The organism is Flagellimonas meridianipacifica, assembly GCF_003001695.1.
Lineage (GTDB): Bacteria > Bacteroidota > Bacteroidia > Flavobacteriales > Flavobacteriaceae > Flagellimonas > Flagellimonas meridianipacifica.
In genome coordinates this window covers 980,418-1,038,088 of sequence record NZ_PVYX01000002.1, presented here as the reverse complement: position 1 = coordinate 1,038,088, position 57,671 = coordinate 980,418, and the positions used below count along the sequence as shown (strand labels likewise).

58 protein-coding genes (2 of these 58 cut by a window edge) are annotated in these 57,671 nt (G+C 38.1%); 38 read left to right on the top strand and 20 right to left on the bottom strand.

The genetic code is table 11. The annotated features are described in order from the left end of the window. The 16 genes from CLV81_RS14840 to CLV81_RS14750 form a co-directional block, all read left to right on the top strand. Nucleotides 1-980, top strand: the 3' portion of a protein-coding gene (locus CLV81_RS14840) for an acetate/propionate family kinase (protein WP_106145908.1). The gene continues 211 nt to the left of window position 1, outside the view; 980 of the gene's 1,191 nt are visible here — the last part of the coding sequence; the start codon falls outside the window, past its left edge; its stop codon occupies nt 978-980. Nucleotides 981-1,123: 143 nt separating this feature from the next. Beyond that, nucleotides 1,124-1,579, top strand: a complete 456-nt coding sequence (locus tag CLV81_RS14835; RefSeq protein ID WP_106145906.1) for a hypothetical protein — start codon at nt 1,124-1,126, stop codon at nt 1,577-1,579. A gap of 370 nt (nt 1,580-1,949) precedes the next feature. Then, nucleotides 1,950-2,228 (top strand): barstar family protein, encoded by a 279-nt coding sequence (locus CLV81_RS14825; protein ID WP_106145903.1) that lies wholly within the window; start codon nt 1,950-1,952, stop codon nt 2,226-2,228. Then, nucleotides 2,229-2,600 carry a hypothetical protein gene (locus CLV81_RS14820; RefSeq protein WP_106145901.1) on the top strand — a complete coding sequence of 124 codons (372 nt, stop codon included), beginning with the start codon at nt 2,229-2,231 and terminating at the stop codon, nt 2,598-2,600. 255 nt (nt 2,601-2,855) lie between these two features. Beyond that, nucleotides 2,856-3,383: a hypothetical protein gene (locus CLV81_RS14815; RefSeq protein ID WP_106145899.1), complete on the top strand. Its 528-nt coding sequence runs from the start codon at nt 2,856-2,858 to the stop codon at nt 3,381-3,383. A 210-nt stretch (nt 3,384-3,593) separates the two neighbouring features. After that, the gene (locus tag CLV81_RS14805; RefSeq protein ID WP_146129906.1) at nt 3,594-4,058 is read left to right on the top strand and encodes a hypothetical protein; all 465 of its coding nucleotides are present in this window, start codon (nt 3,594-3,596) and stop codon (nt 4,056-4,058) included. A 157-nt stretch (nt 4,059-4,215) separates the two neighbouring features. Further along, a complete protein-coding gene (locus CLV81_RS20725; protein WP_211298014.1) occupies nt 4,216-4,815 on the top strand; it encodes a hypothetical protein in 600 nt (199 codons plus the stop codon). 184 nt (nt 4,816-4,999) lie between these two features. Continuing rightward, complete coding sequence (locus CLV81_RS14795) at nt 5,000-6,187, top strand: immunity 26/phosphotriesterase HocA family protein (protein WP_106145893.1); 1,188 nt, start codon at nt 5,000-5,002, stop codon at nt 6,185-6,187. A 154-nt stretch (nt 6,188-6,341) separates the two neighbouring features. Beyond that, on the top strand, nt 6,342-7,043 hold the full coding sequence (locus CLV81_RS14790; RefSeq protein WP_106145891.1) for a hypothetical protein: 702 nt from the start codon (nt 6,342-6,344) through the stop codon (nt 7,041-7,043). 135 nt (nt 7,044-7,178) lie between these two features. Beyond that, nucleotides 7,179-8,171 carry a DUF4365 domain-containing protein gene (locus CLV81_RS14785; RefSeq protein ID WP_106145890.1) on the top strand — a complete coding sequence of 331 codons (993 nt, stop codon included), beginning with the start codon at nt 7,179-7,181 and terminating at the stop codon, nt 8,169-8,171. Between the two features lie 223 nt (nt 8,172-8,394). After that, nucleotides 8,395-8,865, top strand: coding sequence for a hypothetical protein (locus tag CLV81_RS14780; RefSeq protein ID WP_106145888.1), 471 nt, complete (start codon nt 8,395-8,397; stop codon nt 8,863-8,865). Between the two features lie 78 nt (nt 8,866-8,943). Next, nucleotides 8,944-9,579, top strand: coding sequence for an SMI1/KNR4 family protein (locus tag CLV81_RS14775; RefSeq protein WP_106147601.1), 636 nt, complete (start codon nt 8,944-8,946; stop codon nt 9,577-9,579). Between the two features lie 168 nt (nt 9,580-9,747). After that, nucleotides 9,748-10,635, top strand: coding sequence for a helix-turn-helix domain-containing protein (locus tag CLV81_RS14770; protein WP_106145886.1), 888 nt, complete (start codon nt 9,748-9,750; stop codon nt 10,633-10,635). An 81-nt stretch (nt 10,636-10,716) separates the two neighbouring features. Beyond that, the gene (locus CLV81_RS14765; RefSeq protein WP_146129905.1) at nt 10,717-11,334 is read left to right on the top strand and encodes a hypothetical protein; all 618 of its coding nucleotides are present in this window, start codon (nt 10,717-10,719) and stop codon (nt 11,332-11,334) included. Nucleotides 11,335-11,342: 8 nt separating this feature from the next. Beyond that, nucleotides 11,343-11,666, top strand: coding sequence for a DMT family transporter (locus CLV81_RS14760; RefSeq protein WP_106145882.1), 324 nt, complete (start codon nt 11,343-11,345; stop codon nt 11,664-11,666). 179 nt (nt 11,667-11,845) lie between these two features. Further along, on the top strand, nt 11,846-12,361 hold the full coding sequence (locus CLV81_RS14750) for a GNAT family N-acetyltransferase (protein ID WP_106145878.1): 516 nt from the start codon (nt 11,846-11,848) through the stop codon (nt 12,359-12,361). A gap of 887 nt (nt 12,362-13,248) precedes the next feature. Here CLV81_RS14750 and CLV81_RS14745 read toward each other — a convergent pair. Together CLV81_RS14745 and CLV81_RS14740 are read right to left on the bottom strand one after the other, a co-directional pair. Further along, a complete protein-coding gene (locus CLV81_RS14745) occupies nt 13,249-13,719 on the bottom strand; it encodes an OsmC family protein (RefSeq protein WP_106145877.1) in 471 nt (156 codons plus the stop codon). Beyond that, nucleotides 13,716-14,129: an amino acid-binding ACT domain-containing protein gene (locus tag CLV81_RS14740; RefSeq protein ID WP_106145875.1), complete on the bottom strand. Its 414-nt coding sequence runs from the start codon at nt 14,127-14,129 to the stop codon at nt 13,716-13,718. Before CLV81_RS14740 ends, CLV81_RS14745 begins: the two co-directional genes overlap by 4 nt. 69 nt (nt 14,130-14,198) lie before the next feature. Between CLV81_RS14740 and CLV81_RS14735 the strand changes: the two genes are divergently transcribed. The 9 genes from CLV81_RS14735 to CLV81_RS14695 all read left to right on the top strand — a co-directional run bounded on the left by CLV81_RS14735 (nt 14,199) and on the right by CLV81_RS14695 (nt 22,156). Next, nucleotides 14,199-14,885: an ArsR/SmtB family transcription factor gene (locus tag CLV81_RS14735; protein ID WP_106145873.1), complete on the top strand. Its 687-nt coding sequence runs from the start codon at nt 14,199-14,201 to the stop codon at nt 14,883-14,885. Nucleotides 14,886-15,056: 171 nt separating this feature from the next. Next, nucleotides 15,057-15,869, top strand: a complete 813-nt coding sequence (locus CLV81_RS14730) for a PhzF family phenazine biosynthesis protein (RefSeq protein WP_245912041.1) — start codon at nt 15,057-15,059, stop codon at nt 15,867-15,869. A 51-nt stretch (nt 15,870-15,920) separates the two neighbouring features. Then, a complete protein-coding gene (locus CLV81_RS14725; RefSeq protein WP_106145871.1) occupies nt 15,921-16,343 on the top strand; it encodes an SRPBCC family protein in 423 nt (140 codons plus the stop codon). Between the two features lie 250 nt (nt 16,344-16,593). Continuing rightward, complete coding sequence (locus tag CLV81_RS14720; RefSeq protein WP_245912040.1) at nt 16,594-17,142, top strand: VOC family protein; 549 nt, start codon at nt 16,594-16,596, stop codon at nt 17,140-17,142. Between the two features lie 89 nt (nt 17,143-17,231). After that, nucleotides 17,232-17,960 carry a class I SAM-dependent methyltransferase gene (locus CLV81_RS14715; protein ID WP_106145869.1) on the top strand — a complete coding sequence of 243 codons (729 nt, stop codon included), beginning with the start codon at nt 17,232-17,234 and terminating at the stop codon, nt 17,958-17,960. A 115-nt stretch (nt 17,961-18,075) separates the two neighbouring features. Beyond that, nucleotides 18,076-18,525 carry a GNAT family N-acetyltransferase gene (locus CLV81_RS14710; RefSeq protein WP_106145867.1) on the top strand — a complete coding sequence of 150 codons (450 nt, stop codon included), beginning with the start codon at nt 18,076-18,078 and terminating at the stop codon, nt 18,523-18,525. Between the two features lie 119 nt (nt 18,526-18,644). Next, a complete protein-coding gene (locus CLV81_RS14705) occupies nt 18,645-19,028 on the top strand; it encodes a DUF1428 domain-containing protein (RefSeq protein WP_106145865.1) in 384 nt (127 codons plus the stop codon). 98 nt (nt 19,029-19,126) lie between these two features. After that, nucleotides 19,127-19,852, top strand: coding sequence for a DUF1349 domain-containing protein (locus CLV81_RS14700; protein ID WP_106145863.1), 726 nt, complete (start codon nt 19,127-19,129; stop codon nt 19,850-19,852). Nucleotides 19,853-20,143: 291 nt separating this feature from the next. Beyond that, nucleotides 20,144-22,156, top strand: coding sequence for a serine hydrolase (locus CLV81_RS14695; protein ID WP_106145862.1), 2,013 nt, complete (start codon nt 20,144-20,146; stop codon nt 22,154-22,156). An 84-nt stretch (nt 22,157-22,240) separates the two neighbouring features. On the opposite strand, the gene CLV81_RS14690 is transcribed toward CLV81_RS14695, so the two are convergent. The 12 genes from CLV81_RS14690 to CLV81_RS14635 all read right to left on the bottom strand — a co-directional run bounded on the left by CLV81_RS14690 (nt 22,241) and on the right by CLV81_RS14635 (nt 33,164). Next, a complete protein-coding gene (locus tag CLV81_RS14690) occupies nt 22,241-23,089 on the bottom strand; it encodes a phospholipase A (protein ID WP_106145860.1) in 849 nt (282 codons plus the stop codon). After that, complete coding sequence (locus CLV81_RS14685; protein WP_106145858.1) at nt 23,065-24,189, bottom strand: ABC transporter permease; 1,125 nt, start codon at nt 24,187-24,189, stop codon at nt 23,065-23,067. The genes CLV81_RS14690 and CLV81_RS14685 overlap by 25 nt, the downstream gene beginning before the upstream one ends. A 16-nt stretch (nt 24,190-24,205) precedes the next feature. Continuing rightward, on the bottom strand, nt 24,206-25,315 hold the full coding sequence (locus tag CLV81_RS14680; RefSeq protein WP_106145856.1) for an ABC transporter permease: 1,110 nt from the start codon (nt 25,313-25,315) through the stop codon (nt 24,206-24,208). Between the two features lies 1 nt (nt 25,316). Further along, nucleotides 25,317-25,751, bottom strand: coding sequence for a DUF2141 domain-containing protein (locus CLV81_RS14675; protein WP_106145854.1), 435 nt, complete (start codon nt 25,749-25,751; stop codon nt 25,317-25,319). A gap of 14 nt (nt 25,752-25,765) precedes the next feature. Continuing rightward, nucleotides 25,766-26,740: a 4Fe-4S dicluster domain-containing protein gene (locus CLV81_RS14670; RefSeq protein WP_106145852.1), complete on the bottom strand. Its 975-nt coding sequence runs from the start codon at nt 26,738-26,740 to the stop codon at nt 25,766-25,768. Further along, nucleotides 26,737-27,462 (bottom strand): ABC transporter ATP-binding protein, encoded by a 726-nt coding sequence (locus CLV81_RS14665; protein WP_106145850.1) that lies wholly within the window; start codon nt 27,460-27,462, stop codon nt 26,737-26,739. Before CLV81_RS14665 ends, CLV81_RS14670 begins: the two co-directional genes overlap by 4 nt. Continuing rightward, on the bottom strand, nt 27,455-28,375 hold the full coding sequence (locus CLV81_RS14660; RefSeq protein ID WP_106145848.1) for an ABC transporter ATP-binding protein: 921 nt from the start codon (nt 28,373-28,375) through the stop codon (nt 27,455-27,457). Before CLV81_RS14660 ends, CLV81_RS14665 begins: the two co-directional genes overlap by 8 nt. Next, nucleotides 28,372-29,277 carry an HlyD family secretion protein gene (locus CLV81_RS14655; RefSeq protein WP_106147595.1) on the bottom strand — a complete coding sequence of 302 codons (906 nt, stop codon included), beginning with the start codon at nt 29,275-29,277 and terminating at the stop codon, nt 28,372-28,374. Before CLV81_RS14655 ends, CLV81_RS14660 begins: the two co-directional genes overlap by 4 nt. A 10-nt stretch (nt 29,278-29,287) precedes the next feature. Then, nucleotides 29,288-30,559 carry a TolC family protein gene (locus tag CLV81_RS14650; RefSeq protein WP_106145846.1) on the bottom strand — a complete coding sequence of 424 codons (1,272 nt, stop codon included), beginning with the start codon at nt 30,557-30,559 and terminating at the stop codon, nt 29,288-29,290. Between the two features lie 87 nt (nt 30,560-30,646). Further along, a complete protein-coding gene (locus tag CLV81_RS14645) occupies nt 30,647-31,258 on the bottom strand; it encodes a TetR/AcrR family transcriptional regulator (RefSeq protein WP_106145845.1) in 612 nt (203 codons plus the stop codon). Nucleotides 31,259-31,389: 131 nt separating this feature from the next. Continuing rightward, a complete protein-coding gene (locus tag CLV81_RS14640; protein WP_106145843.1) occupies nt 31,390-32,118 on the bottom strand; it encodes a LytR/AlgR family response regulator transcription factor in 729 nt (242 codons plus the stop codon). Then, nucleotides 32,115-33,164, bottom strand: a complete 1,050-nt coding sequence (locus tag CLV81_RS14635) for a sensor histidine kinase (RefSeq protein ID WP_146129904.1) — start codon at nt 33,162-33,164, stop codon at nt 32,115-32,117. Before CLV81_RS14635 ends, CLV81_RS14640 begins: the two co-directional genes overlap by 4 nt. 228 nt (nt 33,165-33,392) lie before the next feature. Between CLV81_RS14635 and CLV81_RS14630 the strand changes: the two genes are divergently transcribed. Further along, a complete protein-coding gene (locus CLV81_RS14630; RefSeq protein ID WP_106145839.1) occupies nt 33,393-35,750 on the top strand; it encodes a TonB-dependent receptor in 2,358 nt (785 codons plus the stop codon). Between the two features lie 29 nt (nt 35,751-35,779). Beyond that, entirely contained in the window at nt 35,780-36,487 is a 708-nt protein-coding gene (locus CLV81_RS14625) for a hypothetical protein (protein WP_106145837.1), read from the top strand. Nucleotides 36,488-36,557: 70 nt separating this feature from the next. Here the strand turns inward: CLV81_RS14625 and katG are convergent, their stop codons facing one another. Beyond that, on the bottom strand, nt 36,558-38,753 hold the full coding sequence (gene katG / locus CLV81_RS14620) for a catalase/peroxidase HPI (protein WP_106145835.1): 2,196 nt from the start codon (nt 38,751-38,753) through the stop codon (nt 36,558-36,560). Nucleotides 38,754-39,099: 346 nt separating this feature from the next. On the opposite strand from katG, the gene CLV81_RS14615 reads away from it, so the two are divergent. After that, nucleotides 39,100-40,269, top strand: a complete 1,170-nt coding sequence (locus CLV81_RS14615) for a TolB-like translocation protein (protein WP_106145834.1) — start codon at nt 39,100-39,102, stop codon at nt 40,267-40,269. Nucleotides 40,270-40,931: 662 nt separating this feature from the next. Further along, complete coding sequence (locus CLV81_RS14610) at nt 40,932-41,576, top strand: response regulator transcription factor (RefSeq protein WP_106145832.1); 645 nt, start codon at nt 40,932-40,934, stop codon at nt 41,574-41,576. A 74-nt stretch (nt 41,577-41,650) separates the two neighbouring features. Here the strand turns inward: CLV81_RS14610 and dnaK are convergent, their stop codons facing one another. Next, nucleotides 41,651-43,570, bottom strand: coding sequence for a molecular chaperone DnaK (gene dnaK / locus CLV81_RS14605; RefSeq protein WP_106147594.1), 1,920 nt, complete (start codon nt 43,568-43,570; stop codon nt 41,651-41,653). Nucleotides 43,571-43,733: 163 nt separating this feature from the next. Here dnaK and CLV81_RS14600 point away from each other — a divergent pair, with 163 nt between their 5' ends. Continuing rightward, nucleotides 43,734-45,155, top strand: a complete 1,422-nt coding sequence (locus CLV81_RS14600; RefSeq protein ID WP_106145830.1) for an L-serine ammonia-lyase — start codon at nt 43,734-43,736, stop codon at nt 45,153-45,155. A gap of 90 nt (nt 45,156-45,245) precedes the next feature. Beyond that, nucleotides 45,246-45,860 carry a DUF4468 domain-containing protein gene (locus tag CLV81_RS14595; protein WP_106145828.1) on the top strand — a complete coding sequence of 205 codons (615 nt, stop codon included), beginning with the start codon at nt 45,246-45,248 and terminating at the stop codon, nt 45,858-45,860. Between the two features lie 5 nt (nt 45,861-45,865). Here the strand turns inward: CLV81_RS14595 and CLV81_RS14590 are convergent, their stop codons facing one another. Continuing rightward, a complete protein-coding gene (locus CLV81_RS14590; protein ID WP_245912038.1) occupies nt 45,866-46,333 on the bottom strand; it encodes a nuclear transport factor 2 family protein in 468 nt (155 codons plus the stop codon). A gap of 66 nt (nt 46,334-46,399) precedes the next feature. Here CLV81_RS14590 and panB point away from each other — a divergent pair, with 66 nt between their 5' ends. From panB to CLV81_RS14575, 3 genes are all read left to right on the top strand, one after another. Next, nucleotides 46,400-47,218, top strand: coding sequence for a 3-methyl-2-oxobutanoate hydroxymethyltransferase (gene panB / locus CLV81_RS14585; protein ID WP_106145826.1), 819 nt, complete (start codon nt 46,400-46,402; stop codon nt 47,216-47,218). 113 nt (nt 47,219-47,331) lie between these two features. Next, entirely contained in the window at nt 47,332-47,682 is a 351-nt protein-coding gene (locus CLV81_RS14580) for a four helix bundle protein (RefSeq protein WP_106145824.1), read from the top strand. After that, complete coding sequence (locus CLV81_RS14575; RefSeq protein WP_245912036.1) at nt 47,679-48,398, top strand: RluA family pseudouridine synthase; 720 nt, start codon at nt 47,679-47,681, stop codon at nt 48,396-48,398. The genes CLV81_RS14580 and CLV81_RS14575 overlap by 4 nt, the downstream gene beginning before the upstream one ends. Here the strand turns inward: CLV81_RS14575 and CLV81_RS14570 are convergent. Continuing rightward, nucleotides 48,395-49,939 (bottom strand): hypothetical protein, encoded by a 1,545-nt coding sequence (locus tag CLV81_RS14570; protein ID WP_106145822.1) that lies wholly within the window; start codon nt 49,937-49,939, stop codon nt 48,395-48,397. The genes CLV81_RS14575 and CLV81_RS14570 overlap by 4 nt on opposite strands. A 146-nt stretch (nt 49,940-50,085) precedes the next feature. Here CLV81_RS14570 and CLV81_RS14565 point away from each other — a divergent pair, with 146 nt between their 5' ends. Together CLV81_RS14565 and leuB are read left to right on the top strand one after the other, a co-directional pair. Continuing rightward, entirely contained in the window at nt 50,086-51,258 is a 1,173-nt protein-coding gene (locus tag CLV81_RS14565) for a 2-isopropylmalate synthase (RefSeq protein ID WP_106145820.1), read from the top strand. Nucleotides 51,259-51,311: 53 nt separating this feature from the next. Continuing rightward, nucleotides 51,312-52,430, top strand: a complete 1,119-nt coding sequence (leuB, locus tag CLV81_RS14560) for a 3-isopropylmalate dehydrogenase (protein ID WP_106145819.1) — start codon at nt 51,312-51,314, stop codon at nt 52,428-52,430. Here leuB and CLV81_RS14555 read toward each other — a convergent pair. Continuing rightward, nucleotides 52,423-53,667 (bottom strand): peroxiredoxin family protein, encoded by a 1,245-nt coding sequence (locus CLV81_RS14555; RefSeq protein WP_106145818.1) that lies wholly within the window; start codon nt 53,665-53,667, stop codon nt 52,423-52,425. The genes leuB and CLV81_RS14555 overlap by 8 nt on opposite strands. Nucleotides 53,668-53,795: 128 nt before the next feature. Here CLV81_RS14555 and pheT point away from each other — a divergent pair, with 128 nt between their 5' ends. Then, on the top strand, nt 53,796-56,219 hold the full coding sequence (gene pheT, locus CLV81_RS14550; protein WP_106145817.1) for a phenylalanine--tRNA ligase subunit beta: 2,424 nt from the start codon (nt 53,796-53,798) through the stop codon (nt 56,217-56,219). Between the two features lie 8 nt (nt 56,220-56,227). Here the strand turns inward: pheT and CLV81_RS14545 are convergent, their stop codons facing one another. Continuing rightward, complete coding sequence (locus CLV81_RS14545; RefSeq protein WP_106145816.1) at nt 56,228-56,749, bottom strand: fasciclin domain-containing protein; 522 nt, start codon at nt 56,747-56,749, stop codon at nt 56,228-56,230. 216 nt (nt 56,750-56,965) lie between these two features. Here CLV81_RS14545 and CLV81_RS14540 point away from each other — a divergent pair, with 216 nt between their 5' ends. Continuing rightward, nucleotides 56,966-57,671 carry the 5' portion of a hypothetical protein gene (locus CLV81_RS14540; RefSeq protein WP_106145815.1) on the top strand. Its footprint extends 14 nt past the window's final position, so 706 of the gene's 720 nt are visible here — the first part of the coding sequence; its start codon is at nt 56,966-56,968; its stop codon lies off the right edge, out of view.

The window sequence follows — 57,671 nt, the reverse complement described above, 5'->3', positions numbered from 1 at the left end:
TGGATTCTGAGTTGGGGGTCATCAAAGAAACCAAAGAAATTGAAATTGTTGGGCATCGAGTGGTGCATGGGGGCAATTCTTTTTCGGACACCACTTTGATTACGAAAGAAGTAAAGGAAAAAATCAAAGAGCTTTCGGTCTTGGCACCTTTACACAACCCGCATAACTTGGAAGGGGTTCTACTCGCGGAGAAAATTTTTTCGGATGCGAAACAAATCGCAGTTTTCGATACGGCATTCCATCAATCTCTTCCGCTCAAGGCCAAAAAATATGCCTTACCCAATGAATTTTATACAAAACATGGCATTCAGGTCTACGGGTTCCATGGTACCAGCCATAAATATGTCTCCGAAAGAGCTGTGGATTACTTGCAAAACAAAGAAGCCAAAATCATTACCCTTCATTTGGGAAATGGTTGCAGCATGACGGCTGTGCAGAATGGTCAAAGTGTGGACCACAGTTTGGGCTTCACCCCTTCCAACGGACTCATTATGGGGTCACGTAGCGGGGATATCGACCACTCCATTATTTTTTATTTGCACGAAAAACTGGGCTACCCACTATCTGACATAGAATCGATGTTGATAAAAAAAAGCGGTATGCTTGGGTTAACAGGTCATAGCGATTTGAGAGACATCCAAAGAGAGGCTGAAAAGGGAAACACGGATTGCCTGTTGGCTTTGGAAATGAACGCTTACCGCATCAAAAAATACATCGGAGCGTATACAGCAGCACTGAATGGTTTTGATGCCTTGGTGTTTACTGCGGGCATTGGGGAGAATTCTTCCGTATTGCGAAACATGGTTTGTAGGGATATGGACTATTTGGGCCTTGTTTTGAATCAGGAAAAGAATGAAGAACCATCAAGTTCCATTCGAGAAATCAGTGATGTTACTTCCAAGGTTAGGGTTTTGATTGTCCCTACCAATGAAGAACTGGAAATTGCCAAACAGGCCTTTGCGATAGTTGGGAGCAGTTAAATGCAACGAGTCTTGATAAGATAAAGAACCCTTTTGATGATTTTGAGATTTAATATAGAAAACAACCCTAATCATCGGTTTTATTCCTATTTTGGAGGTATAGCGATGTATTTTACATCGCTATAAACAAGTTCTACGCAATTTTGAAAAAGACAAAGAACATAAAATTGATTTTTGGACGACCTAAAAATGGTTGGTTACCTACAAAGTTCGAATCGGATGGATTTGAACTGGAATTTAATGCTTCAAGAATTCCTGAAAACCCAACTGCTGAACTTGCCGAAAGTTTGATTTTGACCTTGAAAGGAGTTGAATCTAAATGCGAATGGAATTTGGAACCAGAAAAGTATGTTTTCGAATTCAAATCAATCGAAAGTGAATTTCTACTATCGATTTATAAAATAGACGGACAAAAGAACAAAAAACTCATTTTAGCAAATTCAGGTGGATTTGACTCAATTGTTATTCCAATGTATCGAGGACTAAAAAAATTAAATTCAACCGATTTTGAAAAAGCCGACTGGAGTAAAATTAACGAAGTGACATTGGATAAACTAAATGCACTAGTAAGTCAAAGAAAAAGCCAAAATGCGTATTAATGTATATTCTTGAATTCATCATTTTGGAACTTTTAATGGTGTACTGGATTTACAGAATTGTTAAGTATGGCCAACCGAAAAAGGAACGTCCAAATAGTTATAACGTTTTCATTGGCAGTCTTGGAACTGCAACGATGATGATATTTGTATTAATTTGGTTTGTGGTCAATAAGAAATCCTTTTTTACAGAGTTGTGGAACTCTTTATTTAAATAAAAAACTGCGTAGAACAAGGGCTATAATTTATAGCTGCAATTCGTTAACTTGAAACTTAGAAACTATCAACGGCTGGATTTGCTATGGCTGGAAATCCTAAGATTTCCGTTACCACCACAAATCATAGCCGAGACCGTTGTGCTTAATTTTCCAAAATGCGAATAATCGAAATTAACGGAAACAAGTTTTCGAATATGAAAGGCTTTTATAAAGAGGTAGAATCTAAAATGACTTTCGGACTGAATTGGAAAATCGGAAGGAACTTAAACGCATTTAATGATGTCCTTTATGGTGGATTTGGAGTTCACGATGTTGACGAAAAATATATCCTAAAATGGCACCGAAGTGAAAAAAGTAAATCGGAATTAAAACATTACTACCGAATAATTGAAATCATTGAAGAACACGAAAATATCGAACTACATCTGACTTAAATGCTATTTTGGAAAACTGAAAATAAAATTGAGCCCAAAAGGGAGTTTTACTCAAAAATTGAAGAGTATTATGTTGGAATTGCTGACGAACATATCCCCACTGACTTACTCTATGAAATTATTTCAAAAGTAACGGACCACATTTACAGCAATTATAAGGGAGCTTGGAAGAAATATCCAAAATCAAGAAAAAGATACTCAACCTTAAAAATGGAGGATATTGAACATCCTTTTATTCAATATCTGATAACTGATTTCCTTGAAGAGAAAAATATACCGAAATATAAATACTTTTTAAAAGTATTATTCAAGATGAATGATAGCGAATTTGAGGAATATAGAAAAAGAAAGAATTGGTACGAAACACAATAAAAACTAAGCACAACAATGGCTATAATTCATTGCTGTATTCTAATAACTTTAAAACAAATAATCGTTAATACAGGCCCGATTTCTAACCGACAATTTCCTTCCGGAAATCGTCGCAACGAAATCATAGCCGGGACCGTTGTGTGCAATTTGTACGCATCTTTCATTTGAGTTAACTAATCGAAAATCCTGTTTCCCTCAATATCGTTTTTCAAACGCTAAAACCAAAAGTAGATTTGAAGAACTAAAAGATTAAATATGAAGACGGTTTTATTTCTTCTAACGGTTATTGTGTTAGTCGGAACAGACTTAACTGCTCAATCGAAAAGTCGAGAAATTCCATCGAAAAAAATTAGTTCTGAAAAAATCAAACCTTTTGTTGACAGTTTGAGGCAAAAAATTCTTTCGGACACACTAAGATTTAACCGTAGGGACTTGAGCCATGTAAATGGAAGGACAAAAAATCAGAATCCATATTCAATGCTTATAACCGTTAATATGAAGTACAGTTATAGATTAGACATTGTGGAAAATCATTTGGTAAAGGAATTTGTAAATAGCATTTTAGATAGTGAAAACATAGAATCTATTGTCTTCATTGAAAAAGAAAATACCCCAATTTTAGGTGGGCATATGGCAAGTGAGGGTTGGATTTTCATTACTCTAATACCAAAGATAAAGCTGGATTTTGAAGTCGGTGGATTAAAGTACAGAAAAGGGAAAAAGAGAAAGGGTGGAGATAATTTCCTTCAACGAAAAAAGGGAGAAATAATGATTAGGACTTAAAAACTGCACACAACATTGGCTATAGTTCATTGCTATGCAAGTGCATAAAAAAAGGAACATTTCCTACATTTATAACTAAACAAAAAAGTAATGATTTCGTCCCGCGGCATGGCTCGCTGGAAAATCGCACCGGCCAACGCCGTCGCTGACCAGCCGCCAACCGCAACGAAATCATAGCCGAGACCGTTGTAGCCAATTTGAACAAAAAGAATGAGAGTATTAAAAATTTTGATTTTATCAATCATAATGACTTCTTGTGTAAGTGCACAGACAAAAGTTACGCCTAAATCGTTCCCAACGAATTTTTCAACCTCCGACTTTGAAAATCTAAAAAAGTTAAATGGAGATATTATAGCATTTGACGGAACGATAAAGCAGGAGAAGTTAAGTCGAAATAACACACCATTTTATTATCTAGAACTTGGAGAAGAAAAAGGAATTTGGACAACTCTTATGTTTAAAAATGATAAAAATGAAATTGGAGACCAAATTAGAGTTGTGGGTTATTTGACTAAGGTTAAAGATTTACGTCCTGAAGAGAACTATCTAAATGGAGAAAAATTTATGGTTATTGCATTTGGACTTGTTGATTATGAAACTGAAAACTTTCTTTTTCTCGGCGGAGCAGAAAAACAGAAAAAAGAATGGATTAACGGAAAAATACCAACACAATAAAAACTGGCTACAACAATGGCTATAAGTAATTGCTCGAGTTGGTCAAGACAAGGAACAATTCTTACTCCAGACAACAACAGAGAACACAAGAAAAATCGAACAATAAAACGCAACTACTCATAGCCGAGACCGTTGTAGTGCATTTGATAGCAACCTAATGAAAATCAAGAAACTGATATTGATAATGGGAATTTTAAGTAGCGTTTTCGGATTTAGTCAAAACAAAAATCTAATTGAACTGACTTCAAATCAAGACGCTGAAGAAGGTTGGCAAGATTTAATTTTCACAATCACTAAAAAGGAAAAAATAGACAATGGATTTTGGAGTTTGACTTGTAAAGCAAAATATAAAAATCAGATTGTTGGACTAAAAATTAATATTGTGGACGGAATTCCAGCCGGAATTGTGAATAATGACCTTGATAATACAAGATTTGTAGAAAACGGAATTGAAATACAATCAATCGGAACTGAAAGCGATAAACTAATTAGTGTAATTTCTAAACTTTACGGACAAACTAAACAAACGAAATTCTCGACTGAAAAACTGACTTTCACAATATTTCCTTTAAACCGAGAAAACGCAACTTTAGAAAATGGTCGATTTAAATTTAAGCTGTTTTATGACGACAACAATGAGCAAAATCTATACGCTGAATTTTATCTAAATCCTGACTTAAAAAACGGAACTATCGAATTGAATGAAAAGGATGAGGAATATCGCCAGAATATTGTAAAACTGTTATCTGAAAAATGAAAAAACGCACTACAACAATGTATAACCGCAATTTGTTGCACTGTTCGCTTCGCTCGGAACGGCGGATTCGACTACATCCGAATCCACTCGGAATTGCTAAATACAGTGCTTTACCGAAAACCCTAACTTAAAACCCGTAACGGACGGTTATACGAGACCGTTACCACACATTTGAGAAAACCATATGACTTTTGAATTAAACAATGAACAACGTAAACATTTAGGTTTAGAATTAGTTGCGAATAATTGGGAAAAAGTCACGCTTAAAGGAGATTCATATCGACCGAGTTCAATTTTATACTTTGACAAAAACACAATCAAAAAGCAAGTTATCTCGACTGAATTAATATACTCGGAAATCCAATACAACAAGAAAACTAAAAACAGAGAATTTCTACTTCCAAAAACTCAAAAAGGCAAACCAAAAAAACTTACTTCCGCAACATTAGAGTCAAAGACACCAATAGGCACTTATTTTAATTTTGGAGTTAATGGAATAACCATAGGAAATCACACCACTCAAAATACATTTTATTCAACCCATTTTGAGAACATAAAGTTCAAAAATATTGAGGACTTAAAAAGTTGGCTTGCCGACTACATTAAAAACTCTACCTCAGAAGACTTGAAATCAATTGAACAATTCTCTTCAAAAAAAAGAAAAAGGATAAAGCTAAAAGCAGGCGACTTCTTTACCTTCAAAGTTGACAGACGAAATTATGGATTTGGACGACTGATTTGCGATTTGAGACCTTTAAGAAAGGATTCAAAATTTAAGGCAAATAAAAATTATGGAATAATGAACCTTATGACTCAACCTCTTGTGATTAAAGTTTACCATTTCATAAGCCCAACTAAAGAAACTGATTTAGAAGAACTGAAAACAAAAAAATCTATTCCTGCTCAATATATTATGGACAATGTTTTGTTTTACGGAGACTATGAGGTAATTGGAAACCAACCTTTATTGGAATCAGAATATGATTTTCCCATTTCTTATTCAAAAAGTATTCATTATGGAGATTTTGATACTGTTTATTTACAATATGGACTTATCTATAAAGAAACCACCACAAAGAAATACAACAAGCATTTAGCGATTGAAAATCCAGACAAAAATGCAAAAAGTTGGGAAAAGATATTAAAGTCAAATCCTTATAGGATAGAATCAATTGGAGCAACTTTAAATTTCCACAAAGAGACATTAGAGAATTGTATCAAAACTAATTCTAATCAACCATATTGGGAATCCGAATTTTATGAATTGGCATCTGACCTGAGGAATCCGAAAAACAAAAATGCTAAAGAGGACATATTTGAGTTCTTCAATTTAAATCCGAAAGGAACATATTATGAGAACCTAAAAAAATAAAAACGTGTGGTAACATTGGCTATAATTTATAGCTGCAATTCTTTAACTTGAAACCTAGAAACCATCAACGGCTGGATTTGCCACGGCTGGAAATCTAAGGATTTCCAACACCGCCACAAATCATAGCCGGACCGTTGTACACCATTAAAATCCTATGGAAATAGTCCTTTATCTTTTTGTTGTTATTTTTTTCCTGCTGCTGGTCGCTCTCGCCTATACTATAGTAAAAGATTTTAAGGAAATAGTGCTCGGTTTAATTAATATGTGTGAACCACAGCTCTTTCGACCAATTACCTGGGTTATAAGTCCGATTTGGTTTATTGGATACGGACTAGAAAAAGCTTTTGGTTGGAATATTATTGAAAAGTATGATGATAGCGATGGACTTGAAAAATATCCTTCGACTGGGAATTTAAAACTGTATTTTTCGGATGGAGATAAAAGTATTATTTCCAAGACTTCCAAAAAGAAAGCGGAATCTTTAATTAGGGATTTTTTGGAATTCTGTGATGGTGATTTAAAATTTGAAAGTTTCAAAATAAAGAGCGGTCAAAATGTAAAAATTGATTGTCCGAATCACATTACATTTTACGATTTCAGCATACTTACCCAACACTTTTGTAACGAAATCACAGAGAGTTGGGGAATCTACAAATCAAGTTGGCTGACTTACTACTCGTACTCAAATAAAAAGACTTTCCACAATATTGTCGGACAGACAAAGGATGGACAGAAATTCTCAATTTATACTTTGGATGACCTATACAAAGACCAAAATTTAAAACTAAATCAAGGGCTGGAGGTAAAAGCATTTGACTGGAAACTAATAAATAACGGTGTACAACACGGTGTATAATTAATTGCGGGCGGATTTCCCAAAATGGAAATCCTTGCAATTAACTATCTTCGGTACAGGCGGACATTTTCCGTTGGAAAAGTCCACAACTAATCATACACTAGACCATTGTGCGTCACTTTAGAACAAACCCTAATGATTAGAAAGAAACAAAGAGTTCTTCAACACATAATGGAGGACGTATCATATGAAATTATCAAAAGTCAAATTCCAAAACATTGGGTTATAAGAGAATTTAATAGACCTGATTACGGAATTGATTTAGTTATTGAACTTTTTGAAAGAGTTGACAACGGTATTGCTGAAACACTAGGTGAGTTCATTTATGTTCAAGTAAAATCAGTCAGAGAATTACAACTCAAACAAGAGACAATTTATGAAGTTGGCAATGTTGCAAAAGGAGTCTGGATAGAGAACAAAAAATCACATACTAAACTTGATGTAGTAAAATATCCTTTTGACACAACTTCAATTTTTACCATTCAATCTCTTGGAGGTAGTGTTCCAGTGCTTTTATTTGTTGTGGATATCAAAAACAGAGAGACCTATTTTGTTTGTGTAAACGACTATATTGACAAAATAATTTTACCACAGAATCCAAAATATACAGAACAAGGTTCGTTAACATTTAATATACCTGCTTTTAACAAGCTATCGAATATTGAAATAACCAACAATGCACTTAAGTTCTACGGAAAAAGGGCAAAGCTTCTTGCCGCTTTTTCAAAATTTTCTTTTCAAAAAAATGAAATCAAGCACATTTTTGGTTACAAAGATTATCCTGTTTGGACATATCGAGACGAAATAGAAAAAGGGAAACAATATGAACAGGATGAAATAAAAACGCAACTTCTATATTTCATTTCTCAAATAGAGGACTTAGATATTTGGCAACATAATGAGTGGCAGGTATTACCGCAAGCAAAAATAGACTTAGAGACAGTTAAAAACCTTTTAAAAGAAAATGAAGTAGATTGGGGAATAGTAAAAGATAAAGTAATTGTTTTATGGCATCAATTAACAAACTTAGGAACTATGTATGAAGATATTTGTCGAGAATGGTTCCTACCAAAAATTATCAGCCTAATGACATCTTATCCAACAATGCCTGAGATAATAAATGAATAATAAAAGCGAACGCACAACAATGGCTACACGTAATGGCTTGTCCTCGCCTACCCTTCAGCTACGCCCAGGACAGGCTTCTGAAAATCCTCTTGGATTTTCAGTTTGGTATGTATTTGCAAAAATAAGTGCTAACCCACACAACTCCTATAACCAAGACCGTTACCTGCAATTTTGAAATTTGGATTTACTAAAAAAGATATTTAAGCCTGACTCAATCCCTTTTATGAGAAAAAAAGGGAATGAAAAGTATGCGGAATTACTGATGTTTACGGGAGTACCTAACTGTGACGGATACTCTACGAAACGAATTATTCAAGAAGTTCATTTGGAAAACCAAACCGTTGTCTCAAAATTGGACTGCGATTTAGGATACATACATATCAACAAACAAGGAAGAAGCAAAGAGTTCGACCTAGTAAAGTCTAGATTTGAAAAAAGTTCAAAAAAACTGTTTGCAAGATGCGACGAAAATCTAAGTGAAATTGTGAGATTCGGAACTCCTACTAGTAGTTTTTTAAAGAAAAATGGAATTAGACTTACCTTTCTAACTGAAAAAGGGAATTACTCAATTTCAGGGGACTTAAAGGAATTAGATAAACGAAAAATTATTGGCCAAACCATAACTCATTTTCTTAACCTAATGGAATTGACAAATCCTGGCGGAATTAAAAAAATAATAAAAAACAGCAAGTAACTATGGCTATAACTAATGGCTGGCGCCGGCCACGAAGTTATAGCCGAGACCGTTATGCATAATTATAAAAAAATAGAAATGCAGAATAGACTATACAGTCAATTAGAAAATGCTTTACCAAATGGAATGGTTATTCCGTTGGAATTAAAACTTCTTTATGAATGGATAGAAGCTAATGGATTTTATGTAGACAATGACAACGGAACAAGAATAGGTTTTCTTTGTCGATTTAAAGAATTTTTTGGTACTAGTATTGACTTTGAAGCTCAAGAAAAAGATGTTTGGTATTGGTTTGATGAAAATAAGGACGCTGAATTTAGGTCTAGATTTTGTTCTTTTGCACGTAGTGGTGATGGGTCAATCTGTGGTTTATGGAAATCAGACAATGATGAAATTAAAGTGGTTCATATCGGATCTGGTTCTGGTTCGACATTGGTTTGTGTTTTAGCAGATAATATGATTGATTTCATAAAATTTTTAGCAATCGGCTATGAAGAGATTTGTTGGGAAGAAGATTTTGCAAACCCGCCAAATGAAAAAAACCCAGATTTTAAGCCAAATGTAATTTTTCAAGAATGGGTAAAAGATACATTTAACGTAGAGATTCCTAAAACAGCTTTAGAAATTGTAAAGTATCCTGCAACAATGGAAGATGAAAGTTCTGAAGATGATTTTTTCAATTGGTGTAAATCTAAATTTTCGTTTCTGGAATAATTAACTATGCACAACAATGGCTACACGTAATGGCTTGTTCTCGCCTACCCTTCAACTACGCCCAGGACAGGCTTCTGAAAATCCTCTTGGATTTTCAGTTTGGTATGTACTTGCAAAGTTTAGTTGCTTTGCCTACCTCTTACCACTAGTTGACGGTAATTTGACCAAATGAAAACATTTCAATCCATAAACGACTTTCTAAAAGAGATTGGAATTAAATCGACCGGACAGAATAACGACTTCTATATTTTTCGGATTGAAGACCATTTTGGAGAAAGTGGTTTTGAAATGCCACCGTACAATCACAGTTTTTTTGAGCTGACATTTGGAATAGGTCATGATGTGGATATAAATATAGGCACCTCAAAATTCAACACCACAAACAATGTCTTGTCTTTCACCTCGCCTTATCAAATCACTTCGTGGAAAGTAAATTCATTTGCGGAGAATTCCATTGGTTTTATGATATTGTTCAATCCTGCATTTGTACAATCTGAGATTAGTAAAATAGCTCTGTACGACACCTTCTCGTTCCTGAATTTATATGCCTCGCCAATATATGCGCTATCAGAGCATCAAAAACAGACTATTTTAGAACTTATGCAAACAATGTATTCGGAGTTCAGTCAAAATTCTGCCGAAAGAAAATCCATCATCCTAAATGCTTACCTAACCATACTATTGGAAAAAATAAACGCCATTTCCGATTTGAAATCAACAAAAAAGATATTTACAAATCGTGCTAATGAAATCACATATCAATTTGAAAGGTTGTTGAAAAAAGAAGCCAATTACAAAAACAAATTGGACTACTATGCCAACCAACTCTTTATCAGCAAAGCCTATTTATCCGAATGCGTTAAAAAATCCACTCAAAAATCAGCCAAAACCCTAATACAAGAGTTCATTGTTTTCAAAGCTAAATCCCTACTCCACCAATCTAACGGCACCATTCAGCATATAGCCTTGGAATTAGGTTTTGACGAAACCTCGAATTTCATAAACTATTTTAAAAGGCAAGTTGGCGTTACACCAAACCAGTATAAAAAACATTGATTTTTATAATTTAACCCCAAATAATTATAAATAAAACCACTATTTGACCTATTAGTTTTGAGACATCAAATCATTGGTGTTTTGAAATTAAAAAACGTTTTAGGTCTTTTTGTCTTTATTGCTTTTACACAAAAAAGCTTCTCACAGACAACTATCGAGTCCTTTTTTGCAACGGAGGAAATGGTTGTGGAGACATGGTTTTTCAGGCCCCTCACAGAAGATTACAAGTTGAGTATTTTTAGTTTGAATGATGCGGTCATTGACTATGAGACGGAAGATGCTTCTTTGGTGTCCTACACCGTGTTAGGTTATGACCTTTGGAAAGGTTTCGGACCAGTCGTTGGCGGTCGATTTTTTGATGGCAGGGCAAGTACATTGGCTGGTGTACAATGGGCAAAAGCAGGAGAACAATTTTTAATAACTACCAACTTTACCACGGAGTTAAGAAATGACCCATTATATGAGTTTTTTCTTCTTGCCCAATACCGCTTTCCTTTAAATGAGAAATTGGGCTTTTTCAGTCAATTCCAGAATTCAACAAATTTTAATAGCCAAGTGCACGAATTCAGCTTTCAAAGGTTGAGAATTGGATTAAGTTGGAAGAAGTACCAATTCGGACTGGGAACAAACACCTACCAATATGGCGAAAACTGGGATTTTGAAATTGAACCAGGACTATTTATAAGACTTGAATTCTAAAAAAAGCTATGAAATGGATTTATTTGGTAATTGCGATTATTGGAGAGTTGATAGCCACTTCTGCGCTCAAAGAAAGTAAAGGATTTTCAATTTTAAAACCTTCAATAGTTTCTGTAATCGGCTATGGAATTACGTTTTACTTTCTTTCACTCGCCATTAAACAAATACCGCTTGGAATAGCTTATGCAATTTGGGCTGGACTGGGAATTATATTGATTACTGCGATAGGTTACTTCAGATTTAAACAGACCTTGGATTTACCTGCGATAATTGGCCTTTCGCTTATTTTGATTGGAGTAGTAATCGTAAATGGATTTTCTAAAACCATCTAAAAACGGAATAAAAACTACCGCAACAAAGTGTTTAAGCAATAGCGGTTTAGGTGCAAACTCTAGCCGTTTTTGCGTAATTTCAAAGTATCTTGTAATCCAAAAAGCGGTGGTTAGAATTCCGCTACTCCTAATACACAAGACCGTTATGTGTAATTTGAACAGACAGTGTGCTATCAAAAATGAATGTAAAGATTAGGAAATGGCAATTATCGGATATCGATAATCTGGTTCGATATGCAAACAACAAAAAGATTTCAGACAATTTAGCCGACGCTTTTCCATTTCCGTACTCAAAAGAATTCGGATTAGAATTTATAGAAAGAGTCTCTAACGAGAAACCGACAAAAATTTTCGCGATAACGCATGAAAACATGGCAATCGGTTCGATTGGTATATTTCCCGACCAAGATATTTACAGAAAAAATGGAGCTATCGCATATTGGATAGCTGAACCTTATTGGGGAAAAGGAATTGCGACTTCTGCAATTGAACAAATTTTAAGATATGGATTTGAAGAACTTGAACTGACACGGATTTACGCCAAACCGTTTGGAACGAATATAGGTTCGCAACGTGTTCTTGAAAAAATGGGGTTTGCATTAGAAGCGACAATTTCAAAAGCAGTATTTAAAAATAACATGTATTTGGACGAAAAAATATATGGGAAAAGAAAAACTACGCACAACAATGTATAACCACAATTACAGCAGATTCGACTATGCTTCGACAAGCTCAGCACAGGCTAGAATCCAATCGGAATTGCTAACTTCGAGACTTAACCGAAACGTCTCACACGAAACCCGCAACTGACGGTTATACCAGGCCGTTAGGTACCATTGTTAAGAAAGTGAATAACATCAGAAATAAACTCAAAAATCTCTCGAATAACCGATTAATAGATGTAGTTAAGAATTATCGACAATACGGGTACCCCGAGGAGTATCGCATACTAGCAATAGACATTCTGAATAATCGCGGGGTTGACGAAATGACCTTAAAGCTTAGAGGACAATTTGATAACCAAATTTATCGTGAAGCTCAGGATAGTTATAATTCCTTTCGTAGAAATTCGAGAATCGCATTTATACTTTACTTAGTTTCCATATTTTTTCTGTTGATATTACCTTTTTTTCTTGACGACTTATTCAGTACTCTATTAATACTTCTGTGCTGCTTAGGTTACCTAACCTTCATAATCTTGTCGTTTATTAACCAATCAAACTTTTATAAATCTATTGGCAAAAACCAAATGGCCGAAAACCCCATTCTTTTTCTTTTACTTGGAATGCCATTGTATTTTCTTGTATACTTCTATGTCAAAAGAAAAATGACCGACCAATTGAAGATTATTGAATAACGGTATCTAACAAAGGCTATAATGCATAGCTATCTTTCTTAACTAAAACCAACTTTTCTTACTTTTAAGTAAAACAAAACCGGTACGGCAAAACTATAGGTAGGCATTTTTGCTCACCATCCAAACGCGCCAAATCCTTTGCGGTTATCCTTGGCGCGGGCCATTGGCGTAAAACTGCCAAACCGCTACAGTATCATAGCCGAGGCCGTAAGCCATTGCACAAAACTATTGAGAATTAAAAGTGGGATTATGGTCAACTTTGAAATTTACAGAGTTGGCAATGAAACAAAACTCGTTGGCTTTTAGATGCAACTTCTTCGCCCTTTCAATTATTGAACTGTCAGAAATTGTAACCCTCGGATTCAGGACAACTTTTGAGAAACGCCCGCCACCGTCGGGAGTTTCGACCATAGTTGCATGGGCGTTGTCAGTGTAGTCGATGACATTTATCCCTGCTTCGGAACATAAATGCAGATACCAAAGCATGTGACATGAGGAGAGGGATGCCAGCAACAATTCCTCTGGATTATATTTTGTTCTGTCACCTCTAAAGGCTGGGTCCGACGAACCATGAATGTCGGGCTTATTATCCACCGAAACAATATAACTTCGCTCAAATGCCTTATAGTTGGAAGTGCCTTTGCCTTGGTTTCCCGTCCATCTTATCGTAGTAAAATAGTTATGTTCCCTTTTCATATTATGTAATCTTCATTTGACCACCAAGTTTTCATCCATTTCTCGGAAACTTTTTTAGCATTTTCGTAGTTGTCCGGAACAATAATCAATTGATTTGAATGGTCACTGTATTGTGTAAGAATATTGATTTTGGCATTTGCAAGTTCACGACAAAAGCTCCCCAATTGACCAGGAATATCTTGTCTTAATTTTTGAATAATCACATCGTTAATTTTTACAACCTTTATACCAACTTTTTCCAATTCCATTTTCGCTCTATCGGCTTCATCAACCAAAAAATGAGCTATTGAAAATTCACCATTGTCAAAAACACCGCCTCCTTCAAGGCTCACTTTGTATTTTCCCAGTGTTTCGCCCATTAAGGCCAAAGAACCCACTTTGTTCTCCAATAAAATTTCTAAGTCTTTCATTTTTTAAGGTTTTAATATGCAGCAAAGAAAATGGAACCATTACATTTACACTTCATTCAATACTGAACTATGGATGAGGAAAAATTTATTTCTACTGCATCGTTGCTATGTGAGCCTTCTAGAGCAAAAATAGTATGGAGTTTACTGGACGGTAGGGCCTATACGGCTAGCGAATTGGCCTTAGTGGCAGACTTGTCTGCAACGTCCGTAAGCAACCACTTGTCAAAACTGCTTAATGGAGATATTGTAAAAGTCGATGTGCAGGGCAGGCATCGATATTATTCTTTTGCCAATCCCGAAGTTGCCTATGCAGTAGAATCTTTGGCGAACTTTGCAAATCAAAAACCGACATCCAAACCTGACAAACCATCAACCAAAAACGATATCAAATATTGCAGAACCTGTTACGACCATCTTGCCGGAAAATTGGGTGTACAAATTACTGACAAGCTGATTTCGAAAAAAATAATCCAATTACAAGACAAAACATTTGTGGTCACGGAAAACGGCAAGAAATTTTTCGAAGATTTCGGCTTAGACTTGGCCGAACTTATAAAACAAAGACGCTACTTTGCCAAAGCCTGTCTTGATTGGAGCGAAAGGAAATATCATATTTCGGGTTCCCTTGGGGCTGCCATACTCGATAAAGTGTTGGAACTGGACTGGCTGCGGAAGACGAAAAACTCTAGGGCAATCGTGATAACTTCGCTTGGACAAATCGGACTAAAAGAAACATTTGAACTGGAGTTGTCTTAATGGAACTTAAACCAGGGCTTACAACAATGACTATAATTGACCCCTAGCTTAAATTCTCTTTACAATTATTTCTAAATTAGAGTTACTAAAAGCAAACAGTACGATTTCTTCCCTGCCGGGCCTAAATCATAGCCGAGACCGTTGGCACCACATAGAACCAAGCAATAAAGAATGAAAGAAATAGAAACATATATAGTTGATTCATTTACAGACGAACCGTTTAAAGGAAACCCAGCAGGTGTCTGCATAGTAAAGAATGAACTATCTGATTCGGAAATGCTTTCAATCGCAAAAGAATTAGGACTATCGGAAACGGCATTCATCGGAGAGATTAATGAAACTAATGAATATCCGATAAGATTTTTTTCGCCTGTAATGGAAATACCTTTATGTGGACACGCTACTCTAGCTTCTTCAAAAGTTCTTTTTGAAAGAAATGGACAAAATTCACTCGATTTTGTGAATATTCAGAACTTGAAATTACCAATCCAACGTAATGGGGATTTTATTAAAATCGGATTCCCAATTTATGATACAATTTCGAAAGAAGTACCTTTTGAATTGCTCAAAGCTCTTGGAATTAATGAAGTGAATAATAGCGTATATAATGCTGAAACCAAAATATTGTTACTTGAAATTCAGAGTGCGGAATTTCTGAAGAATCTAACACCTGATTTTGACAAATTAAAAAAGTCACATAAAGAGATTAACGGAGTACTTGTAACAGCACTTTCAACAAAAGCGGGATTTGACTTTGAATCAAGATATTTTTGGCCTTGGAGCGGAACAAATGAAGATCCAGTAACAGGTGGAACACATACCTTTTTAGCAAAATATTGGGGAAAGAAATTGAATAAGTCAAAGATGAAATCTTTCCAATGTTCAGAAAGAACTGGATTTATGGAAGTTGAATTATTGGATGAGAAGAATATGACTATCACAAGTAAAGCTCAAATTATTTTAAAAGGAAAATTGAAAATTTAATAGTTGCTAACACGGCTTAACAGCAATAATGTTTCAAGTGTTGATGAACAAATGAAAACAATAACCTGGAAATTGTATCTAAAATCAAATCCTAAGGCAGTCTTTGATTTAATATCTACCGCTGAAGGAAGAAAAAAATTCTGGGCTGAAAAAGCAACTGAAGTAAATGGTATAATTCAATTTACGTTTCCCAATGGACAAGAATATAAGGGTCAGATACTGAAAACCATTCCTAATAGAAAATTCTATTTGGACTATTTCAATAGCTTAGTGAAATTTAACTTAGAGCCAAGTGAAAATGATGGAACAGACCTCATATTGATTAACGAGAACGTGGACGAAAGTGAGTTTTCCGAAGTAAATGCTGGATGGATATCTGTGCTTATGAATCTTAAAGCAGTAGCTGACTTTAACTGTGATTTGAGAAACCATGATCCCAAAAGGACGTGGAATCAAGATTACGCTGAAAACTAGAGGAAAATATACCTAAAAAGGACACCATAAAACGCCCATAATTCAGCACCCCTTGCACGTTGTGGACTAATTCACCTACAAATCATCTATCTTTAGAACAAGCAATTAAAAATAAAGTCTTGAAACTCCCCCTTTTTCGCAGGACATGGTCCTCACCGATTTGATGTCGTGTCCTCGCCGAGATTATAGCCGAAAATGTTGGCATTAAATAAAGAAGTGGGAGTCAAAAAGAAATGAACACAAAAATATTATGAAAAAAACGATATCATTGGTGTTGTTTGGATTAACTGTTTTGAGTTGTAATGACTACAAAAATGAGAGCACAAATCTGAACGAAATAAAAAAGTTGCAAGCCGAAAAAGACAGTTTAAAAACCATAATAACGCAGAATAGGACTAGTATGGAAAATCAAATGATCAGGTCGCTTACTTTTCAAGATGGGAACGCAGAAAACGCAATGAATTTTTATGTGGAATTATTCGACAATTCTAAAATCATTACTCTAAATCGTTGGGGAGATGGAGCTCCTGTGGCAGAGGGAAAAATTATGCAAGCTACATTTGAACTGAATGGAAATCTATTTATGTGTAGTGATAGTCCTCCTGTTCACGATTGGGATTTTTCACCTGCCGTTTCCAATTATATAGATTGTAAGGATGAAGAAGAAATGGATAGACTTTTTTCAAAACTATCCGAAAACGGAAAAGTAACAATGGGTTTAGCCAATTACGGATTTAGCCAAAAATTTGGCTGGGTAATCGACCAATTCGGAGTTTCTTGGCAACTGAACTTGAAATAGAATATTGCTACTGCTAACGTGCCATAATTCGTCATGCTGACGTGTGACGAAGTCATAACCTTGACGGTTGTAAGCCATTTAAACAATCTATGCAAGCACAAGAACACTACGAAAAACATCTTGCCAATTTTTACTCTTGGATGGTTGGAGAATTGGAGCCGAAATCAAATGAATTCCAATCTTTACTAAAACATTACGGAATTGAACCCAAGAACACAAAGACCGCCATTGATTTGGGAGCGGGAAATGGAATTCAAAGCATAGCTTTAAAAGGTTTAGGTTTTGAAGTGACAGCAGTTGATTTCAACGAACAACTGTTGAATGAATTAAAGGCTAACCCAAAGGCGAGCGGCATAAAAATAAAATTGACCGACATTAAAAACGTAGGAGAATTTGAAAGCTTAAAACCCGAATTGATTGTCTGTTGTGGAGATACAATCACGCATCTTAACGATAAAAGAGAAATCGAAGAACTGGTTTCGGATGCTTCAAGAACTTTAGAAAACAATGGGTATTTGATTTTGACATTTCGTAATTACACAGGCGAATTAGACGACCAACAAAGATTCATTCCAGTAAAAAGTACGGAAAACCGAATTTTGACCTGTATTTTGGAGTACGAACGCGAAAAAGTCAAGGTAACTGATCTTTTACAAGAAAGAATAAATGGAGAATGGACACAAAAGGTCAGCACTTATAAAAAGGTAAGAATTGACCCTAAAGAAGTCGTTCAAATCCTTGAAAAAAATGGAATGTCCCTTAAACTCAACGAATCCATAAATAGAATGGAAACAATTATTGCGATAAAGGAAGTTTAGAACATTGACTATAAGTATTTTTTTCGTAACTACTTGTAGTTGAGACCTTTGAAATTAATCTTCAAATTAGTTACGCAGTTGACCATATCGGTCTTAAATTAATCAAATTGATAAAATGAAAATTGTATCAATAAGAAAAAATCCTGAATACAAAGATGAAGCAATAGCATATTTCCAAAAAAGTTGGCCAGATGTTTTGCCCATTATTTATGAGGATTGTATTAATCATAGCATCACCGCTAAAAACAAATTGCCTCAATGGTATTTACTACTAAACGACGAAAATATAATCGGCTGTGCTGGACTCATCACCAATGATTTTATCAGTAGAGGAGATTTATATCCTTGGATTAATGCCCTGTTTATAGATAAAATGTACAGAGGGAATGCATATGGTTCATTGCTAATTGAATATGCCAAGGCAGATGCCAAAGAAGCAGGTTTTGAATACTTATATCTATGTACTGAACATATCGGGTATTATGAAAAGTATGGATTTGAATATATAGGAAAGGGGTATCATCCATGGGGAGGAGAATCAAGGATATATGAAATTTATTTATAATAAATAGCTGGATATAACATCGACTATTGTTCCATGCGGTCTCCCTCCCAACCCATAAATTTGCTACTTTTAAATGGCTCGTTAGCATATCCGTATAATGGGTAATAAGGATAAAAAATATGTCGAACTATATTGATGGCTTCGTTTTTCCCCTTCCTCAAATTTATGTGGAAGAGTATAAACAGGTAGCTGAAAAAGTAGCAGAAATTTGGAAAGAATATGGTGCGATTGATTACTTCGAATTTGTTGGAGATGATATGGTTTTAGAAGGTGTGAAGTCCTTCATGGAAACGATGGGTTCGAATCCAGGCGAGGTTATTGTATTTGGGTGGGTTGTATTTCCTTCAAAAGAAATACGTGATTTAGCCAATGAAAAAGTACCCATGGACCCGAGGATGACGGAACTGGTTGCTCCCTTGATAAATCCCGATAGATTAATATTCGATGCCAGTAGAATGGCGTATGGAGGGTTTCGACCAATTGTTCAAACTAAAATCGATTGAGAAAAAATCAATTACTAGCAACCATAGATAACAACTTACATTAGTTGATTAAGAAATTTGTGTATTGCGCTACATGCAATCAAACGTCAGGACCAATTATGAAAAAACTGATATTCAAGACACCTTTTCTTCTATGCTTTGCCATACTAGCTTTGAATTGCAATGACCCAAAAAATACGTCTCCAACAAAGATGGCTCAAAAGGGTGCAATAGAAAATAATCTGTTGGCAAGCGTTTCAACTGAAAATTTAGGGCACTTCAAGTGGTTGAACGAACCCAAATCCTTTGAAATTGAAAATGGAAAAATGAAGGTCGTTGTGGAAAAAGGGACAGACTTTTTCAACAATCCGGAGGACCAGAAGAAAACGTCAACAGGACCCGTGTTTTTTAAGGAAATTAAAGGTGACTTTGTGGCAAGGGCATTGGTAAGACCGGATTTTTCTTCCATGTGGAATGCGGTAGCACTAATGGTTCACATAGACAACGATAACTGGATAAAGTTCGCTTTTGAAAATTCTGATGCAACTGGACCAAGCATCGTTTCAGTGGTTACCAAAAACCTTTCTGATGATGCCAACGGAGCGATATTAAATGACCAAGAACATATTTGGCTAAAAGTGGTCAGAAAAGATAACATGTACTCAATGCTTTGGTCAAAAAATGGAAAAGACTTCAAAATGGCCAGATTAAGTACCTTAAAAGCAGTTGATTCTGTGAAAATTGGAATTGAATTTCAAAGTCCTGTTGGTGAATCAGCAAGTCATCAAATTGACAACTTTGAGATTGACAAGACTAGAGTAAACGATTTAAGAAAAGGAGAATGAACTTTGACAAAAACATGTTGTGGTCTCTGTTGATCACCATATCGGAAATCTTATAATGCGTAGTACATGAAAATACCATTAGCAAGAAGGCCTGTATATGGTGGTTCTTCCCACCCCACTTCATCAAATACTTTCAGATTTCAGCTTAAGAAGCACCTATAAAGTAAAGTACTAAACCAAGTCACCGCTTCTTGCAAGCAGTGTTGTGATAAATTTAAAATACCGTGTAACAATCCACAAATGATCTAATCTTTAAACAGTAGCTGAATTTGTTTTAAAAACCCTTTAAAGATGACTCCCACAAAACTTCTATCCTTCTTCTTCCTTGGCTGTTTATTGATATTGAATACTTCCATGAACGCGAACAATGGTTCAACCGCTTACATTTACCCTATTTCAAACATAACAATAGATGGTAACCTTGATGATTGGCCCGCAGAAATTCAACATAATGGCATGACATATGTCCACTATGGAAATGGCATTGATGGTCCTGAAGATGCATTAGCCTTTTGGCGTGGAGGCTACGATGCAGAATCAAGGCATTTATACATTGCTGTGACCATGGTTGACAATGATTATGTAAAAACTCCGGACAACAGTCATTTTTCCAGTCACGATTTTCAAGTTTTATATTTAGACCCTATGCACAGTGCCCTGGGATCAGGTGTAATTGCATATGAAATAGATGAGCATCACCGTAAAATAGTAGAACAAGAAGGACTTGGCTTTTATCCTCAGGTCAAAGGTGCCAGTTTTGACCAGGTTGAGTTAGCAATAGCAGAGAAAGACAATCAGATAACTTACGAATGGAAGATTAGTATCCCAGGACCTTTACGTGTTGGTAGAGTAATAGGGTTCGACTATGCCGTATTTGACAAAGACACTGATGAAGAGCATGTCATGATTACATGGGGTCCAACCAAAGGAAATAAATTCATGAACTCAGATCTCATCGGGGATATTGTTCTTTCGGATACCAACAACTTTGGTGGCAGAGTACAAGGAGTCTTGGAGTGGGAAGGCAAAGTTGGAGAGAATTGGCCGAAAACGGTAAAATTTAGCAACACCGAAAAGCCTGATACGTTTTTTGATGTAAGTGTAGATTCAGTTGGGCAATATGACCTAAAGTTACCTGCAGGAACCTATTCGGTTACCGTGCCTCCATCATGGCAAATGAACAGATGGTTCGATATAGATGTGGTAAAAGAGAGCAGTAAGATTTCAAACATCTCAGTACTCGATAATGAACGATATACAGTGGATGCCATCAAGGTTTCAAAGATTCCCAAACCAAGCTTGGTTCCCCAAAAAGGCATATTACATTCCGCTTTTACGACAGAAACCGCTCAACAAGTAAATCACTTTATAGAAACTTACAGTGCTCACTACAACATTCCCGCTGTATCCCTTGCTATCATTCAAGATGGCACTCTGGTATATCACCATAGTTACGGTGTGGAGAATACAGTTTCAAAAAAGCCACTTAGGGATGAAGCCGTATTTGAGGCAGCTTCTATCACTAAATTGGTCTTTGCCTACCTCATGAATCGCTTGGTGCAACGAGGTGAGTTTGACCTTGATAAACCATTACATGAAACTTTACCATTCCCTGAATTGGAAGAATATCCGGAATACAAGCTAATGACCGGAAGGCACGTATTGACCCATGTAAGTGGACTACCTAATTGGGGAGCAGAAATGATCAATAAACCCGGAACCACTTATGGGTATTCTGGTGAGGGGTTTGAATACCTCAAAAAAGTACTTGCTGGAAGTGTTTCTGATGAGTTGCCACAGATTATTCAGTCCTACCTAGATAAGGAAGTCTTAAATCCGTTGGGAATGACAAATACATATTTTATGTGCAATGACAAGCTTTTAAATCTGAAGGTAGCTGGTCATTTTGATGGAATACCCAATGTCTTCGATTGTCCTGATTGGCCAGGTATGGCGTTTAGTATGCATACCGAGGCAAAAGACTTTGTTCCATTTGCCCTTGCATTGTTAAATCGAGAAGGATTGACCGAAAACCAAGCAAAAAAAATGTTCACCCTTTATACTTTGGAAGATAAGGAGGACTGGATAAACGGTTATAAGGCTGGATACGGGTTGGGCGTGGCATTACGCGACTCTCCTTTTGGACTGGTGTTTGGGCATGGAGGAAACAATGGAGACTTTCGTTGTATGTTCGAAATGTATGACGAGCTAAAAACAGGGTATATCGTATTTACAAATGCCAATACCGCTGGCCCACTTTTGTTTGATTTGAAGAACTTCCTAGTTGAAGGTAAAGAGCAATAGCAGGTAGGGATATTCTATTGGAAATGTCATTCACTGGTCAGGCAAATCAATGATAATAACCAAATCCATCTCATTTCAAATCCTTCAATTATTTCGTGTTCTGAAGTTCATCATTAAATCTTTGAAAGCAATCCCTATTCGCAGGTTGCTAACGTCTTGGTCATAATTAATCAAGTCTTCTGAATACCCACCAAAATATTGTAGGTATATAAATTGATTGCTGTTTTTCGAAATCTTAAAGCTGATTCCTGCCTTTACAAAACCGGTCAATCTATCATCGTACGCAGGTTGCACATCCACATCAAAAAAGAGATTTTTTATAGGGTTGTAACTCGCTCCAATAGCGAAAAAGCCCCGAAAAGAGGTAATATCTTCGTTTTGGTCCAAACTTCCAACGGGAATCCAAGCTTTAGCACGAAATTGCCAATAGAGGCCATGAGGTTTAAAATATTGGAGTGCAAAATAATTCCAACTACGGGAATTCTCACCATCCCTACCGTTGGACTCATGCTCAAAAGCGAACCAAAGCCCTGAGTTAATACCCTCGTCATCCACAAAGAGCTTAGCAAATCCAATTGCTGGATTGTAATTGGTTTCGCGAAATGGAAATGATTCCAGATAAATATCCCAAAACGATTTTTGCCGATATGTGATGAAGGGAAAAACATCCCATGGCAAATCGACATTGGTCAGGCGCTGTTTAAAACCTATCTCAAATTTTGCATCACTGGTCTCCGAAGATATTTCTTCATTAAGGGAAGTCCCGGTAACGAAATAATTGTCTCCGTACATGGTGAATGCCGGTAAACTACGAATGTATTTCTTGTAATTTGAGCTGTCTAAGGTGATTTCATCATTTTGAGCGTCAACACGAGGGATTACCAGAACTAAGCTCGTAATGAGAAGGACTATTCCTGTTTTTTGTAGCTCCATACAGCTGCCGCATTGAAAAGTATCGCCAAGATAAAGGTATACAGAAACTCCATTTTAATATCTGCCAATCCACTTCCTTTCAACAAAACCTTTCGAGAAACAGAAATAAAATGAGCTAAAGGGTTCGGGATGGTGGCATATTGTGCCCATTTGGGCATACTGTCAATTGGTGTGAAAAGACCGCACATGAGGACAAAAATCAAGACAAAAAAGAATGCAACGAATATGGCTTGTTGTTGGGTCTCGGCGAAATTGGAAATCAGAAGCCCAAAACCCAACACACAGATGAGGTTAACTACGGCATAGATAAAAATAACACCAATATTGCCTCTCATAGGAATATCAAAAATGAGTTTGCTAGCAATTAATCCTACAGTTAAAAGAATAAGTCCTAGGCATAGGAAAGGAACCAGTTTGCCCAAAATGAATTCCCATTTCTTTATAGGAGTAACGTTGATTTGCTCAATGGTGCCGATTTCCCGCTCACGAACCGTGTTCATGGCGGTTAAAACTATAGTCAATAGTGCGGTAAGTTCTGCCAAAATTCCAGGGGCCATAAAATGGGGATAATCCAACTCCGGATTGTACCAATTGTTGGAAGAAACCACAACAGGTTCATTACGTTTCGGTATTCCAGAGAAGAGGGAAGGCTCATCAACCCTGATTTGGTTGTTCAAAGAGGAGATTATATTGTTCAGATATCCTGAACCCACGGTTGCCTGTTGTCCATTGATGGCATTTACTAGGGTTTGCAATTGAGGTTGTTCCCCACGATAAAATTGTCTTTCAAAGTCATTGGGTACTTCAAGAACGATATCCACTTCGTCCAATTGCATAAGGTCCAAAGCATCTTTTTTATTGAAGGGAGTTGCTATCAACGAAAATCTGTCGTTGGCCACAATTTTATTTGATAGCGCCCTCGAAAGTTCACTCTGGTCTTGGTCAACCACCGCTATGCGAACGTCTTTGACCTCGTTGGACGCTGCGTTGGATAGGACTATGAGCTGAATGATGGGCAACAGGGTCATCATGGGCAACAAGGCCTTGTTCCTAAAAATTTGGATGAATTCTTTTTGTATCAAAAATCGTAATCGCCTCATCTTCTTTTAAGCTTTTTTACTCAAGTCTAATTTTAAAATTCCGCCAGGATAACAATAGAAATCCAAGGGTCATGACCAAAAGCACTCCTACTTCAAAAAGAATGAAATTAAGGCCCACACCGCGTAACATGACCCCCTTCAAAATCCTGATGAAATAGGTAGCTGGAATTATTTTTCCGATATATTCGAGTATTACGGGCATGCTTGCCAAAGGAAAAATAAAACCCGACAACAACATGGAAGGCATCATCAGGCCCATCAAAGATTTCATCATAGCTTCTTGTTGAGTTTTGACCGTGGTCGAAATAAAAATTCCGAGGCTTAAGGCCGTAAGCACATATAAAAAACACATCCCCAAAAGCAAAAGGGTATTTCCCAGAACCGGGACTTCAAAAACAAAAAAGCCAATGAGAATTACGATTACAGCATTTACAAAGGACAATAATGCATATGGTGCCACTTTTCCCAAAATAATGAGCAATGGAGAAAGGGGCGAGACCAAAAGAATTTCCATGGTGCCGATTTCTTTCTCCTTTGCAATAGTCAACGAGGTGAGCATGGCACATATGATCAAAAGAATCAAGGCAATCGTTCCCGGTACAAAATTATAGGCACTAGCCAGTTGCGGATTATACATCATACGGCTAGCGACCTGAATGGAATATGGATTGGGAACTTCGTTTCGCTTCAAGCGCTGAAAACTCTGAGTCATTTCCGTTAGGTACTGAACCAAGGTATTCGCATTGTTGGGGTCGGACCCATCAGTGACCACCTGGATTTTAATAGGGTTACCAGCATAAAAGTCTTCCGAAAAGTTTTCTGGGATGGAAACTACTAGCTTAGTTTTACCCCCTTTCATGCCTTCTTCCACCTCATTTTGCGAAGCAAGTATTCTTCGCACCCTGAAGTTCCCTGAGCTTTGTAGATGGTTGATGTACTGTTCACTTGTTTCATCCTTGGCATAGTCCAAAACATCAATCTCCGCATCTCTGAATTCGTTGGTAACAGCATACCCAAAAATGAGAACTTGGGCTAAGGGCATACCAAAAAGAATCAAAAGGGTTCTTTTATCACGTAAAATATGATAGAACTCTTTTTTAACGAATGCCCAAAATACTTTAACCACCTTAGTTCGCTACTATAAATTTGATATTGATTTTTTCTTCAGACCCATTGGTGGAGAACTTGCATTTTTGGAATTTTGGTTTCCCCATGGAAGTAAGATTGCTGGCACCTACAGGCTCTCTTGGGATTCCGATAAAATTGGTCTTCATTTCACCGTCTTTGTCCTTGTCTTGGTGAACAGAAACAGCATAAGTGCCTTGGGGAATGCCTTTAAAAGTAAAGCTGGCAGAATTTCCAAAGTCATTTACTTTCCCAATCTTATAAGCTTTATTGCGTTCACTTGGGAAACCCTCCTCATTATCCCAAAGCATAAATACTACCTGACCTTTTCCTTCATCGCTTATCTCCGTGACCTGAACTGTAATGTCGGACTTCTCCTGAGCGAACGCTACGGCGGTCATACAAAATCCCATTATCAACATTATTAATCTTCTCATTTTTTCCGTTTTAATTATTTGTTGTTCAATATTTCGTACATCGCTTCTTTGTTTACCTTGAAACCTGGTTTACTAAAAGGGCAAACCTTGATGCAAACAGCACAACCACTGTTCTCATGAAAGTATGGGAAACACTTATTGTTATCCACATAGGTTTCACCGCCAGGTCTTTTGATAGGTTTTTCGTACAATGCCTTCGGAGGACATTTGCGCACGCAAATACCGCACATATCACAATAATCCCTAATCCATTTGTTTGGGTTGTTTTCTGAATCAGCAAAAGGTAAATTATCAATACTGGTGTAGACCGCTGCCAGTCGTATTCTGGCTCCAAATCTTTCTGTCAGTAATAGCCCATTCCGACCTACCATCCCCAGATTGGCCTTTTGAGCCATAATGGGAAGAACCGTTGTGCCACGTAACGCCACGCTGGATTGTGCACCAAAGCCTTTATCACGAAGGAAATCAGCCATATCATTGGCGATTTCGCCAAGTTCTCGATAGACTTTGTGTACCATAAGTTCGGTCTCGAAATGGGGTGCAAGGTCTATTTTATCCTCGTCCATTTCCTGTGCAAGAACAATGGCATTTTCATGTAGAATGGCCGTATGGTCAAAAATGTATTGCGGTTCCAATTTGGTAAAACCCACCATACAGGCTCCTCGTTGTAAGGCGAATTGTTTTATTTCCTCAATAAAATCTTGACTGGCCCTAGTTTTTGGATGGGTCGGATTCCTTTTTACCGAAAGATTGCTTTTGAAATTTCCACGAAGCGAATTGGCCATCGTGGGTAGCAGTACACCTATAAATTTGAGTTTGCTTTTGAAGCCACTGGGTGATTTCTTCATTCCGCCATGCGAAATAAAATCGAAAAAAGGCATTGAAGCCGCATTGGGCATCATCACCCCAGGTCTCATTTGATGCGCATGTTCTATCTGGGTAAGTTTGTCCATAATGGACTGAATCAACTTTAAAAACAACTTTTTCATCTCGCCAATTTTAAAAACACTTCGTCCATAGATTCTGCCTTGAAAGTTTCCTTGAGATTGTCTGGTGTGTCCAAGGCCTCAATTTTCCCGCTCACCATAATGGAGACTCGGTCACAATATTCTGCTTCATCCATATAGTGGGTAGTCACAAATATGGTTCGGCCCAATTCCGCAGCCTGATAAATAGCTTCCCAGAACTGTCTTCTAACATTAGGGTCGACACCTCCGGTAGGTTCGTCCAAAAAAACGATTTCGGGATCATGCACCATGGAAACTGCAAATGCCAATCGCTGTTTCCAGCCCAAAGGCAGCGACCTCACCAGTTTGGAGCCCACTTCACTAAGATTTAGCTCCTGGAGAATTTGTGACGTCTTTATTTCGATTTGGTTCTTTGAAAGCCCGTAAATACCGCCGTAAAAACGAATGTTTTCCTTTACAGTAAGATCCTCGTACAAACTGAACTTTTGGGACATATATCCTATGCGTTCCTTTATTCGTTCCGACTCTTTCAAAACATCGAATCCAGCCACGGTGCCTTTGCCCGAAGAAGGTTTGCTCAAACCGGTCAACATCCGCATCGCTGTCGTCTTTCCTGCTCCATTGGCGCCCAAGAATCCGAAGATTTCCCCTTTTTCCACATGAAAGGAGATATGGTCCACAGCTTTAAAATCTCCAAATTGTTTGGTCAAAGCTTCTACCTGAATGACCTTATCATTACGCATACTTCTCATTTTTAAGGGATAGGTCAAGAAACACATCTTCAATGCTCGCTTTGATATCAAACACCTCCACATCAGTAAAACCTTCTGATTTCAATTGTTCTTGAATATTGGCCGCTGACAAAACTTCAGATGTTATGAGATGTAGACATTCTCCAAAAGGCAATACACTATGTGTATAGGGCTTTAATCTCAAATGTTTGAGCAGTTGATAGGTGCTATTGGTTTTTACGGCGAACAGCGGTTTGTCAAACCGTTCCATCATGTTTTGGGGCTCATCTATCTTAAGAATTCTGCCCTCTTGAATAAGGGCAATCTCATCACAGAGGGTGGCCTCGTCCATATAAGGGGTACTTACCAGAATGGCGATGTTCTTTTCTTTCAGACTTTTGAGCATATCCCAAAATTCCTTTCGGCTAACCGCATCCACTCCCGTGGTAGGCTCATCCAAGAACAAAACAGTAGGTTTGTGTATCAAAGCACAGGATAACGCCAATTTTTGCTTCATTCCTCCTGAAAGCTTTCCGGCCAGCCTTTTCTTAAAGGGTTCAATCTGTACATAAATATCCTTTACCAAGTCGTAATTCTCTTCGATGGTAGTTCCAAAAATGGTTGCGAAAAAGGATAGGTTTTCTTCAACACTCAGATCTTGGTACAGTGAAAATCGTCCGGGCATATAGCCTACCCTTTTTCTAATTTCTTGATACTGATTTACTACGTGAAGACCATCTACAAAAGCTTCGCCCTCATCTGCCAAAAGAAGGGTCGTGAGTATGCGAAACAAGGTGGATTTTCCCGCTCCGTCAGGGCCGATAAGTCCAAAAAGCTGTCCCCTTTGAACATCAAAACTGATGTTGTCCAAAGCTTTGGTACCGTTGTAGCTTTTACTGATGTTATGAATGCTGATGGCTTTCATTCCTCCGAACTTGAATTGAAGATTACCTCCCCCGGCATTCCTCTTTTGAGGGTACCGTCATTGGTCACTGTTACCTCAAGGCCGTACACCAAATTCACACGTTCCTCTTTCGTTTCAATGGTCTTTGGGGTAAATTCAGCCTCATCGGCAATCCATGTGACCGAACCAATGAACTGCTTGTAATCATCTTCGCCCTTGTCTACTCTTACTATTACTTCATCGCCTAAGCCTACATTTTGAAGCAATGTAGCGCTGGTGTACGCCTTTAGTTTTATCTCTTCAAGATTGGCGACTTTAAAAAGGGGGGTTCCATTGCTAACCAGCTCATGCGTTTCAGCAAATTTTGTCAGTATGGTTCCTTTTATCGGATTTTTGACAGTATGGTCACTAATTTGTTTGTCTATCAGCGCAATCTCCGCTTCCAAGGGTTCACGTTCGGATAGTATCCCCCTATTGGCAATGCTTACATTACGTTGGGTGGTTTTAATACGCTGATTGATAAGGTCAACTCTCCCGTTATAATCGTCCAATTGTTGTTGTGTAGCCGCCTTCTGTTCGAATAACCTTTGGGTTCGGTTTCTTTCACGAATGAGATTGCTTTTATCCTCAATTAAAACTGCAACTTCGGGTGCGGCTTCCTGTAGTTTTAAATCAAGGGCGCTCAATTGTGCTTTGAGCTTTATTTTCTCTAAGTGAAGTTGGATGGTATCTATAAGTCCCACAGTGGTGGAGGCTTCTATTTGCTGACCTTCTTTCAAGTCAAACGTGAGCAATTCCCCACTGCCCTTTGCACTCACCATTACGCTGGTGGCTTCAAAGTTTCCGTAGGCATCGGCTTTGCCGTTGTCACCACAAGAAATCAAAGTCAAAAAGAACAATAGTATAGGAAGGTATGTTTTCATAAATGTCATGTTACAGTTGTCCCAAAAGGGTTAAATATTCAATTTGTAATTGCTGAAGTTGTATTTTGTTAAACTCTAATTCCTGTTCTGAGTTAAGCGTAGCGTTGAGCTGGGTAACGTAATCAGTGGCATTGATGACACCATTATCCAATTGCACCTTGGTCTGGGCCAGAATGTTCTTTTGCAAGTCCACAATTTCAGTATCATTGACAATCTGTTGTTGGGTTGCCTTGATTCTTTCTTGATATTCTTTGGATTTACTTTCGATATCGAATAGAAACAGTTCTCGTTCCACCTCAACCTGCTCTTGTTGCAGTTGTAGACGTTTTCGTTCTTTTTTCCCTTTACCAAAGTCAATGAAATTCCAGTTGAGCTTAACTCCACCCAAAGCGTATGCAGCAGTGTTCAAATCTGAAAAATTCAATTGATTGGGATTTCCCACCCCGCCTTGAGCAAAGAGTGAGATTTTAGGTAGGGTACTGGCGGCAACGGACGCTTCCTGGGCGGCAAACAAGGTTTTTTGACTATCGTACAAAAGATTTTCAGGTCTATTTACTGTATTAGTGTCGAGTTCCAATAAACCTGGTATTTTGAACTGCACATCCCTAGGAAGCGTCTTGCCAGTTAACTGTTCCAACAATAAAAAATAAGTTGCCATATCCCCTTCTACAGCTACTATTTCGGACACCAGTTCGAGCTGGCGTACCTTAAGTTTGGAGACCTCACTTTCCAATGCGGTCCCATTTTCGTAAGCAGCCTGTAAGGTTCTAATGTTGGATTCCAAATCTTCTTTTGAATTCTCAAAAATCAGTTTTTGTTTTCTGGAGAGAAGAATGGCAAACAACAAGGTATTGACTTGGTCTTTTAAGCTTCGAAGCTGGACTTCTAAAGAATTCCGGTCCACATTTGCCGAGGCGGTCTCAATGTTTTTTTGTGCTTTGGTATTACCTCCGTCATAAAGATTGTAATCGATGTTTAAAGAGGTATTCCATGTTTCCAAAGGAGCCTGTATGGATGTTGTACCAAGATTTAACTCAATGTTTTCACTTTGAATTTGGCCTCGTCCCTCTAGCGTAAGTTTGGGCAGTGCATTTTTGGATATTACAGCTAAGCCAACTTCTTCAATTTTATCTATTAGGGTAGCGTCTTTTATCAAAGGGTAATTTGAGTTGGCCGACCGGTACAATTCTTCCAAAGAGGCAGACGATTGACTTACCTGGGCATGAAGACCGCTTAAGAAAAGAATTAAAAATAGAAGGGATAGTTTCTTCAAAAATCGCATAATTAACCATTTGGTTAATACAAGTGTACGAACAAATACGTTTACTAACCAATTATTTTAACCATTTGGTTAATTATTAACAAAAAATTATAGCATTACGCTCTTTCTAAGGAAATCCATGATGTACTCCTTTCGTTCTTCCATCATATGCATATACTCTTTGTCAGCCATCTTAAAAATCTTGAGAAATACTGGTTTGGCGATGTGGGGAAAGACGATTAGAGACATAATGGTAATCATAAATTGTGGAACTGGAATGGGCCTCAGTATCCCACTTTGCTGTTCCTGTACTATCTGTGCAAGAAAATTCATAAATAAATTGTCTTGTTCCAGTTTTTGTAGCAACCTGTTCTGAAAATTCATTTGACTTCGCGCCAACTCATTCAAAATAAAAATAGGGATATATGGATTTTTAATGATGGTATCGGTGTAGTTCGAAACCATGGCTTCCACTTTTTCCATCACCGGTTTATCCCCTGATAGGGCAGAAATGAATTGCCTGGACATCAAATCAACGGCCCCGTCCATGATTTTTTCAAAAAGTGCGTCTTTGCTGCGATAGTAGTAATGCAGCATAGCCTTGTTGATTTTAGCCTCGTCAGCGATGGCCTGCATTCGAGCACCGGCATATCCATGTTGGATAAAAACCTTCTTGGCAGCCCTTAAAATTTCTGCTTCCGTGTTTTTCCTACCTTCCATTCCTTACCTTCTTAGGATACAAAAATGGAAAATAATATCGAAGTGAGTAAATTTTTAACCAAATGGTTAAACCAAACGTTAAGGTAAAGCCTAAAATGGAGTTTAAAAATATCCGAAAAAAGGTTTCTGACTTAGGAATTTTTAACTTGAAGTCGCTCAAAAAAGGATAGAACCTTTTCGCGATAACTTGGACCAATAGGGAGTTCTTGTTCGCCCATTTCCGCGTCAAGCTTAGTATATCCCGTTAAATACCTCATGTTTATTATATAAGAACGATGTACTCTGAGGAAATTTGTATTTAACCTTTTCTCGAATACCCCAATGTTTTCCTTGACTTGAATATTCTCAGTTGTTGTATGGATTTTAATATAGTCTTTAAAACTTTCAATATATTTTACCTTATCCAATTCCACTTTGATTTTTCGGTGTCCTTGGCTGACAAAAACAAACTCGCCTATTGGAACAACTTCATTTAACGTTTTTTCTTCAAGGGTAGATTTCTTCTCCATGGCTTTGAAAAATTTCTGTGCAGCAAGAAAAAAACGCTCAAAAACAATAGGTTTCAAAAGGTAGTCCAAAGCACTTACCTCAAACCCGTCCAGAGCATATTCACGATGGGCAGTTGTGAAAATTACCTGCGGTTTATCAACCAAGGTTTTAAAAAACTGAATTCCCTTAATAACGGGCATATTGATATCCAAAAAAAGAAGGTCAACCTTTCCTTTTGTAAGAAAAGAAGATGCCTCCAAAGCATTGTTGCATTTTCCTACCACCTTTAACTCCGGTATTTTTGAGACGTACTCCTCAATAAGTTCTTGAGCCAAAGGTTCATCATCCACAATTAAACAGCTATATGTCATAGGCTTAGTTCCAACTCTGTAGTGTACGTGTTCGGTTTTTCTATGATGTTTAATTGGTGCTTGTTCGGGTAAAGGAGTTCCAATTGCTTTTTGATATTGGACAGGCCGAGAGATTTTCGTTCGGTAATTTCCCGATGGGAACCAGGTTTGGTATTTTTCAGTTCAAAAAGCAATTTGTTATCCTTGTTTTCCACTTGAATTGTGATTGCCGCATTTTCAATGGCTTCAGAAACGCCATGCTTAAAGGCATTTTCCACAAAGGTCAATAGCAGCAAGGGTGCAATCTTTTCTTCACCGGTAATGGATTCGTCAAAGGAAATGCTCACGCGTTTTCCATATCGTATTTGTTCCAATTCAATATACTTGTTGATTAACAAGAGTTCGTCCTTTAGCAGTACAAACTTTTTATCACATCGATAGAGCATATAATCCAGTATATGCGATAAGTTCTCTATAACCCGAACGGTTTTATCAGATTTCTTAAGAGCAAGCAAATACAGACTGTTCAGGGTATTGAATAAAAAATGTGGATTGAGTTGATTTTTTAAGGCATTCAATTCAGCTTCCCGCTTTTTTTCATGAAGCATAAGCAATTCCTGCCTTTCCCTATAAAACAAAATGGCCATTAAAATGATACAAGGGTAAGCATAGTACAATGACCTGGAAAAGAATTGATTGAAATTAAAAAAGATGCTTTGAAAAGTAGGGCTATCAAATCGTTTTAAAAACACTTCATATGATATAGGATAATTGGGCATCAAGTATTCCACCAAAAAAAGTGTGCAAAGGGCATAGACCGAAGCAAACAAGCCCAAAACTAGGATAGAGAACAAAATAACTCGCTTCTTATTCAGAACTTTTGGAATTAAAAGACCAATAATCGCATAGGCAACCACCATTTGCAGCAGCATCCTAAAACCATACACCTCCAACAATTCTCTGGTTTCAGAATAGTACCAAGTGGCACTGGCTGTGGAGAACACAAAAACACAACTCCAAAAAAGAATATGCAATACTATTTCTCGCGTCGTATTTAAAGGTTTCATATGGTTTTGATATTCATTATAAACCAACCAAGATACTGGTAATTCCCAAAAAACTATGAAATAGATGATGAATAGGCGATTTCAGCACACAAAGAGCATTTATGAAACAAAAAAATGATTCGTCCCCCATAATCATCACCCGGTATTCGGAACCTAACCATTTATCCACGCTCCAAATTTAGCATTCGGTTCCACATTAGATTTGGCCCTGGCGAAAAATCGATTAGTGTGCGATACATCATTTTTTACATTACTTTTTTGTTTGGCATTGTCGTTTCAGGACAAAAAACAAGTTCAATTACTGGCTTGGTTACTGACCAAGTCAATGACCAACCTTTGGCATATGCTAGTGTCGTCCTCAAGAATCAAAATGGAATTGTACTAAATGGCACAATTACCGATGGGAAGGGGGTTTTTAGACTTACCGAATTAGCTGCTGGAACTTACCTTTTGGAAATTGAGTTCATTGGATATGTTTCGCAACAAATTCCAATTGAACTTGAGGTACAACAAAACTTAGAGTTACCAGCCCTTACCCTATCTGAAAGTGCTGAAGTTCTTGAGGGCGTCACATTAACGGCGCAAAAATCCACGATTGAACAGCGATTGGATAGAAAGGTTGTTAATGTAGGTAAAGACTTAATTTCTCAAGGGCCTTCTGCAATAGACCTAATGAATAACTTGCCTTCTGTAAACATTGGTTCCGATGGTACTATTTCTTTCCGTGGAAGTGAAAACGTTAGAATTCTGATAGATGGGAAATTGAGCAATCTGGAAAACCCAGCGGATGTCTTGCAGCAGATACCATCCAACTCCATTAAAAAAATAGAGCTTATCACCAATCCGTCGGCCAAATACAATCCTGATGGACTAAATGGAATTATAAACATTGTACTCAAAAAAACATCGCAAGAAGGCTGGAATATGGCATTTGGCGCCAACTCCATCATAGCCCAACGAGAACGCTATAATAGCAACGTTTCTCTCAATTTCAAACCAAACAAAACCAATTTTTACTTGGAATACAGCAACGGTTTTGGGGACCAAATTACAGATGGCGTGGTCAATCGTTTTGATTTGAACTCCAACCAGATTACTCGAAACGTTAACAACCGTGAGTCGCACTTTATAAAACTGGGGGCAGATTTTTATCCCTCCAAAAAGACCATACTTTCAATTTTTACAAATCAGAACCTTTTCAATGCCATTTTTGACGGTGATAAGACGGTGGTTTTCGAAGAGGATGAGGAGGACAACTTTGCCTTGGATGATTTCTTGACAAGGGACAACCATACCCAAAACTATAATACCAATTATAAATGGTTAATTGATGGTGAATCCCACTATTTGGAAATAGAAGCTAACTACAATTTGTTCAGTGGTGATTTGATCAATGATTTTATCTTTTCAGGAAATACTACCGTACCCTCCTATGTCGAAAACATTGACGATACCCGTTCGGTATTGACCTTTAACTGGGATTACAGTTTACCACTGGGCACTAAATCAAAACTGGAATTTGGTGGTGAGGCTCGTATTAATCGTATTGAAAACCAATACACCTCCATCAATATCCAATTACAAAACTCCAATTTTGAATACAATCGGGATATATATTCTTCCTATGTATTGTACAATCATGATCTCGGTAAATTCAAGCTTAATCTTGGGGCTAGATTTGAGCAATACGTCGTTGATGCTAAATTCAATCAAGAGCTATCTGGCTCGGAGGATTTTAACCAAGAGCTGTTTAACGTTTTTCCTTCAGTTTTTCTAGGTTATCAAACTTCTGAGGAGAGCCCACATCAATATCAATTAAGTTATGGCAGGCGAATTGAGCGCCCCTCTTTCAATCAGGTTAATCCCATTCGACAAACCACAACCCCGCAACTTTTAGCCACCGGAAACATAACGTTGCTTCCCCAGTTCAGCAATACCGTTGAAGCCAATTATTTATACAGATTCCAGAAAGGTTCCATCAGTTCTGGAATATTCTATCGATATGTTCAGGACGAGATAAATCGAATTGGAATATTTGATCAAGACGATCCCAACTTACTAAGATTGAGCTATGACAACTTTGATAGCAATGATGCATATGGGGTTGAAGTAGGTGGAAACATCAGACTAACGGAATGGTGGCGTACCAACATCAACCTAGAGTTATACCATAGACAACAACGAGGATTTATTGAAGATGAGGAAGTTGAGGTACAAAACACCTTGACCAATATCAAATGGACGCAGAACTATAGTTTGAGCAACAAGATTAGCGCATCGCTATTTGGGTTTTATAGTGGCCCACAAGACATTTTACAGTATCGGTTGAAAGCGAACTACTATGTAAATGCAGGTTTGCGATACAGTTTTGCCAATGGAAACGGGAGTATCAGTTTAAACGCCAACGATATTTTCGGAACACGTCGTTTTGCCTTCAGGACATTTAGAACCGTATTCCAAGAAGGCCAATTCCTACGGGATACCCAACAATTATTTCTAGGATTATCCTATCGCATGGGGGGTAAGTTGTCATCACGCGCTCGTCAAAAAAGAAAAACCAACATTAAAGCGGATCGCTTTTTATAAACATTAATACTTCATTTAAATCTAAAACTATGAATTCAAATCGAGTGAAATTATTATTCATATGTATCCTTTGTGGTTCCTTTTTTTCTTTTGGACAAGATAATCTTGTTACGCTTAACCTCAAGAAAGGGGAAGTCTTTGATATTCTATTCTTAACAACACGGGAAGGGAGTCAAGAAATATTTAAAGAATACAGACAAACAGCATTCCCTGTAGCTTCGGAAATGGGCTTTTCCCCCTTACCTGGATTTAAGATAAGAGAAACCGTCCAAGGTAATTATGAACCTACAAGCCTGATTTTGGCAAAATGGACAAGCTTGGCTTCACGTGAAAAATTTCTTGATGAAATTGAGGAACGTGTTCCGAATTTTCACGACATGCGAAAAAAAATCTGGTCAATTTTTAACCTGACCTATTATGAACTGTCTGACGATTACTCCATCCAATTGGATAGGGAAAAAGTAATTGTGGCCACAGCCTGTTTTAAAAAAGAAAACACACAAGCAGATTTTACTGAATTTTTAACCCAATGGAAGAAAGCCGTAAAGAAAACCAACGGTACGTTAAAAATGGAGTTGGTAAATGGGAAATCACCAAAAGGTTATGTCTACAATCCGGACTATATGGTCATTACACAATGGGAGACTAAAGAGGACTTTAATGCCTTTCAAAAGGAAAACCTTAAAATGGATGCTGATTTCTTAAAAAATGTAAACCAATTTGCTTTAAGCGATTAATAATCTGAGTTTCTTCCCAAAACAAAAAAGGCAGCCTGTGGCTGCCTTTCTCTATGTATTTAAGGATGGATTAAGCCAAGTCAAATCTGTCTAAATTCATCACTTTATCCCAAGCTTTGATGAAATCCTTCACGAATTTCTCTTTTGCATCAGAAGCACCATAAACTTCAGCAATGGCACGCAGTTCCGTATTTGAACCAAAAATTAAATCAACACGGGATGCGGTTCCCACCAATTCACCATTGTTATGACCTTCAAATACTTCGTCACCTTGAATGGCTTTCCATTCCGTACCCAAAGTCAAAAGATTAACAAAGAAGTCATTGGATAAGGTTTCGGTATTCTCTGTGAAAACACCGTTATGGGATTTGTCCCAATTGGTATCCAATACACGCATACCCCCTACCAACGCAGTCATTTCTGGTGCGGTAAGTGTTAACAATTGTGCTCTATCCACCAACAATTCCTCTGATTTTACGGAGAATTTTCCCTTTAAATAGTTTCTAAATCCATCAGCGACAGGTTCCAAAACATCAAAGGACTCTGCATCTGTTTGTTCAGCAGAAGCGTCGGTGCGACCTGGTGTAAAAGGAACAGTAACATCAAAACCTCCGTTCTTTGCAGCTTTTTCAACAGCGGCACATCCTCCAAGTACAATCAAATCAGCAATTGAAACAGGTTTGCCAAAATCAGCTTGTATACCCTCCAAAGTTTCCAAAACCTTGGCCAACTGCGCTGGGTTGTTTACTTCCCAATTCTTTTGGGGAGCTAAACGGATACGAGCTCCGTTGGCCCCTCCCCTTTTGTCTGAACCTCGGAACGTAGAAGCCGAAGCCCAAGCTGTAGACACCAATTGCGAAATAGAAAGTCCAGAGTTCAATATCGTTTCTTTCAAGCTCGCGATATCACTGTCATTGATCAATTCATGGTCAACCTCTGGAACTGGGTCCATCCAAATTGATGCCTCTTTTGGAGCTTCGGCCCCAAGATATCTAGACACTGGTCCCATGTCACGGTGAGTCAATTTGAACCACGCTTGCTGATATGCTTCTTTGAATTCTTCTGGGTTCTCCAAAAAGTGACGCGAAATTTTTTCGTACTCTGGATCAAAACGGAGTGAAAGATCTGTGGTCAACATGAATGGATCATTCTTTTTCTGTGAATCGTGCGCATCTGGAAAAGTCCCCGCACCAGCTCCATCTTTAGGTTTCCACTGATGAGCTCCAGCAGGACTCTTTGTAAGTTCCCATTCATATTTGAATAGATTTTCAAAAAACTTATGACTCCATTGAGTGGGTGTCTCGGTCCAAGCACCTTCGAGACCAGAAGTAATCGTATCTGAACCTTTTCCAGTACCAAAATTATTCTTCCAGCCCATGCTCTGCATTTCTATGGATGCTCCTGCAGGCTCGGCTTCAACAAATTCTTCGTCACTTGCCGCTCCATGAGTCTTCCCAAAAGTATGTCCTCCAGCAATAAGTGCTACAGTTTCATAATCGTTCATGGCCATACGTCCAAAAGTCTCACGAATGTCATGGGCCGCCAATAATGGGTCTGGATTTGCATTTGGGCCTTCAGGGTTAACATAGATAAGACCCATATGGGCCGCACCAACCGTGCGTTCCAATTCACCGTTTTCAGCGTAGCGTTCCCTATTTCCCAACCATTCTTTTTCGACACCCCAGTAGATATCTTCTTCTGGTTGCCAAATATCTTCGCGGCCTCCACCAAAAGCGTACATAGGTAATCCCATACTTTCATGAGCTACATTACCGGTCAAAATCAGTAAATCGGCCCATGAAATTTTCTTGCCGTACTTCTGTTTGATTGGCCATAATAGTAAACGTGCTTTATCCAAGTTAGCGTTATCTGGCCAACTATTGAGCGGAGCAAAACGTTGGGCACCAGTACCTCCCCCTCCTCTACCATCGGAAATTCGGTACGTACCGGCGGCATGCCATGCCATACGAATAAAGAAAGGGCCATAATGGCCATAATCTGCTGGCCACCATTCCTTACTATCTGTCATGAGGTCATGTAAATCTTTTTTCACAGCTTCCAAATCCAGTTTCTTGAATTCTTCAGCGTAGTTAAAATCTTCATCCATAGGGTCAGCCAAATTCGAATGCTGACGTAGGATGTTAAGGTTTAAAGAGTTGGGCCACCAATCTCTGTTTGTAGTTCCGCCCCCAGCAGCTTGGTTTAACTCTCCGTTTAGGAAAGGACACATGCTTGGGTCGCCATTGGAATGTGTTTTATTGTCCATTTCGATAGATTAATTGATTCTCTAGGCTAAAAGTACAACCCTAAGTCCATCAAAAAGTATTCTACTCATTAATAAAACTTATTTTTTAATTGGCTCACTTTATAGACTTATTGAAGTTTTGTCTTTTTACTGGTACCAAAAGACACATATAGATGAACGGAATCATTTAGTCGATAAATGGAAGAAACATCATCGATTTTAGCAAAACCGTACCTATCAAATGCAAAATTTATTCGATAAACGGTCATTTTTCGTCGATTAACGTGAAAACCTATGAAAAATTCATAAGTATTCGTTCATTTTCTTTCTCCAACTTTGTCATGTGTTAACCCCCAAATCTAATATCATGACACATTCAATTACCTACAGATTAGTACTTATTTTAAGTTTTACTTTATCCATTAGCCTTAGCGCGCAGACTAGTTTTGATACTGCTGCTCAGCATGAAAACGACCAACGCGTTGAAGACTATCTTGATCTTTTGAAACAAGGATATTCTGAAGTTGAAATCTTTCAGGACCTTGGAAATGCCAATTTCTTGGCGGGGAATTATGAAACTGCTGTTTTTTGGTATGAAAAGTTATTAAGTACCCATGGTATTTCTGCTCTAGAAACTAACTATGAAGGGTTGTTTCAATTTGCCCAAAAACAACTGGAAAAAGGTTCTAATGATTTTCAAAATGAAAAGAATCTTTGGGATGAGCATATCCAATCCCACTATTCTGGTGAAAAACTAAACCAAGGAGTTGCATCCAAAGAAGCAGTTGAAAACAAAATGAAAGGTAAATTATCCACTTTAGACGGGTATATGCCTTCCATGACCGTTACCCAAGATGGTCAGACTGCCTACTTCAGCAAAGCAACATATCAAAAGCCTCTATATGGTGTTTTTTCCAAAAAAGAACTGGTACACGAAATATTTAGGGTTGAAAACATCGATGGTAAGTGGAAGAATGCCACCAAAGTAGCCGTATGCCCAAAATATGCTTCTGCCAAACACCCAACTATTTCTGCAGATGGTAAGCGTTTGTTCTTCGCTTCCAACATGAAAGGAAGTTATGGTAACTACGATATCTATGTGGTTGACATTAAGTCCAATGGAAAACTTGGGATAGTAAAAAATCTTGGTCCTAAGGTGAATACCAAAGAAGATGAACTATACCCTAACTTATACAATGGAACCCTATTGTTCTTTGCTTCGGCAGGTAGAAAAGGATATGGTGGATTGGACCTTTATGCCACACAAGTTGCTAAAAGTAGCCTTACCTCAGCTGTAAATCTAGGTGGACATATAAACAGCAACAAGGATGATTATAGCATTGCTTTGAATCTAGATAAAGGGACAGGGTATGTAGTTTCCAATAGAGGTCAAAACAGCACCATTGCCCAGTATGCTGTTTCTTACGGAAAGCAGAAAAACGAAAACACTGCAGTGGCCAATCGTGAAAATAGATTGAAAAATATATTAAACAGCGAGTCCACAGAAGAATACAGCAATACTGCTTTTGAAGATTAATATACCTTTTGAAAGCAAGTAGGTAATTGAAACAAAAAAATCGGTCAGCTACCTGGGGGTTATTTGATATCCAAAATTGCCAAAAAATAGAGTCCATAGCCAATAAAAGGACAGGGGAAAAGGCAGTTTTATCATAGAAACGGGTTGTACTATTTCAATCTGGCCGATTTTTCCAAAATAGAATAGGATGTCTTATAAGACATCCTATTTTTTTGCTTAATTATCTGAAATATAGGTAATTATAAACTATTCATGATTTTATAACGAGAAAATCGCATAGTTTTTAACGATGCATTTGAACGAAAATTTTTACAATTGAACGATATCAATAGAAAAAAAGTGTAATTTAATTTTTGAAATAGTACTAACCCAAATCTTATGTACCATGAAAAAACTGCGACTCCTTAAAAACCATTTTCGACAGCGGAAGTGATTCTTTTCAATTAAGTTTTTAGCACTTCATTTTGACTTAACGGTGATTCTGTAATCGAATCGCTTATGGAATCCATATCCTTAGTTTAAGGACTGGTATCACTTTGCCTTTTTCAAAGTATTTTGAAGGGTAAAATAGTTCTGGTCCATACTACAGGCAGGCCATGTATTGTCCTTACCCAATGGGTAATGGACTAAAAATCAGATAACCCCCATAATCTATTTTTATCATGAAAACATTTCAAACAAAAATCATCATTATAGACCATGACGAAAAACTACATTTAGCATACAAGAGTTTCCTAAAAGAAGATGACCGATACAAACTCTTGGGCATTTACAAATCCATAAATGAGCTTTTATCCAATTTAGGTAAAGTAAATCCAGATATCATAATATCGGAAGCTTCCTTGCAAGGAATTTCTGGAATTGATGGTATTGATTACATCAGGAAACGAAAAAGCCAAGTCAAGATTTTGATTATGAGCTATGAAAACGATTTTAATTTAGTCAGGGAAGCCTTTAAAAAAGGAGCAAACGGCTATTTGTCCAAGCCTATGAACAAAGAGCGTTTCTTGAATGCCATAAACTCCCTTGAGGAACATGGTGTAATCATGGAGCATGATATTCTCAAAAAAGTTATCAGTTCCTTTCAGAAAAAATCGTTTGAATCTTTTTCAAAAAAGGAAAACCAAATCATAGAGCTCTTAACTCAGGGGTTCACCTATAAAATGATTGCAGATAAGCTTTGCGTGACTCCAAGTGCAGTCAATTTTCACATTCAAAATATCTATGTAAAGCTTAACGTAAACTCAAAATCTGAAGCACTACAAAAGCTCAGGGAATTGGAAGTACGGCGATTAAATGCCGCCTAACTTTTATTTGAATTAGTCCAAAAAAAAATCCCTTGGCTTTCACCAAGGGATTTTTTATTCATATAACGTGGCGTTTATTTCACCTCTTCAAAATCTACATCCTCTACATTGTCACCTTCTCCTGCAGAACCACCAGCGTTTGCTTCTGGTCCAGAGCTTGGGTCTTCTCCAGCCCCATTCGCCTGGGCCTCAGCCTGTGCCTTGTACATCTCTTCGGATGCTGTTTTCCACGCTTCATTGATTTTCTCCAAAGCCGGCTCAATTACTACCAAATCTTTGGTTTCATAGGCTTTTTTCAACTCTTCAAGAGCATCTTCAATAGGCTTCTTCTTATCATCCGAAAGCTTATCCCCAAACTCCTTAAGTTGTTTTTCTGTTTGGAAGATCATTCCATCCGCTTCATTCAACTTATCCGCAGTTTCCTTTGCTTTTTTATCAGATTCCGCATTCGCCTCAGCTTCAGCTTTCATTCTTTCGATTTCTTCTTCGGTCAATCCGGAAGATGCTTCAATTCGAATATCCTGAGTTTTGTTCGTTGCCTTATCTGTAGCGGAAACCTTGATGATACCATTTGCATCGATATCAAACGTAACCTCAATTTGAGGCGTTCCTCTTGGTGCAGGTGGAATACCATCTAAGTGGAATCTACCAATCGTTTTGTTATCAGCCGCCATTGGACGCTCCCCTTGTAGCACATGAATTTCAACAGAAGGTTGATTGTCTGCTGCCGTAGAGAATACCTGCGATTTCTTTGTTGGAATCGTAGTATTTGCTTCAATCAGTTTAGTGAAGACACTTCCCATAGTTTCAATACCCAAAGAAAGTGGTGTAACATCCAACAACAATACATCTTTAACATCACCCGTCAATACACCACCTTGAATTGCAGCACCAATAGCCACTACCTCATCAGGATTTACTCCCTTGGAAGGCTTTTTCCCGAAAAATTTCTCCACAGCTTCCTGAACTGCGGGGATACGAGTTGAACCACCCACTAATATAATTTCATCAATATCGCTCTTGGAAAGTCCAGCCGATTTTAGCGCAGTCTCACATGGAGCGATGGTACGCTTAACCAAATCGTCAATCAACTGTTCAAACTTGGCACGGGAAAGTGTTCTCACCAAGTGCTTAGGTCCAGAAGCAGTTGCGGTTACATACGGTAAATTGATTTCAGTTTGTGCCGAGGAAGACAATTCAATTTTTGCCTTTTCAGCAGCTTCACGCAATCTTTGAAGCGCCATGGCGTCATCTCTTAAATCCAATCCTTCGTCAGATTTAAATTCTTCAGCCAACCAGTCAATAATCTTTTGGTCTACGTCGTCACCACCCAAGTGGGTATCTCCATCTGTTGCCAATACTTCAAATACCCCATCTCCCAACTCCAAGATGGAAACATCATGTGTTCCTCCACCGAAATCGAATACAACGATTTTTTGATCAGTATCTTTTTTATCCAATCCATAGGCCAAGGAAGCCGCAGTTGGTTCATTGATAATTCTTTCTACGGTCAAACCAGCGATTTCACCCGCTTCTTTAGTGGCTTGTCTTTGGGAATCATTAAAGTAAGCAGGAACTGTTATCACAGCTCTTGTAACATCCTGTCCCAAATAATCCTCAGCAGTCTTCTTCATTTTTTGAAGAATCATAGCAGAAAGTTCCTGAGGTGTGTACAAACGACCATCAATGTCTACCCTTGGCGTATCATTGTCGCCTTTGGTAACATTATAAGGTACCCTGTCCGCTTCTTTTTTAGACTCGGTAAACTTGTTCCCCATAAATCTTTTGATGGAATAGATGGTTTTGTGTGGATTCGTCACTGCTTGTCTTTTTGCAGGATCTCCCACCTTAATTTCACCACCTTCTACAAAAGCAATTACCGAAGGAGTCGTTCGTTTCCCTTCTGCATTTGGAATCACCACCGGCTCATTACCTTCCATCACGGAAACACAGGAGTTGGTAGTACCCAAATCTATTCCTATAATTTTGCTCATCTTATCTAAAGTTATGTCTGTTTTCAAAAATAAATCTGCTATCAGAATGTCAATGATTATGCCATCCAAAAGAATATGACAAGCTGTCATATTGATTCCCAAAATAGATAATCAATTATGTGGCAAGAGGTTCCTATCTTTGAAATAGCAAATTGACCTAACCGTGGAATGCATCAGTGTTTTTGATATGCTAAAGATTGGCGTCGGGCCCTCCAGTTCCCATACTTTGGGACCTTGGCGTGCTGCTGAACAATGGCTTTCGGAGCTTAAAGAGACCCAACTTTTTGCTTCAATAAAAGAAGTGACCATAGAATTGTATGGCTCTCTGTCACTTACGGGAAAAGGACATGCCACAGATACTGCGGTCATGATGGGGCTTCTGGGAAAAGACCCAGAGACTGTTCCTACGGAAACCATTCCGGATTTGATTTCATCCATTGTCCAACAAAAAAAACTCTCGCTCGATGGGAAACAAACTATCCCGTTCGATGTAGAACAAAACATAATATTCAAAAAAGAATTTTTGCCCTTCCATGCCAACGGAATACGTTTTTTGGCACGTCTGGAGAATGGCGATACAGTTATTGAAACCTATTACTCGATAGGCGGTGGCTTTGTAGTAAAGGAAGGTCAGGAGTCCAAAGATAAAGAAGCTGTTTTTCTGTGTTTTCCCCATCCGGTTACCACAGGGGACGAATTACTCAAGTTTTGTACAGATTGGGAGAAGCCCATTTCAGAAATTGTTCTTCAAAATGAGCGCTACTTGAGAAGTGATGAAGAAATTGACAAAGGACTGCAGCGTATTTGGGACACCATGTTGCAATGCATGTTTGAAGGATGTCATACACAAGGTATACTGCCAGGCGGACTGAATGTGAGGCGCAGGGCATATGAAATGCACGAAAAACTGAAAGGAAACCTTCTTTATCCCAATGCACATGAATGGTTAAAGGTTATCCGAAAAACTGAGGTGAAATTCCGACAGATTTTCAAATGGGTGAGCTGTTTTGCTTTAGCAGTGAATGAGGTGAATGCTTCACTAGGTAGGGTAGTTACCGCACCTACTAACGGAAGTGCAGGAGTAATACCTGCCGTTCTGATGTACTATATGGTCATTGAAAACCACAAGGCGGATTTTGAGCACGTCAAAAAGTTTTTATTGGTTGCCGGCGAAATCGGAAGCATATTCAAAAAGGGTGCTACCATTTCTGCTGCTATGGGTGGATGTCAGGCTGAAATTGGTGTGTCGTCTGCCATGGCAGCGGGTGCCTTATGTGAATTGTTGGGAGGAACCCCCCAGCAAGTGCTTGTAGCAGCTGAAATTGCAATGGAACACCACTTAGGCCTTACTTGCGACCCTATTGGAGGGTTGGTTCAAGTACCATGTATAGAACGAAATTCCATGGGAGCCATTAAAGCCATCAATGCTGCAGAGCTGGCTTTGGAAACCAACCCTGAGGACGTAAAAGTTCCATTGGACAAAGTGGTGAACACCATGTGGGAAACCGCTAAAGATATGAACAGTAAGTATAAGGAAACCTCTGAAGGAGGGCTCGCCGTGGGGGTCAATATGAGTGATTGTTAATATTGTGCAGGGAAGAGCTTTTACCCTAACTTCTTATTTCAAATTATTTGCTACGGCATAGAATTTGTTTCATTTTTTGAAACGAATGTCATGGTCAAAAAACTACTTTTTTCTCTCCTAATCCTATTCTCCTGCACGATTGTTGCTCAAACCAAAAAGACACGAAAAATGCTGTCCGAAATTAAAGAGCAATGGACATTGGATGACTCTGGCAATGTTACTTATCAAAAAATATTGGAGCTGCCTGAACTTTCAAAGGATATTATCTACCCCAGGTCGTTAAACTTTTTTTCTTATAATCTTGAAAATGAACCTCTAAGCTTGACCGAAGACAGAGAACTTGGCATGCTGCTTGTCAAAGGTGTTTTTGACAGAGTGCACAGCACCGGGGTATTTCTGGATTATACGCATATCCATTGTTTGAACCTAATTAGAATCGATGTAAAAGATGAAAAGGCACGGATTTTAGTAACATTGTCCGCATACGAAATTGAGTCAGGAAATGTAGGCGAGGATGATTTACCCTTGATTTCCTCATCAAAAGTAAATCAAGAGTTTCCCATAAATCCGAGTGGTAGAAATAAAACGATGATGGGGAAGGCATTTTACAAATCGCACATGAGGGCAATTTCGTTGATGGACAAGATTTCCAATGCACTGGAAAATGGAAATACCTCACCTTCATTGGAAGATAGGGATTGGTGATTGGACTATTCCTCAATACACCCTTCTCTACCCCTGGTATCGATTAAATAAATGATTTTCCATTCTCCATCAAAATTTACCATTTGAAAGGAATTGATACCACAATGACTGAAATTGCCATTTAACCAAAATTCATATCCTACCCAAGCGTTGGCCATAGTACGGTCTACTTGAATAGACCAAGAGGTGAGTTTTTCTTCGAATTGAATACTATCGGGAATGCTTACTATAGAAGCGTACAATTTTTCAATCGGTGTAGTTTGAAACAGGGTTTTGCCTTCTTTGTTTCTACCTGTGGTCTGAAGCACTACGTCATCTGCCATAAAACTTTTCATGGCTACGGAATCTTGTTTGTGAAAAGCTTCAAAAAAACCTTCAACAGTTTTTTGTACCAATACCTTGTCGTCCATCTGGGCGTTTATCGAAATAAAAGTGAAGAACCCTAATAAAATACTTGTAGAAAATCTCATCATGTTCGTTTTTGATTAGACTCCAAATTAAACAAATCTGTTTACATTTAGGCTTACAAAATAGAAAGAATGTCTGTCGCAAAAAAAGAATACAAAAGGGTAACCGTAAAGTCTTTAGTGGAAATGAAGCAGAACGGTGAAAAAATATCCATGCTCACTTCATATGATTATTCCATGGCCAAGATTGTGGATGCCGCCCAAGTGGATGTAATCCTTGTGGGAGATTCTGCCAGTAATGTAATTGCTGGACATGAAACCACACTGCCCATTACATTGGACCAAATGATTTATCATGCAAGTTCGGTGGTAAGAGCCGCAAAACGTGCTTTGGTGGTTGTGGACATCCCATTTGGAAGTTATCAAAGTGATTCAAAAGAAGCTTTGCGTTCTGCCATTCGGATAATGAAGGAAAGTGGCGCCCACGCCGTTAAAGTTGAAGGAGGCTCTGAAATCAAACAGTCGGTAACCCGTATTCTTGAGGCTGGAATCCCAGTTATGGGTCATTTGGGACTTACCCCACAATCCATTTACAAGTTTGGAACCTATACTGTGCGTGCCAAAGAAGAAAGAGAGGCGGAAAAACTGAAAGAAGATGCCAAAATGTTGGAAGAAGTGGGCTGTTTTGGGATTGTTTTGGAAAAAATTCCTGCAAAATTAGCGCAAGAAGTTGCAGAAAGTGTATCCATACCCATTATTGGAATCGGGGCGGGAAATGGTGTTGACGGTCAAGTGTTGGTAGTACATGATCTTTTGGGGATGACACACGAATTCAATCCTAGATTTTTGCGTCGCTATATGAACCTTTACGAAGATATGAGCAAGGCCATTTCGGAATATGTTACTGATGTGAAGAGCAGGGATTTTCCCAATGAAAATGAATCGTATTAGATTTTTAGATTACTGGATTTTTGAGCACTAAGTTTTCAGTTTTCTTGTCCTAACATTATATAATATCCAACTTATCAAAGATTGAAATAATTCCCAAATCAATTAATCAAGTTATGCATCGATTTAAAGATTTAGAAATCTGGAAAATGAGCAGGATTTTCTGTTCAGATATTTACAAGACTACATATTCCTTCCCGGAAACAGAAAAGTTTGGTTTAGCAAATCAATTGAGAAGAGCTTCGGTATCTGTTCCGTCAAATATTGCGGAAGGTTGCTCAAGAAAATCAAACAAAGACTTTTCAAGATTTTTGGAAATAGCGATAGGCTCGTTATATGAAATTGAAACTCAATTATTAATTTCGAATGATTTGGGATTTCTTCAGAAAAATAAACTTGACATTCTTCTATTAAATTTAAGTTCTATTATTAAAATGACTTCTAAGTTCAAGTCTTCTCTAAAGTGAACTCCAAATTGTCCAAAAATCCAAAAATCCAACGGTCCGTTCCGTCCAACCTACAGGTGTTGTATGAGGACAATCATCTTATCATCATCAACAAAAGACCTGGTGACATTGTACAAGGTGATAAAACCGGGGATGTTCCATTGAGTGAAGTGGTGAAGGAATATCTCAAAATTAAATACAACAAGCCTGGAAATGTTTTTTTAGGAGTGGTTCATAGGCTGGACCGACCTACTTCCGGTATTGTGGTTTTCGCCCGTACCTCTAAAGCACTTCCCAGATTAAATGCTCAATTTTCTCAGGGGAAAACTCAAAAAACCTACTGGGCCATGGTGAAAAATTCTCCTAAGAAAGCAAACGATACTTTAGTACATTGGTTAGTTCGCAATCCAAAACAGAACAAGTCTTACGCTCATACATCCGAAGTGCCAGATTCAAAAAAGGCAATTCTCTCGTATCGGATATTAAACAAGTTGGATAACTATACACTTTTGGAAATTGATTTGAAAACAGGGAGGCACCATCAAATAAGGGCACAATTAGCAGCCATAGGATGCCATATAAAAGGCGACTTAAAATACGGAGCACAAAGAAGCAATCCCAATGGCAGCATTCACCTACATGCCAGAAGCTTGGAGTTCGAGCATCCGGTCAAAAAAGAACCTGTGAAATGCGTTGCGCCCGCGCCCAAAGACCCTTTGTGGATGCTTGTTGATTAGCGTGAAGCCACTAAAGCCTTCTCTCTAATAATTTCAGAGACAGGTCTGTTTTGAAGATGACTTTCCAACCAAGAAAGAATGTCCAGATATAGAAAAGCACGCTTTTCATAGGGGTGATTTTCGTACTTCTTCAACTCGTTGTAGAGTTTTTGGAATTCATTGTGCAATTCACTAGGATAAATGTCCCCCAAATTTCTAAGAAACTTAATCATCTCACGTTGAACGGCTTGTAAATCATTCATCTTCAAGAGAAATTTGTAGGTGCTTTTCAACTGGACCTCTAGGTGATAATCCATACCAGCTTCATAATGTGCAACTAAACTCAATACACGAGCAAAACACATAAGGTCTTCACGCATTTTCAAGTTTTTGTTCGTGATGATTCTCTTGAGATAAAGAATACAGTTCTTATGGTCAGAGTTTCCAAAATACAAACAAGCAATTTTGTAATATAATAACATCACGTGGTGCTCGTCAATCCGGTCCCTGTGTTTTTTGATTCCATACTCAATGATGTTCACCAAATACAACCCCCTACTAAACGTACCCTCCAGAAAATGAAGGTTTAATTTATTGGAATTCACATATAAAAACGTAAGCGAAGCTATGTTGTCATTTTGAGGGAATTTGGGATGATTTACTTGCGATTCCAAACGTTCCAAAGTATCCTTGAATTGAGTACTGTACTTCACAAAAAACAGGGCCTCCAACAAATAGTGGTTTCCTTTCAGGAAAAAAACAGGATTCAAGGATATCATATCCTCGTTATCGTAAAATAAATCTACCCACTTACTAGCATACTTGTATGCGGATAAAAAATCTTGGGTCAAAAGGCTGTACCATAAATAGGCCTTATAAAGCCAAAGCTTTTCTCGAAAACCTAAATCCTCCAATCGATATGTGGGTAAATGGGAATCAAAATAATCTTTTACGCTTCTAAGATCCTCATCATCTCGCACATACCCTACCTTTAACATCATTCCATACAGTTGTAGGGATAGATTGGACAATTTGCTTGTCATTACGTTATGTTCGGATAGTTCCTTGGCCTGAACGGCCAATTCATCCGCCCTTGCAGGAATACTTCGGGTGATATATTGGGTTTCTATAATTTTCTCAAGCTCCACAATCTCATAAGCCACATTTTTTTCTTCATTGTCAATGGCAAAATTCTTGGCTTTATCCAAAATCTTAAGGCTCTGTTTGTAAAGTCCTTTCTGATATAGAATGGTTGCAAAATCCAACTGCTCCCTAATCTGTACCCGAATATTTTGGTTTACTGGGTTCAAACGAAGGCTCACCAAAATCTGTTTGTAAAGATGTGCCTTGAGGTTCGAAAGTTGTGCTTTTTTTACAATTCCGCTCTCCAAAATCTGCTTCTCATCATACATGCGCATTTTGTCCAATAAATTGAAAAGCGCTAAAAATTTTGCATCAGTATTAACCCCCAATCTACCCACGTACAGCTTAAATTGTCTTTTTTCCGATTTGGATAAAGACTTGATTAATATGAACAATGTATCCTTATGGGCATTTGTCATCGTAAAAAATAAAATTTAAACATCTGATATTCAGATGTTTGATTTATTAAAAACACAATTTAACGTTGTAATGGATTTCTGTGGATTTCTTTGCCAGCAGACTCCTACCATATCTTCGTGATAGGAGTTTAAAACCGACTACACGAATGGGTAAAGATAAGGTACAAATTTTTGATACAACTTTAAGGGATGGTGAGCAAGTCCCTGGTTGTAAGCTAGACACCAAACAAAAACTAGTCATTGCGGAACGATTGGATGAACTGGGTGTTGATATCATAGAAGCTGGATTTCCAATTTCAAGTCCAGGAGACTTTCAGTCAGTGAATGAAATTGCCAAACTAGTAAAAAATGCCACGGTATGCGGTCTTACTCGTGCTGTTAAGAAAGACATAGAAGTGGCCGCTGAGGCTATAAGAGTTGCCAAGAGGCCAAGAATCCATACAGGAATAGGGACTTCGGACTCACATATTAAATTTAAGTTCAATTCAACCCGAGAGAAGATTATCGAACGCGCCGTGGAAGCAGTTTCCTATGCAAAGTCCTTCGTGGAAGATGTCGAATTCTATGCAGAAGATGCTGGAAGAACAGATAACGACTATTTGGCCCAGGTATGCGAAGCGGTCATTAAGGCAGGAGCCACAGTGCTAAATATACCTGATACCACGGGGTATTGCCTTCCTGAAGAGTACGGCGCCAAAATGAAATACCTCAAAGAAAATGTAAAGGGAATTGATAAAGCCATTCTTTCTTGTCATTGCCATAACGACCTTGGATTGGCAACCGCAAATTCAATTGCTGGGGTAATTAACGGAGCTAGGCAGATAGAGTGCACCATCAATGGAATTGGAGAAAGAGCAGGGAATACTTCATTAGAAGAAGTTGTCATGATTCTTCGCCAGCACCCCTATTTGAAACTGGACACAGACATCAACAGCACCTTATTATATGATACAAGTCAAATGGTATCCCAAAAAATGGGAATGCCTGTGCAACCGAACAAGGCCATAGTTGGTTCCAACGCGTTTGCCCATAGTTCTGGGATTCACCAAGATGGTGTAATCAAGCAAAGGGAAACCTATGAAATTATTGACCCGAAAGATGTTGGAGTAAGTCAGTCTTCCATAGTATTGACAGCACGAAGCGGAAGGGCGGCCTTGGCCTATAGAGCTAAAAACGTAGGGTATGAATTGACCAAGCTTCAATTGGACGTTGTTTATGATAATTTCTTAAAGTTTGCGGACAGACAGAAGGAAATATTTGATGAGGACATCCATAAAATCATAGAAACCAGTGATATTCGTATAGCTGATATCGCTTAATCGTATTTATCCCAAATCGAACCGGCGAACTGAACTGAAAATAGTAGTTGTATATGAAACTAAACCTTGCCCTATTGCCGGGAGATGGCGTTGGACCTGAAGTTTTATCACAAGCGGTGAAGTGTCTACAAGCTGTAGAGGAAACCTTTAATCACCAGTTTATTTATAGGGAAGCTCCGATTGGTGCCTATGCAATAGACAAATATGGCACTTCTCTTCCAGAAAAAACCTTAGATCTGTGTAAAACTTCTGACGCTATTTTGTTTGGAGCCATTGGCGACCCAAAATATGATAATAATCCTGAAGCAAAAACAAGACCTGAAGAAGGACTATTGGAACTAAGAAAGTCCTTGGGTCTTTTTGCCAATATTAGACCCGTAAAAGCATTCTCTTCACTGTCCGAAAAGTCTCCGCTTAAGAAGGAAATCATAGAAAATGTAGATTTCATAATTTATAGAGAGTTGACGGGAGGTATCTATTTCGGTGAGAAAAAAACAAATGAGGATGGCACAATCGCCTCCGACCTCTGTGAATACTCGGAGAAAGAAATTAGCAGAGTGGCCCATCTTGCCTTTAAAGCGGCAAAAAATAGGGATGGAAAACTTACTTTAGTGGACAAAGCCAATGTTTTGGAATCTTCTAGGCTTTGGCGCAAAGTAGTATCCAAAATTGCGGAGAGTTATCCAGAAGTAAAACTTGACTATTTATTTGTTGATAATGCAGCTATGCAGCTCATCTTAAATCCGAGGCAATTTGATGTAATTCTTACTGAAAATATGTTTGGGGATATTCTTTCTGATGAAGCAAGTGTTATAGGAGGTTCCATTGGTCTTTTAGCTTCTGCCTCCATAGGTGAGGAAAATGCTCTTTTTGAACCCATCCATGGATCCTACCCACAGGCTAAAGGGATGGACATTGCAAATCCAGTCGCTTCCATTTTGTCTGCGGCAATGCTGTTGGAACATCACAGTCTTTTTGAAGAAGCCATGGCAGTTAGGGAAGCTGTAGACAAAGCTCTTAAGAAAGGCGTTGTGACCACGGATTTGAACGAAAAAAGTCAATATGGGACCAATCAGGTCGGGGATTTTATTGCCGACAACATTGTTGACAGCGATGAACCATTCACAATGAATGATGAAAACATTGATTTGGGAAAATCAACAATCATATAGCCGCCGCTTCATCTTGCGTCAGTTCCTTTATTGTTTTTTCAAATCCCTGGATGTACTCCTCATACTTTTTACCGGTAGCTGGACCGTTAAACCCGGTGTGAATCTTTTTTACATCACCCTTACTATCAATAAAAATGGTGGTTGGATAGGACAGCACATGATTCAACATAGGTAATTTTTCGTTGGCCAGTTTTTTGTTGGATGTTCCATACTGTGCCAATAAAATGGGATACGGAATATTAATTCTATCCTTCAATCGATTAATACTATTCCAAGCTTTGTCTTCAGTTTTGGCGTATTCAAAAGCCAATCCAATAAACTCAATTTCCAAATCAGGATTTTGTTCCAAGTAATCTACATAAAACTTGGTTTCATCCAAACAATTAGGGCACCAAGAGCCCATAATTTGAACCACAACGGGTTTGTTTTCAAATTGAGAATCTTGTAAGCTAACCATAGAACCTTGCCCATCAGGAAAAGAAAAATCAAAAGTTTCATACCCTTCCTTCAGATAGGTAAGACTATTAGCATCGGGAAGTTCAAACGCTTCGTTTCGTTTGGCTATAAACTTTTCCTTGGAATGGTTGCCCGAATAGAACACTCCTTCCAACGAATCCTTGTCTATTTTTGCTGTGAACAGAAATACGTGAGCGCCATCAAAAGTGGATAATTTTAATGAGTCTCCATCAACAACACCTTCCAAAAAGCGATAATCTCCGGTTGTAGTCCTGAAAGTTCCTTCAATTTTATTGCCTTGTTGAACAAATAATCCTTTTGCAGCATACTGCTCCACGGTACCAGGCTCAAAATAAGTTTCCCAGACCCCTGAAATGTTTTCCGTGGGTTCTTTTTCAACTAAAAATCTATCCCTTTTCCCATGGAATGCTTCAAAGGGCACTACCCTATCCAAGCTTTCTTTTATAAAACTTCCCTTAATTTCATTTTCGGTAAAAGTACCGGATATATACCCTTCAAAAACTGGCATTTGGATGCGTATGCTATCCTGGGAAAACGATATTTCATCAACTACCACAACCTCGTCCGCATTATACATTTCAAGTCTATATTGACTTTCATCCTGTTTTTCCAACGTAAAATTAAACGGAAGTTGTTCTTTCTCATCTACCTGCATTATCGCCCACCAATCACCTTCAGCCGGCAATGTTCCTTTTTCTTCCTTTTTACAGGACCATGCCATAAAAACAGTCACCAATAGTAAAAGAGCCCTTCTTTTCATAAGCTTTTCATTTATCGAAGTATCGAAAATACTTCAGAAAACTTACATTACGGACAAGTTGACCGTTAATTATTTACATTGAATCTCTTTCCCTATTGTTTTATATTTGTCCACTTTAAATTTGGGGTATGAAAATTTCTTACAACTGGTTAAAGCAATTCTTGAGCATTGATTGGAGTGCTGAGGAAACTGGGGAGCTTTTGACCGACTTGGGCCTTGAGGTTGAGGGCATTTCGGATTTTGAATCCATCAAAGGAGGTCTGGAAGGTGTTGTAGTAGGTGAAGTTCTAAGCTGTTCCCAGCATCCAAATGCAGATCGCCTGAAAATCACTTCCGTGGATATTGGATTGGAAGACCCAGTTCAGATAGTATGTGGAGCCCCAAATGTAGCAACAGGTCAGAAAGTTCCAGTGGCCACCATTGGAACCACACTTTACACCGCCGATGGTGAACCTTGGCAAATAAAGAAAGGAAAAATCCGCGGTGAGGAAAGCCAAGGGATGATATGTGCGGAGGATGAATTGGGCTTAGGTAGTAGTCATGAGGGTATTATGGTGCTCAGTGATTCACTGATACCTGGGAGCCCGTGTAGCGAAGTTTTTGAAGTGGAGCATGACAAAGTTTTTGAAATTGGCCTTACCCCAAATCGAGCAGACGCAATGAGCCATTTTGGTGTTGCCCGTGACTTAAAAGCTGGATTGGAACAGAAAGAGATACAAAAGGGACTCCTTACTCCATCCACGAGTAATTTTTCCATTGACAATCGTTCCCTCAAAATTGATGTGGAAGTAGAGGAAAACGATTTAGCTCCTAGATACTGTGGGATAACCATAAACAATCTTATTGTACAAGAGTCGCCTGATTGGCTAAAGAATAGGTTGAATGCCATTGGCCTATCTCCCATAAACAATGTGGTAGATGCTACAAATTATGTGTTGCATGAACTTGGGCAACCCCTTCATGCTTTTGATGCCATAAAAATTAAGGGGGGTAGAATTGAAGTGAAACGACTTCCCAAGGGGACTAAATTTGTAACCCTGGACGGTGTAGAGCGTGAGCTACATGAAGAGGATTTGATGATATGTGATAGTGAAAAACCCATGTGCATCGCTGGTGTATTCGGTGGCATTCATTCCGGTGTTACGGAAGACACGACATCCATTTTTTTGGAAAGTGCCTACTTCAATCCTGTTTCCATTCGAAAAACCGCAAAAAGACATGGTCTAAATACAGATGCATCTTTTCGTTTTGAACGTGGGATTGATATAGACCTTACCGAATATGCGCTTAAAAGAGCTGCGGTCCTGATTCGTGAAATAGCTGGAGGCGAAATAAGCTCCGAATTGGTTGATTTGTTTCCTAAAAAGCCTAAAGAAAGACAAGTTTTCTTGACTTTCGAAAAAATCAACTCCTTGATTGGACAAGAAATTCCTAGGGACACCATCAAATCCATTTTGTCTTCCTTGGAAATTAAAGTGAATAATGTCACCGAATCCGGGTTAGGACTTACCATTCCATTTTACCGTGTTGATGTGGAACGCGAAGTGGACGTAATTGAAGAAATATTGCGTGTCTATGGATATAACAACATCGATTTTAAACAAAAATTAAATGCCTCCATTGCGGTTACTTCAAGACTGGAGAACCATACCGTTCAGGATACCATTGGAAATATGTTGGCTTCACATGGTTTTTATGAAATAATGACCAATAGCCTGGTTTCCAAAGAGAATTTAGAAACTCTTTCCTCCTCTAGTGATGCTGTGGACATGATCAATCCCCTGAGTCTTGACCTTTCGGTAATGCGAACCTCAATGCTGCCATCAGGACTGGAGACCATAGCACACAATCTTAACAGACAACAAAACCGACTTAAGCTCTACGAATTTGGTACCACATATCATAAAGTAAAAGACTCGTACAACGAAAAACCGCACCTAGCACTATATCTTGTTGGCAATCGCTTACCTGAAAACTGGTCAGTGAGTAACACCACCACGGATTTTTTCTTTTTGAAAGGGGCAGTAGAGAGCATATTTCAACGTTTGGGATTACAGGATTTGAAAAATCAACCCATTTCCAATAACCCCATTTTTACGGAAGGTCTTACTAGCAGCAAAAATGGAAAACCATTATGCAGTTATGGTATTGTTAGTAAAACGGTTGCAAAGAAAATGGATGTAAAGGTGGACGTACTGTACGCCGATTTTGACTGGAGTGCCATTATGAGCTTTTTAAGGGAAGAGGAAATCGTATATCGCGACATTCCCAAGTTTCCCGAGGTCACCAGGGATTTTGCGTTGTTATTGGATGAAAGTGTCAGCTTTAAAAATGTTTATGACACAGCTTGGCAAACAGAAAAAAAGCTACTCAAAAATGTTAATTTGTTCGATGTCTATCTTGGTAATAATCTTCCTGAAGGAAAAAAGTCCTATGCGGTCAGCTTTACGCTTCAAGATGAGAATAAAACATTGACGGATAAGCAGATTGACAAAATAATGAAGAAGTTGCAGGCAAATTACGAAGACAAGCTTGGAGCTACCCTTAGATAGGCCTGTCCCTACATGCTAGTAGGCACAATCACGCTATCTATTTCGTGTATTATACCATTTTGTTGACTCACATCTGCTTGGATAATTCGCGCTGTATTGCCCAACGGGTCGGTAAGCACGATGTCATATCCTTCCATGTGGGCCTGCAATTTCTTGCCTTGAATGGTGGTAAAGGACGCTTTTCCGTTTCCTCTGCACATTGCTTTTAAAATACGAGAAGCTGTGAGTTTTCCTGCAACAATATGATAACTAACCAGCGATTTAAGTTTTGATTTATCATTAGACGTCATTAACTGCTTCAGTTTATCAGAAGAAAAACGTTGAAATGCAGCATCAGAAGGTGCAAATACGGTGAACGGTCCTGATTTTTCCAATACTTCATCTATCTCAGTAGCCTCTACGGCAGCTATCAACATACTATGATTTCCAGAAGCTCCGGCTGATGAAACGATAGACTTAGTCTGAGCAAAAGATTCGACAAAAAAAAGAAAGGAAAAAGCAAGTAGGTAATTAATGATTGGGGACTTCATTTAAGTGTTCTTTGGGGCTTAAATTCACTAAAAGTTTGTTTGATTTTAACGTCGAACGGTAAAAATCATCGGTAAGATACATTTTTTTTCTCAAAAGTTGCTCAGCTTAGTAACATTACTATTGTTTTAACAAAATGTTAACATTTTAATTCCCTTCGACTATTGCCCTTGACAACTTCTTATGGTTAACTTTGAGTAATTGCTAAGAAGAAAACGATGATATTTCAAAACACCAACATTGAGCAAATTCTCTCCCGGCTCAAAAACAAAGAACTTTCAGAGAACCGTATTTTGGACGAGGTACACGCTATCTTAGATACTACCGTAAGCCCGCAAGAAAAAATAACTGAAGAACTCAAATCAAAAAAAGCTATTGAAAGCAACAATTTTGTATTTGACTTACTGGAGACATCGCGGATTTATCACATTGATCAAATCAAAAAAATCTGTATAGATTATCGATTGCGTTTTTTGGATTCTAAATACTTCAAAGGACAAATACCACAAAAAGCCTATGATATAATCAAGGAAATGGAGGCCCAACATGATACCGATATTAAAGGTTTCAAGATAATGGCTCCTTCCAAACTCTTCAAATTAGAGGATAAAGATGATCCACTTTTGTTTGCTCCAATAGGAAACGGTTATTTCTATTTGATTCACAAATGGGGAAATGACCTAAGTCCATTTAGAAAACTTTTGGTTTGGCCGTTTAAAGGTATTGTGAATCTTACGTTGCTCACTTTGGTGATAAGTTACTTTGCCACCCTACTTGTACCCAACGGCTTGTTTTCCAAAAATGATTCGGCAACAGAATTCTGGATTATTTATTTCTTTATGTTCAAGTGTATTGCTTCCGTTGTAATATTTTACGGGTTTGCATTGGGCAAAAACTTTAATCCAGCTATTTGGAACAGCAAGT

Bases quoted from the DNA above. Each gene is read 5' to 3' on its own strand.
- CLV81_RS14685 (WP_106145858.1), bottom strand. From the start codon at position 24,189: ATGAGGCGATTACGATTTTTGATACAAAAAGAATTCATCCAAATTTTT.
- CLV81_RS14625 (WP_106145837.1), top strand. From the start codon at position 35,780: ATGAATTCAAATCGAGTGAAATTATTATTCATATGTATCCTTTGTGGT.
- CLV81_RS14795 (WP_106145893.1), top strand. From the start codon at position 5,000: ATGACTTTTGAATTAAACAATGAACAACGTAAACATTTAGGTTTAGAA.
- CLV81_RS14545 (WP_106145816.1), bottom strand. From the start codon at position 56,749: ATGAAGTCCCCAATCATTAATTACCTACTTGCTTTTTCCTTTCTTTTT.
- CLV81_RS14590 (WP_245912038.1), bottom strand. From the start codon at position 46,333: ATGATGAGATTTTCTACAAGTATTTTATTAGGGTTCTTCACTTTTATT.
- CLV81_RS14695 (WP_106145862.1), top strand. From the start codon at position 20,144: ATGACTCCCACAAAACTTCTATCCTTCTTCTTCCTTGGCTGTTTATTG.
- CLV81_RS14650 (WP_106145846.1), bottom strand. From the start codon at position 30,559: ATGCGATTTTTGAAGAAACTATCCCTTCTATTTTTAATTCTTTTCTTA.
- CLV81_RS14660 (WP_106145848.1), bottom strand. From the start codon at position 28,375: ATGAAAGCCATCAGCATTCATAACATCAGTAAAAGCTACAACGGTACC.
- CLV81_RS14770 (WP_106145886.1), top strand. From the start codon at position 9,748: ATGAAAACATTTCAATCCATAAACGACTTTCTAAAAGAGATTGGAATT.
- CLV81_RS14705 (WP_106145865.1), top strand. From the start codon at position 18,645: ATGTCGAACTATATTGATGGCTTCGTTTTTCCCCTTCCTCAAATTTAT.
- CLV81_RS14715 (WP_106145869.1), top strand. From the start codon at position 17,232: ATGCAAGCACAAGAACACTACGAAAAACATCTTGCCAATTTTTACTCT.
- CLV81_RS14725 (WP_106145871.1), top strand. From the start codon at position 15,921: ATGAAAACAATAACCTGGAAATTGTATCTAAAATCAAATCCTAAGGCA.
- CLV81_RS14785 (WP_106145890.1), top strand. From the start codon at position 7,179: ATGATTAGAAAGAAACAAAGAGTTCTTCAACACATAATGGAGGACGTA.
- CLV81_RS14815 (WP_106145899.1), top strand. From the start codon at position 2,856: ATGAAGACGGTTTTATTTCTTCTAACGGTTATTGTGTTAGTCGGAACA.
- CLV81_RS14565 (WP_106145820.1), top strand. From the start codon at position 50,086: ATGGGTAAAGATAAGGTACAAATTTTTGATACAACTTTAAGGGATGGT.
- CLV81_RS20725 (WP_211298014.1), top strand. From the start codon at position 4,216: ATGAAAATCAAGAAACTGATATTGATAATGGGAATTTTAAGTAGCGTT.
- CLV81_RS14610 (WP_106145832.1), top strand. From the start codon at position 40,932: ATGAAAACATTTCAAACAAAAATCATCATTATAGACCATGACGAAAAA.
- CLV81_RS14655 (WP_106147595.1), bottom strand. From the start codon at position 29,277: ATGAAAACATACCTTCCTATACTATTGTTCTTTTTGACTTTGATTTCT.
- CLV81_RS14760 (WP_106145882.1), top strand. From the start codon at position 11,343: ATGAAATGGATTTATTTGGTAATTGCGATTATTGGAGAGTTGATAGCC.
- CLV81_RS14580 (WP_106145824.1), top strand. From the start codon at position 47,332: ATGCATCGATTTAAAGATTTAGAAATCTGGAAAATGAGCAGGATTTTC.
- CLV81_RS14645 (WP_106145845.1), bottom strand. From the start codon at position 31,258: ATGGAAGGTAGGAAAAACACGGAAGCAGAAATTTTAAGGGCTGCCAAG.
- pheT (WP_106145817.1), top strand. From the start codon at position 53,796: ATGAAAATTTCTTACAACTGGTTAAAGCAATTCTTGAGCATTGATTGG.
- CLV81_RS14720 (WP_245912040.1), top strand. From the start codon at position 16,594: ATGAAAAAAACGATATCATTGGTGTTGTTTGGATTAACTGTTTTGAGT.
- CLV81_RS14820 (WP_106145901.1), top strand. From the start codon at position 2,229: ATGCTATTTTGGAAAACTGAAAATAAAATTGAGCCCAAAAGGGAGTTT.
- CLV81_RS14805 (WP_146129906.1), top strand. From the start codon at position 3,594: ATGAGAGTATTAAAAATTTTGATTTTATCAATCATAATGACTTCTTGT.
- CLV81_RS14595 (WP_106145828.1), top strand. From the start codon at position 45,246: ATGGTCAAAAAACTACTTTTTTCTCTCCTAATCCTATTCTCCTGCACG.
- CLV81_RS14790 (WP_106145891.1), top strand. From the start codon at position 6,342: ATGGAAATAGTCCTTTATCTTTTTGTTGTTATTTTTTTCCTGCTGCTG.
- CLV81_RS14730 (WP_245912041.1), top strand. From the start codon at position 15,057: ATGAAAGAAATAGAAACATATATAGTTGATTCATTTACAGACGAACCG.
- CLV81_RS14750 (WP_106145878.1), top strand. From the start codon at position 11,846: ATGAATGTAAAGATTAGGAAATGGCAATTATCGGATATCGATAATCTG.
- CLV81_RS14700 (WP_106145863.1), top strand. From the start codon at position 19,127: ATGAAAAAACTGATATTCAAGACACCTTTTCTTCTATGCTTTGCCATA.
- CLV81_RS14690 (WP_106145860.1), bottom strand. From the start codon at position 23,089: ATGGAGCTACAAAAAACAGGAATAGTCCTTCTCATTACGAGCTTAGTT.
- CLV81_RS14745 (WP_106145877.1), bottom strand. From the start codon at position 13,719: ATGAAAAGGGAACATAACTATTTTACTACGATAAGATGGACGGGAAAC.
- CLV81_RS14670 (WP_106145852.1), bottom strand. From the start codon at position 26,740: ATGAAAAAGTTGTTTTTAAAGTTGATTCAGTCCATTATGGACAAACTT.
- CLV81_RS14735 (WP_106145873.1), top strand. From the start codon at position 14,199: ATGGATGAGGAAAAATTTATTTCTACTGCATCGTTGCTATGTGAGCCT.
- dnaK (WP_106147594.1), bottom strand. From the start codon at position 43,570: ATGAGCAAAATTATAGGAATAGATTTGGGTACTACCAACTCCTGTGTT.
- CLV81_RS14825 (WP_106145903.1), top strand. From the start codon at position 1,950: ATGCGAATAATCGAAATTAACGGAAACAAGTTTTCGAATATGAAAGGC.
- leuB (WP_106145819.1), top strand. From the start codon at position 51,312: ATGAAACTAAACCTTGCCCTATTGCCGGGAGATGGCGTTGGACCTGAA.
- CLV81_RS14675 (WP_106145854.1), bottom strand. From the start codon at position 25,751: ATGAGAAGATTAATAATGTTGATAATGGGATTTTGTATGACCGCCGTA.
- CLV81_RS14665 (WP_106145850.1), bottom strand. From the start codon at position 27,462: ATGCGTAATGATAAGGTCATTCAGGTAGAAGCTTTGACCAAACAATTT.
- CLV81_RS14555 (WP_106145818.1), bottom strand. From the start codon at position 53,667: ATGAAAAGAAGGGCTCTTTTACTATTGGTGACTGTTTTTATGGCATGG.
- CLV81_RS14635 (WP_146129904.1), bottom strand. From the start codon at position 33,164: ATGAAACCTTTAAATACGACGCGAGAAATAGTATTGCATATTCTTTTT.
- CLV81_RS14710 (WP_106145867.1), top strand. From the start codon at position 18,076: ATGAAAATTGTATCAATAAGAAAAAATCCTGAATACAAAGATGAAGCA.
- CLV81_RS14780 (WP_106145888.1), top strand. From the start codon at position 8,395: ATGAGAAAAAAAGGGAATGAAAAGTATGCGGAATTACTGATGTTTACG.
- CLV81_RS14640 (WP_106145843.1), bottom strand. From the start codon at position 32,118: ATGACATATAGCTGTTTAATTGTGGATGATGAACCTTTGGCTCAAGAA.
- CLV81_RS14615 (WP_106145834.1), top strand. From the start codon at position 39,100: ATGACACATTCAATTACCTACAGATTAGTACTTATTTTAAGTTTTACT.
- CLV81_RS14775 (WP_106147601.1), top strand. From the start codon at position 8,944: ATGCAGAATAGACTATACAGTCAATTAGAAAATGCTTTACCAAATGGA.
- katG (WP_106145835.1), bottom strand. From the start codon at position 38,753: ATGGACAATAAAACACATTCCAATGGCGACCCAAGCATGTGTCCTTTC.
- CLV81_RS14740 (WP_106145875.1), bottom strand. From the start codon at position 14,129: ATGAAAGACTTAGAAATTTTATTGGAGAACAAAGTGGGTTCTTTGGCC.
- CLV81_RS14570 (WP_106145822.1), bottom strand. From the start codon at position 49,939: ATGACAAATGCCCATAAGGATACATTGTTCATATTAATCAAGTCTTTA.
- panB (WP_106145826.1), top strand. From the start codon at position 46,400: ATGTCTGTCGCAAAAAAAGAATACAAAAGGGTAACCGTAAAGTCTTTA.